Source organism: Shewanella sp. Isolate13, assembly GCF_022398325.1.
In the GTDB taxonomy this organism is placed as follows: domain Bacteria; phylum Pseudomonadota; class Gammaproteobacteria; order Enterobacterales; family Shewanellaceae; genus Shewanella.
In genome coordinates this window covers 57,672-114,885 of sequence record NZ_JAKEVD010000013.1, presented here as the reverse complement: position 1 = coordinate 114,885, position 57,214 = coordinate 57,672, and the positions used below count along the sequence as shown (strand labels likewise).

Sequence of the window (57,214 nt, the reverse complement as noted above, 5' to 3'; positions counted from 1 at the left end):
ATACAACCCTGATGGGTTTTGTATGAGAGACTAATGTTTCTAACAAAATTAGAATGAAGCACTTAATGTAGTGTGAACCCAATTTTTAAGACTTGCATCGCGAGTCCAGCTTTTCAAATTTACCAAATTTGTCTGGAAACCATAGAGCTGTGGTCCCACCTGAATCCATTCCGAACTCAGAAGTGAAACACAGTATCGCCGATGGTAGTGTGGGGTCTCCCCATGTGAGAGTAGGTCATTTCCAGGCGCTAATTTTACTCGTACAGAGTATTATTAAATCGCAGACAAAGCGTAAGTCGATTTAATATAAAGAGATTTGCTGATATGGCTCAGTCGGTAGAGCGCATCCTTGGTAAGGATGAGGTCCCCAGTTCGATTCTGGGTATCAGCACCATGATTTAAAAGAATTTGTCTGGAAACCATAGAGCTGTGGTCCCACCTGAATCCATTCCGAACTCAGAAGTGAAACACAGTATCGCCGATGGTAGTGTGGGGTCTCCCCATGTGAGAGTAGGTCATTTCCAGGCGCTAAATTAAGTGAAGAAGCCACCTTATTAAGGTGGCTTTTTTGCGTTTGGGCATTTGTAAAATAATGAGCGCTAACTTATCTAAATGTAGCTATCCGTTAAGGTGTCTTATCCACTTAAGCAGGCATAAATGCCGACCCCCGATGTCGCCCCGTCGCTGAGCTTGGCCAGAAACTGCGTCCATGCGTTTCTGGCATTCGGCACTTCCGTGTGGCTTGCCTCCAGCTTCGTAATAAGTTACTCGCGCTACAAAGCCCTTGAATGCGTTGCACCAAAGCAGGGCTTCTTCGCCCCCATGTGTTCGCTGCGCGAACCGAGGGCGATTATATGCTCCTGCATAATCGACACTTCCCACATCCATGTGGGTCGTAGGTCATTTCCAGACGCACTCAAAATTTAACAATGAAGAAGCCACCCCTCTTTATGTGATAAGAGTAGGTGGCTTTTTTGTACAGGAAGTACTTATCCTTGAATGCCATGGATGGCGTAGGAGAGGATTTGCGTTTGGGCGTTTGTAAAACCTTTAACGCAATTGCCTCTTGGCTACCTCAATAAAAGCTGTCGGCATCTGTTTATGACAATAATATCTCCCATATCCATCGTTAAAAAAGACTTACCACATCTTTGAGAGAGCATCTAAGAGGCTAGGCACTCATGGGGAATGGGGCTTTTGTTCGATGATGAGTGCAGGTTGAGGGTTGTTGTCGTTGAAGAGTATGGCTAGAAGCGCTGCTATCTTCGTATAAGCACTAATTGCTATAGATAGGTGTAAAGGCTTGCCAGCGGGAATAAAAAGGCCAGAGCGTTGCTCTGGCCTATTAGATCTTATGGTTTAAAATTAGAAGAGCTTACTTGTCTTCTTTTAACCACTGAGCAGCACGTTTCGCGAAGTAAGTTAGGATGCCATCTGCGCCAGCGCGCTTAAAGCAAAGTAATGATTCCATTACGATAGCCTTTTCTGCTAACCAACCGTTCTGAATCGCGGCCATATGCATGGCATATTCACCACTTACTTGATATGCAAAGGTTGGCACTGCAAGCTCAGTCTTAACGCGGTGCACGATATCCAGGTATGGCATGCCTGGCTTAACCATAACCATATCAGCGCCTTCTTGGATATCTAAAGCCACTTCATGTAATGCTTCATCGCTGTTAGCTGGGTCCATCTGGTAGCTGTGCTTATTGCCACCCTTTAGGTTGCCTGCTGAACCTACTGCGTCACGGAAAGGACCGTAGTAGTTAGAAGAGTATTTAGCCGAATATGCCATGATTTGAGTATTGACGTGGCCAGCTTCTTCGAGAGCCTTACGAATAGCGCCAATGCGGCCATCCATCATATCTGAAGGAGCAACAATATCGGCACCCGCTTCAGCGTGAGACAATGCTTGCTTGACTAAGATCTCTGTGGTGATGTCATTCATGATGTAGCCGGTTTCATCAATGATGCCGTCTTGACCATGGGTAGTAAATGGATCTAGTGCAACGTCTGTCATCACACCTAGCTGAGGGAATGCTTCCTTCAATGCGCGTACGGCACGTTGAGCTAATGCGTCGGCATTGTAGGCTTCTTCAGCCATTAAGGTTTTTTTCTCAGCTGGAGTCACTGGGAATAATGCGATCAGTGGAATGCCAAGCTCTACTAGCTCTTCAGCTTCTTTTAGTAGTAGGTCAATTGAAAGACGTTCTACGCCTGGCATAGAAGCGACTTGTTCTGTGCGGTTGTTACCTTCTAAGACGAACATAGGGTAGATCAAGTCATTGACTGTTAGCTGATTTTCAGCCATTAGACGACGACTAAATTCATGTTTACGCATACGGCGCATTCTACGTTGTGGGTAGGCACTAGTAATAATATTCACATATAGCTCCAGACGATGGTGATATTAATCTTGATCAGGGCAATATAGTTTTACTCGATTTCGCCCGTCATTCTTTGCTTGATAAAGTGCTTTATCTGCTTGTTCTAATAATAAAGTCGTGTGTTCTTCTGAGGTGATGATTTCACTGCTCACCCCAATACTAACCGTTAGAGGGATCTTATTTCCGCCCCAACTAATAGGTAGTTCGCTGATAACTTTTCTTATTGTCTCAGCTACTTGTTGCGCACCTATCTTATCAGTGTTGGGTAATATAATAGCAAACTCCTCCCCCCCAAAACGTGACACTAGATCGGTTGGTCGCTTTAAAATCTCTTTTAAGTTGTCGGCGATAACTCTTAATGCTTGGTCACCAGCTAAGTGTCCGTGGGAATCATTGATTAGCTTAAAGCGGTCGATATCCAGCATCAAAATTGAAAGGGGTGTCTGCTGTCGGCGACTAATTCGTCCTTCGGCTAGAATACGTTTATCGAATGATGCGCGATTTTTTACGCCTGTTAGACTGTCGACCCTTGTCTGCTCGGTGAGCTTTTGGTTCGCCTCATTGAGTTCCCTTAACGCAATCTCTAGCTCTAGGGTTCTCTCTTGCACCATTTTCGCTAGCTTTTCGCTACCCCTAGCTTCAATGCGAAGTGCTTCCTCTTTGATCTCTTGGGCTTTCTTAGCCTGAAGCAGTGCATCTTGTTGTATTTGCAACTTAGCTAGGCGTTCATCGTTATATCGAATTGCCAGTAGGGCTGCCATAAAAATCACTTCGATGCTCAGCCCTACCATGAAGGGGGTTTTAGCTTGCAGATCCCAGTGAAGAAAGCCTAGGTAGATAGCACCAGATAAAAGTGCCCCTAGCATCATACCGGCCCAACCAATGGCAAACAGCTTGGCTAATTTATTACCTTTGAATGCTTGTGCTAGAGACATGTACATTAACATTACGCTAGATAACATGACCGCATAAATATTGAGCGTTAATGCGGTGGAGTAGTCGAGTAGTAGCCCGATAAAAAGCAGTAGTACAGACATGGCGGCGCTGACGCGACAGAACCTAAGCATGGCTTGATTGTGATATTTAAGGTGCATGACCTTTTCAGAGAATAAAAAGGCAAACATTATTGAAAGGCTCAGCAGTGCAGGCAGAGCAAACTCTTGCATGCGTGGCCACTCAGGCCAGAGAAACCTAAATGCGAGCCCATGTAGGCTGGCCACAAAAAGGGTTATGGAGAGAACATAGCCAGCATAATAGCTATAGCTGAATGAGTGTGATGTCACCGCAATCAATAAGCTAAAGATGCCAATCGCCATTAGTATACCAATTTGAAAACCATATAAGATTGAATGCCGCTCAGCATCTTGGTAGTAGGCATCGCTAGCCCACAAGGTTATCGGTAAACTGGATGTTCCTGATGTCTTGATTCGCAAATAGAAGTGATGCGTATCTCCTTGTTTGCTGTTAAATGAGTACAGCAATTGGGTGCTTAAAATGGGTCTTTTGCTGAAAGGAAAGCTATCTCCAGCCTGAAATTGGTTGAGCAATGTTGAGCCATTAAAGTGATAGAATTCAATATAATCGAGGTGTGGGTTAGCGAGTGATAAGCTCATTTCTCTTGGCTCTCTCGCTTGTTGAGTTAATGAAAACTTTATCCAATAGGTTTTTTTGGCAATCCCCCTCATCTCCTTCGGATCGTATGCTTGCCACTGAAAAGGTGACGATGCCGCTACCTGCGTTATGTTAGAAAGATCATCGAACTGAGCAATGTATAACTGAGATGTCAGTTCAACTTTATCCGCGGTATGCTCGTCAATAAATAGCGGTTCTTTAGCTGCCGTGAGGCTGGAAAAGAACAATAGAGCTATAACCAACAGTAGATATTGAGCCTGCATTAATACTCTAAACCAAAAAATGTTCGGCTATTTTTATAGGTTACAGCTGAAAAGTCATCGATACTCTGTTGTCTGAGATCGGCAATACACTGAGCAATATAAGGGAGGTATTTAGGCTCATTTTTACTGGATTTGGGCTTTGGCCGCATACTTCTGGGTAAGAGGTAAGGGCTGTCGGTCTCTATTAACAAGCGCTCATCAGGAATATAAGGAACTATTGAGGCTAGCTCTTGCCCTCTACGTTCATCGCAGACCCAGCCTGTGATCCCTAAATAAATGTCTTGCTCTAGGTAAGCATCGAGTGATTGTTTGTTCCCTGTAAAGCAATGCAATAAGGCCGCGGGTAGTTGTGGGCGGTACTCTTTTAAAATTGCTAAAAAATCCTCATGAGCATCACGTTCGTGCATAAGTACCGGCATCTTTAGCTCAACAGCTAGAGCAAGTTGCTCTGCGAAGGCCTTGCGTTGCATGTTTCGAGGGGAGAAGTCTCGATTATAATCCAAACCACATTCACCTATGGCTAGGACGCAAGAAGACTGGGCTAAACTGCGGATCTGAGCTGCACTATCTGCTTTCCACTGGCTTGCGTGATGAGGGTGAACGCCAGCCGTACTATAGAGCTGTTCAGGAAATTGCTCACAGAGACCGATTGCTTGCTGACTCTCTTCTAGATGACTACCAATCACCACCATAGAAGTGACTGAATGTGCAGCCGCATCTTCTACTACACGGTGAATATCTTTTTCTAGCGAGCTGCCAATCAAGTTGACAGCTATATCCATATACTTGGGCATTACTTTAAGCGCTTTACTCTAATGGTTGTGTTGCGATCATCTAAGCCGAGCATGAATGAGCCAAGTGCCGCTTTCTCAATGTAGACGGTTTGGTCGGCCTTTAATCTATATGAGCGGCCATCGGTTTGTTTCCAGACTTGGCCGTTAGTAAACTGGATTTTTAGTGCCCCATAGGCATCTTTGGAAACCTTACTCACATTTAAGTAGATCTTATTGATCTCCTCATCTTCACTCTTTTTAACTTTGCCAAACTCATCTTGAGAGCTGCCCGTCGTAGAAACGACAGCTGTGCTTGATGTGGCGACCGTAACAGTTTCGGTCGCAGGGAGCGGTTTTGTAACCGTGCTATTTGGTTGAAGAGACTGCGCGAGGTTGTCATAACAAATTAAGCGCTCAAGCTTATCTTCTATAGAGGCGCACTTAGCTAACTGCGTTTCGATGGATGCATATGCGCTACTGGAGAGCATTAAAGATGCAGTTGTGAGTATTAATAGCTGTGCTTTCATTAAAAATAACTTCCTTTTAACCTATAGATAGACTCACACTGATTTTACATTTTATTCGGATAATTGAAACACAAATGTGATGAGGTAATGGAGGAGGCTGAAAACAAAAAAGGTATTATCTACGTCTTTTATTACGAGATAATACCTTTTAGAAACGCGCTTATTTAGTCAGTGTGCTAAGACTCAGATTTTTCCTGCTCAATATCATCTTCATCTTCATCTGGTTTGCTGTAAAAACGCGCCGCAAATAATCCACCTTCAAACAGGATAAGCATCGGAATTGCTAACATTGTTTGAGAGATGATGTCTGGTGGTGTCAGTAGCATACCGATGACAAATGCGCCGACCACGATATAGGGTCGTTTTTCTTTTAGCTCTTCTGGTGTCGTTACACCGGCCCAACATAACAGAATTACTGCCACAGGGATCTCAAAGGCTAAACCAAATGCAAAGAACAGTTTGAGAATAAAATTCAAATAACTGCTGATGTCAGTAGCAACTTCAACGCCATCAGGCGCTACGCTAGTAAAGAATCCAAAGACTACAGGGAAAACAATATAATAGGCGAAGGCAATACCTAGATAGAACAGTAACGTGCTGCTCGCTAGCAGAGGCATAACCAAGCGCTTCTCATGCTTATATAGACCTGGCGCGACAAATGACCACACTTGATAAAGAACGTAAGGCACTGCTACGAAAAACGACAGTACTAAGGTCAATTTAAATGGGGCAAAAAATGGCGCTGCAACATCGGTTGCAATCATACTGCTTGATTCAGGCAAAGCCTGCATCAAGGGTGTGGCCATATAATGGTAAATATCGTTGGCCCAATATACCAAGCAGATAAACACCAAAAGAACACTACCAATTGCTCGCAGCAACTTAGTGCGTAACTCAAGCAGGTGGCTGATTAATGGCTGCTGTTGTGACATGGACTACCCGTTAGGTTTGTCTGAATTAGCACTCGTTGTCGAACTTGTCTCTGCAGTCGGGGTTTCTTTGGCTGGAGTATCCTTCGCCGCAGGAACGTCTTCTACTTGATAAGGACGATTAACGGATTGAGCCGCTTCTTTTAATTGATCGATTGAATCCTGTAACTCTGGAGAGAGGTTCTTTAAACCCTGACTCTCTGCATTTTTCAAATCAGAGTGCAGTTGCTCAATTTTAAGCTCCTGCTCTAATTCGTCTTTTACCGAGTTAGCCATTTTTTTCATGGCGCGGATCCAGCTAGAAATTGAGCGCACCGCAGTTGGGAGTCTTTCAGGGCCAAGTACAACTAGGCCCAAGATCCCAATCAGCAGCAACTCCATAAAGCCGATACCGTCGAACATAGTCGATTACGCCTGTTCTTTGCCCTTAGACTCAGCCTTTTTCTCGGCTGTCTCTGCAACTTTTGCAGTGTCTGTCACTTTTGCAGTGTCAGCAGCTGGCTTGTCAGTCGCGTTTTCTTCTAGAGCCTTCTTCTCTTCTTCAGAAGACATGGCGTTCTTAAAGCCCTTAACTGCACCACCTAAATCGCCGCCTAGTGAACGTAACTTCTTAGTTCCAAACAATAATACGACAATTAAAGCAATGATAAGAAGTTGCCAAATACTAATGCCACCCATGGATGAATCCTCTTAATTAGATACTGGTTCTATTATGAACCTTTAGTTATTTAGGTCTAGCTAAAATTTGCGATTCTTTGGTCTTGATCGCCATCCCAGCACCCACAGAGTGATGCCTATGCCAATACTGCCATAAGAGGGCCATAGTGTAGCGCCTTGGTTTAACAAAATAGTGCCACAGATCACTAAAACAGCCGATGTAATCAAAAGATAGTTACTTTTATGCGCTTTTTGCTGATGTTTGAGATATCGATCTAACAATTTATTTTGATTTTTAGATAGGTCGCGGCCCATTTTTAAATTGTCATAGATAAGTTCGGGTAACTCAGGCAATTGTTCGGTCCAATATGGCAGTTTTTGTTTAACCTTTTTTGCCATTACTTTTGGGCCCACTTGCTCTGACATCCATTGTTCAAGGAATGGCTTCGCTGTTTGCCATAAATCGAGTTGAGGATAGAGCTGACGTCCTAGTCCTTCGATATAAAGTAATGTTTTCTCAAGTAAAACTAATTGTGGTTGCACAACCATATCGAAACGGCGGGCGGTTCTAAATAGTTCTAGCAAGACGTGACCAAATGAGATCTCATCCAGTGGTTTATTAAACATTGGCTCACAAACTACCTTTACCGCTTGCTCAAAAGCGCCAACATCCGTTTCAGGGCTAACCCAACCAGATTCGATGTAGAGCTGTGCGATACGACGATAGTCACGATTAAAGAAGGCTAGGAAGTTTTCGGCTAAGTAGCGCTTATCCTCTTCGGTTAGCGTTCCCATAATGCCGCAATCCAAACCGATATAGAAAGGATCGTTAGGATGCTCTCTGCTGACGAAGACATTGCCAGGGTGCATATCTGCATGGAAGAAGTTATCGCGGAAAACTTGAGTGAAGAACAGTTCAACTCCGCGTTCAGCGAGTAGTTTAAAGTTAGTGCCTTGGGCTTCTAATGCCACTTTATCCGATACGGGAATACCATCGATACGTTCCATTACGATAAGGCGCGTAAAGCATAACTCTTCGTACATATAGGGGATGTAGAGCGCGTTAGAATCGATGAAGTTATTGCGTAACTTGATGGCATTCAGTGCTTCAAGCTTTAAATTTAGTTCGCCTTCGATAGTGGTGCGATAATCTTCGACAACCTCTGCTGGGCGTAAACGATTGTTGGCACCGAGCAGAGTCTCAAGAAAGTCAGCCGTTTGAGACATAAGCAGAAGGTCTGCGTGCACTTTATTCTCAACGTCTGGTCGTAACACCTTTAAAACAACGGCCGCGCCATTAGATTTCAGCGTAGCGGTATGGACCTGGGAGATTGAGGCTGAAGCTAGCGGTGTGTTATCGAAGTCATCGAAGTAAGTTTCGATGGGGGCGCCAAGCTCGGCTTCAATCGAAGCTCTAGCAATCGCAGAATCAAATGGAGGCACCCGATCTTGCAGCATCGCCAACTCTTCGGCCCACTCATCTGACAGCAGATCTCTGCGGGTTGATAGCATCTGGCCAAACTTGATGTAAACCGGACCAAGCTCTTGCATCGCAAGCTTTAGGCGCTCGCCACCGACTTTGTCTTTATGTTGATTTCGCAGCCAGAAGAAGCAATACCTTAGTAGTTTGAAGTACCAAGGCGTTAACTTAGAGGGAATTAAATCATCTAGCCCGTAGTGCAATGCAATACGGATTACGTGATAAGCGCGCCTGATACTTTTTACTGTCATGGTTTGGTTTTTACCCTATTGATAAGCTGGTCTATCCGTATCGCAGTCGCCTCCACATCGGCGCTGAGGTCTTCGATTCTATCACTTAAATGAATAAATTCGAGCTTGTGAGGAGCGAGTCGATACTCCTCGGTCGCAAGTTGACCTAGATGTGAGCGAGTCTTGCACAGTACACTCTTCACATCCTGCTTGGCTTGTTTAAAGCCTTGATGAATAAAATGCGTGGGTGCATCACCAATATAGTGTGAAAGGGGCTCTGCAAAGTCGACTTCAACCTGTTGCATATAGTGGCTGAATGTCTGTAACAGGTTTAAATCCCCCTCGAGACTGAGTTTATCTTGTTTGATAAGTTCAGTGAGATTTGCGCCCTCTGTCAGTTGGTAGAGGGTGGTGGCATCGGCATTCACTTTGGTGGTGACTTCGCCTTCGTAGCGAGAGAGTACGAGGATCTCTTTTGAAAATAGAAAGTACAGCGGCCAGTTAAGCTGTGATAGCTGGATACATAGCACTTTGCCATGAATGCTACGTAAGTTAGCGTATTCTTCAGGAGTTTGAGAGATCAGCTTGTTTAGGCTGATCTCTATCGCGGCGCAGGCCAATAATGACAAGTCACGAGACATAGTGAGTCCTATCAGAATTTATAGCCCTTATGTAAGGCAACAATACCGTCAGTCATATTGGTGTAGTTGACCTGCTCAAAGCCGGCATTTTCCATCATCTGCTTTAGAGTCTCTTGATCTGGATGCATGCGGATTGACTCAGCTAGATACTCGTAGCTGTCTGCATCTTGAGTGATTAGAGAACCCATCTTTGGTAGCACTTTGAAGCTATAAATGTCATAAACCTTGCGCATGATTTCGTGCTGCGGCTTTGAGAACTCAAGTACAAGTAACTTTCCACCTGGCTTTAGCACTCGTAGCATAGAGGCGATTGCAGCATCTTTATCGGTCACATTTCGTAGACCAAAAGCGATGGTGATGATATCAAAGTGGTTGTCAGGAAACGGCAATGCTTCAGCGTTAGCTTGAACGTAATTGACGTTACCAACAATGCCCTTGTCACGTAGTTTTTCACGACCGACCTTAAGCATCGAGTCATTAATGTCGGCTAGGGTTACTTGGCCTGTTTCACCAACGATACGAGAAAACTTAGCCGTTAAATCACCAGTACCGCCAGCGAGATCCAATACTTTCATGCCTGGACGTGCGCCTGCACTTTCGATAGTGAAGCGCTTCCACATGCGGTGGATACCGAAAGACATAACGTCATTCATGATGTCGTACTTTGCCGCGACAGAATGGAATACGCCAGCAACCAAGTCGGCTTTCTTTTCGGCTTCTACTGTTTTATAACCGAAGTGAGTGCTGTTTGAAGTGTCCTCTGACATCTATCTGTTCCTATACGTTAACAATGAAATTGTTGCGATTGTAAGTCATCAAAGTGAATTGCTGAATCTTTCATCTATCACTCTGTGACGCATGTTAGCTATCGGCTGACCAATAATAAGAAAATGCGCGTTAGCGCAGTCTATCGAAAAATTGACAGCGCATTACACCACAATATCTATCAATGTTGAATAATTATTACTAGCTACAGTGCATTAATACGTCCGCTGATGTAGGCGTAGATCAATTCACTGATGCTTTGGCCTGTTTCACGGTACCCCGCCGCAGCGCCAGCAACATGGCAGCTAGGCGCGGCTTCAGCTAGATGCAGGTACGCAGTTGGGCAATGTTTAGCGACATAGCTAACATAGAACAGGGCATCGAGTAGGGGGACTCCAGCCGCTGTAGAGGCGCTGCTTGGCATATTGGTTATGGCGTCGAGATCGAGCTCTATAGCGACGGGGAGTTGGGTATTGTTTAAAGCATCGGAGATGTTTTTTACTGCAGTCTCGACACTGAGCTCTCGTCGAACCCAAATTTGCTGCAAGCTATGCCAGTGGCCGCCGAACACTTTTAGCTGTTCTAATGTCGCTTCGCTATTTTTAAGTTCGTGTAAACCCAGAACATGATAGTAGCCTAGTGCACCAGAGGCGGCGGCATAACTAAAACCGTTACCACTATGGCGACCTTCCTTCGGTCTAAAATCGGAGTGAGGGTCGAGGTTGACTGCGGCAATGGGGCGCTTAAGCCCAGCTTTTGCAGCCATCAGTAAACCGTAAGCGTTATTGTGGCCACCACCGATGACGATAGGCTCAAGCCCTGCACTAAATACTGCGGTGAGTAGTTCTATCACTCGCAGATCTAATTGCTCGACCTTGTTTCTTAATGACTCTGGGCTCGCATTAGCGGGAAGCTGCAGGTCTTGGGTATCGACTTGTCCCAGCACTAGGCATTGCTCGCCGCTTAAGAAACGGTTCGATTGCAAGTTGAGAAACTGTGCCATCGCGCTATCGAAAGCGTCATCGGCGCCGCCACGGCCTAAGTTAGCGCGAGGACCTATATCTTCGCCTATCCCTATGATCACAAAGCGAGCACCATTGGCTTTTGCGTGAGCTAAATTCGCGCTTAGGTTCAGCGACGCGTCTGCTAGCTGAACGACTTGTCCAAGCTTGACCTCGCCCTCTCGGGTATTGACTAGGCTTGATAGCTTAGCGGTGTTGAAGAGGCTTAAATACTGCATCTTGTTATTCTTATTGTGAGCTTATCATTTAGCCTCTAGTTTAAGCGCTTAAATTTTGGCTGCAAGCCCAGCTTGTTTAGGATATAAAAAAGCCAGTCACTTAGGACTGGCTCTTATTCAGTTGTTCTGGCAAGGGCTGCTAGTCAATGTCTAGCGGCTCTGGTGACAAAATGATGCCTGTGTTATCAGCATAGACGTGATCGCCTGGTAAGAAAGTTACACCACCAAAGTTTACAGGGATCTCTAGTTCACCAATGGCATTACTATCGGCGCCGACTGGAATCGAGGCTAATGCTTGGATACCGATATCTAGATCTTCTAATGCATCGACATCGCGTACTGAACCGTAAATGATGATGCCTTCCCAGTTATTCGCAACAGCAGCTTCTGCAATGGTAGAGTCAAGTAGTGCACGGCGCAGTGAGCCACCGCCATCGACGAGTAGTACTTTCCCCTCTCCATCTTCTTGAAGTGCATCAATGATAAGACCATTGTCTTCAAAGCACTTGACGGTGCTTATAGAACCACCGAAAGAGTTACAACCACCATAATTGCTGAACATGGGTTCGACAACATCAACGACATCGATATAAGTGTCACAAAGTTCTGAGGTGTTGTATTCCATAAGAACACTCCTGATAGATAGAGATGCTCAGAAGTCCGAGCAAACAAGTAGTTGCACTCAGTATATAAGGGATTCTTAAAAAGAAAAGTGTTATCAATCACGCAATTGTCTATAAAGACGGCGGTTGCATTGATTGTGGTAATATTTCTTCTTGCTGGTTAAAAAAACATCCAAAATATGATTCAGGTCATTATATGACGTTTTTTTATTACAGTTGGTCATCTTTTTTGTTAGCATGTCATCAGATAATTTAACTTAAACTCAAATTTTGAGCCGCTTTAGGGGCACGGATCCCCCGATTAGCATAGGGAAGGCATAGGGCCTAATAGAAGGTGCCTTATGGAAGCTGTTAATACTATTGAAATCATCGGTTATTCTGCATCAGTGATGGTTGCGATTTCGCTTATGATGAAAGACATTATCTGGCTAAGATGTCTAAACTTTACCGGTTGTGCATTGTTTGTCATTTATGGTGCATCTATTGAAGCTTGGCCTGTTGCCGGGATGAATGCGTTTGTTGCCTGCATCAACGTCTATCATTTGCTTAAGCTATATCGTAACCGCAACAACCCACAATTCGCCTCAGAATAATATCTGTGGAACTCCAGCCTGATCTTCCATCATTCAGGCTGGATACACCTCCTCGTCATCCCAGCTGAGCTATTTTTACACTTCGAGAATTTCTGACGCATCATCACTCTGATGTCATAAAACTTTAGATAAGTTGTCACTTGTGTGTCATGGAGCTTCCATAGCCTTACAGTCATAGTAACTGGGAGGTTGCGATGGCTTCGATAAATTCGTTTGATCAGAACTTATATCGCTTAGTTGTGCGCAAGGGGCGAGAACATGGCCTCGAGAAGTTGGCTCTTTCTGTGTCAGCTTCGGGTAATGGTTCGCTATATCTGTATCTTGCAGTGCTGTTTTTAATATTTGATGACAAAGGCGAATCGCTGCTTTATTCCATGCTTGCAGGGTTCATTGTTGAGCTGCCTCTCTACCTGTTACTAAAGAATATTATTCGCCGTCCACGTCCCTGTCATGCGTTAGCCGATGGCGTGGCGAGTTTTGAGCCTGCGGATAAATTCAGTCTACCTTCTGGTCATACAGCCGCTGCCTTTGTGATGGCGACCAGTATCTATCTCATCTACCCAGCACTAATTTATGTTGCCGTCACTTGGGCATTTGCTATCGGTATTTCTCGGGTGGTGTTAGGTGTGCATTACCCAATGGATATTTTCGCAGGTGCTGTACTTGGAGTGACAGCGGTTATTGTCGGTCAGCAAATTATTTAGGAGGTCAGCTTGCGAATTCTTTATGGGGTTCAAGGTACGGGAAATGGCCATCTCAGTCGCGCAAGAGTGATGGCTAAAGCACTACAACGTCAGGGCGTCGATGTTGATTTTTTCTTTTCTGGCCGTTCACCTGAGCAGTTTTTTGATATGCAGTGTTTTGGTCAATATCGGGTGCAATCTGGGTTAACTTTTGCCACTGAAAACGGTCGCGTAAGTGTGGCAAAAACTGCAAAAGATAATGCTTGGTTAGGCTTCATCAAGGATGTTAAGCGCTTAGATTTAAGCGGCTACGATCTGTTGTTAAATGATTTTGAACCGGTATCGGCTTGGGCTGCTAAAAACCAAGGGCTTCCATCCATCGGTATCAGTCATCAAGCCGCATTGAAATATGCCGTGCCTAAGGTCGGTGATAACTGGTTGAGTGACTTCATGTTAAGCTATTTTGCCCCCGTGGATATTACGCTTGGCTGTCATTGGCATCACTTTGGCTTTCCGATTTTACCGCCTTTTGTTGAGGTCGATAAAGTTGAACAACAAATACCCCATCAGATCCTAGTTTATCTCCCATTTGAGTCGGCAGATGAAATTGTTGAGTTTTTAGCCCCCTTCGCTAATTACACCTTCTTGGTTTATCACGCATGTAAACCTTCCGCAGTGCTACCTGAACATATTCGCTGGCATGGATTCGATAGAGTGGGGTTTAAGAGGGAGATGGCGAGCTGTGGTGGAGTCATTGGTAATGCGGGGTTCGAGTTATCTAGTGAGGCGCTAACATTGGGTAAAAAATTGCTCATTAAACCCTTACTTGGACAGTTTGAGCAGCTATCAAATGTGGCTGCACTAGAATTGCTTGGAGCCGCCGAGTGCATGAGAATGAGTTTAGATCCCCAAGCATTACGACGCTGGTTAAAAGCGCCTATGCCCGAGGCTATTCATTATCCAGAGGTGGGAGATGCATTGGTGTCTTGGTTACTTCAAGGGGATTGGAGTCGGCCAGAGGGCTTATGCCAATCTCTTTGGCAAGAGGTGCGCTTACCGGCGAGTTGGCAGAAAAAAAGCCCTTAGAAGAGGGAAAGGGTAAATGGAAAGCCGAGCCTCACTCGCTCTTTAGAATTAAGCTGACTAAAGGCGTATAATTAATTTATCTATATCGATTTTAGTTAATTCAATACCAGTATGCAGTTAAAACCACTCGCAAAAGGACGCTTTCACTCATTATGGCAGCAAGAGCATGATGCTATTGAGCAGATCATGCGAGAGTGCATCACCGAGACCAAGACTGTCTCGGCGCAGCATAAGTTGATGCGGCAAGGGCAGCAGGTGAATGCGCTGATTTTAGTGCATCATGGTCGTATTTCCATGGGATATACGGCGAGAAATGGTCGCAGCTTTCAATTGGGAACAATGACCTGTGACTCACAATTATTTGGTGAGATGGAGTTCTTTACCGATTATTTGTGCCAGCTCGATATCATTGCCGAAGAGCCGTTGGATATCTCCATTATCAATGGCGAAAAATTGCAGCAAGCATTGGTTAAGACGCCGAAGTTTGCGCTGTTTTTTGCTAGTGCCATAGCGATAGACTACCAAGATACGGTAGATATATTTACCCGTCGAATGTTGTATCCCATCGCATATAACATTGCCTACGATCTTTATCATCAGTATTTAAATGACCAGCCAGTAGAAGGCTTCACTAAGTGCTATTTGGAGGCTGAGCGTTTCGCGACGACCGATAGGGTTTATCGCCGCGCGGTAAAAAAACTCGAAGACCTTAATCTGATTAAGCGAGAAAGAGAGGGGCTGGTTATTTGTGATATTGAGGGATTAAAAGCCTTTATCGAATAGCTCCAACCCCATACTCAGGCTTGGAGCTATTCCATCATTACAGCGGGTTATTAAGCAGCCTGTAATGTTTGCACCAGTTTTTGGCGATTAGATAACAACAGCATCAGGATGATTAACCCATAGAGCACAGGAATAGCATACATCACAGTTTGTAGGCCGATGATGCTTTCAAACAGTGAGCTGATTGCCGGGCTAAACATCGCGCCAGCACTACCACTGATCAAGATATAAGACACATTACGGCTACTGGCATTTTTCACAAATGATACACCGTAAGCGATAAAGGCGTTATAAAGCGCGGCGCAGGCAAAGCCATAACCATAGGTTAAGTAGCCGATCCAGCTTAGGTTTTCAGTGGTAACAATAAGCGTGGTGATGGCGAAAGCCAGAGAAATCACCCCCATCAGGAAGTGCTGGATTTTAACTCGGGTAACAATCGCTGTAGAAACGAGTGCGCCGACTAGTGCCGCAGACCAGTATTGAGTGATGATGTTACCCGCATCTTCAAATGGAATGTCGAACTTAGTCTTAACGAACATGGGAGCCCAAGTCAGGAAAGTGTACAGGGCTAGCATGCCTAAAAATAGACCTAAGCCACCGCTGATGATGCCAAAATTCCACTCTGACTTTTCGTTAGCCTGCTCACTCTCGCCTCTGGCTTCACAGAGCTCGAAGTTGGTAGCGAGTGCAATTGCTGCCGTTGCGAGGGCAACAATACCGACAGCTAGATAGCTATAGCTCCAAGAAAGTGCATTACTGAGGGCATAGGTGGTGATCAACGGAAATACCACGCCAGCCACATTAAAGGTCGCATCTTGAACCACTAACATGGTGCTTTGAATTTTGTCTTTCCACACCGAAACCACAATGGTACCCGCGATGCAAAGACCGATGCCACCACACAGACCAATTACCGTCATAGCAATCATGACGATACTTAGCGAGCTGGTGAAATGCAGCGCAGCGGCGCTTAGTGCAATACTGATGTAGCTCAATAGGGTAATGCGTTTGACGCCAATTCTTTCAATTAAGAAGAAAGCGGCAATGGTACCGGCGAGGGCACCGCCATTGAGCAATGAGAATATAGAGGCCACTTCATTGACGTTTGCTGAGAACTTTTCGCTGATAGGTTCAATGAGCATACCGAACTGGGTTGCAAAGCCTGCCATTACAAAGTTGGCGAGGAAGCTGAGCAAGGTTAAGGATATTTTGTTTTTCATCATCTGTTCCTAATTTTGCCGTATCACGCGCTAAAACTAATCACTAAAATAAAAAGCAAGCCGCTGGAAGCTAGGCTTCGAGCGGCTTATTTAGTCTTACTGACAGGCAGTTTCTAATGCCAGCTCAATCATCTGATTAAAGGTTAGCTGACGCGCCTCTGCACTGGTCTCTTCGCCAGTTAAGCAATGATCCGATACCGTAAGGATTGCGAGCGATTCGAAGCCCTTGTGGTGAGCGAGACCGTATAGGCCAGCCACTTCCATATCCACGCCTAACACGCCAAAACGCTCAAGTGCTGGGATCATATCTTCGTCTGGGTCGTAATACATATCACCGCTAAACACGTTACCGACTTTTACGTTGATCTGCTTCTGCTGTGCAATCATGTAAGCTTTATGCAGTAGGTCGAAAGTGGCTGATGTTGCCATTTGGTAGCCGCTGCTGCGCTTAGCATTGGTGGGAGAGTCTGTGCCTGCCGCCTGAGCTAGGATCACATCGTTAATTTTTACGTCATGCTGAGTGGCACCTAGGCTGCCGACACGTATGATGCGCTTTACACCAAAGTCAGCTACAAGCTCGTGGGCGTATAAAACCATAGAAGGAATACCCATGCCATGGCCCATCACCGAGATGCGCTGACCTTTATAGAAGCCGGTATAACCAAGCATATTACGAATGTTGGTGACTTCTACCGCATCTTCTAGGAAGTTTTCAGCGATGTATTTTGCGCGAAGCGGGTCGCCAGGCATGATGATAGTTTCAGCGAAATCGCCTGCTTTGCCATTGATATGTGCAGTCATGAGTAATCCTCTTTTTTAATTACGGCAGATAGTAATTGTCAGAGGGAAATGCAGAGAGGACATAAGTCCGCATTGAGCGATATACGTGCAGTTTTTCTGAGGAGTTCACAAAAGCTAGGTTTTAAAAATCGTGATACTCAGTGAACGGCTGGCTCAGGTTTATCGAGGAAATTGCAAGGCTGTAGCAGGGAAACCGCTAAAATCGCCATGATGGCGGCGATCTTAATTTGTTTGAAGTGAGTTACTTGTGGTACTTCACGGCCATATCGATTAATGGTTCGCGACTGGCTTTTGCTGCGCGTAGGCGGGCAAGATACTTCTCCCACAGATCGACTTGATGAGTCGCGAGATCATGTAGGACTTTCCAAGAAAACAGACCGGTATCATGGCCATCATCGAAGACGATTTTTACCGCATAGTTACCGACAGGTTCAATGGCAGTGATATTAACGTTTTTCTTGTGAGTGACCAGTACCGGGTTGCCATGGCCATGCACTTCTGCTGAGGGCGAATAAACTCGTAGCATTTCGCAGCTCAACTGGTGAACCTCACCGTTATCGAAGGTCATCTCAAGTTGGCGAGATTTACGTTTTAGCTTTAACGCCGAAACATTGGGCGTGTTGTTATCTTGAGTCATCTATTAACCGATATGATTTTAACAAGTATTAGAAACACAATAGCGGTTAAGCACAAAGTTGTCCTTAACCGCTATCACTAATTTAGCCATTATTTGGCAACGAAAGTAAGCAGTGCTTAAAGAATAAAGCGGCTTAAATCTTCGTCTTGTACCAAGTTGTCTAAGTGCGCCTTAACATAGTCGGCATCAATCACAGACACTGAGCCTGATTTGTCAGAAGCCTCATAAGAAAGCTCTTCCATCAAGCGTTCCATTACTGTGTGTAGACGACGAGCACCGATGTTTTCTGTACGCTCGTTTACCTGCCAAGCGGCTTCGGCAATGCTGTCGATACCGTCTTCGGTAAACTCAACCGTCACGCCTTCGGTTGCCATCAAGGCGATATACTGCTCAGTCAGTGATGCATGTGGCTCAGTCAAAATACGCTTAAAATCACCTGCAGATAGAGCATCTAACTCGACGCGGATCGGTAGGCGGCCTTGAAGCTCTGGAATAAGATCCGATGGCTTAGACATCTGGAATGCACCAGAGGCGATAAACAGGATATGGTCAGTCTTAACCATGCCGTGTTTGGTGTTAACCGTACAACCTTCAACTAGAGGCAGTAGATCGCGCTGAACACCTTCACGAGAAACGTCAGGGCCAGAAGACTCACCACGCTTACAGATCTTATCTATCTCATCTAAGAACACGATACCGTGCTGCTCAACTAATTCGATGGCTTGCTCTTTCAAGTCTTCTTGATTAACTAGCTTAGCAGCTTCTTCCTCAATCAATAGCTTATAAGCTTCCTTGATTGGCATTTTACGGCGCTTGCTAGCACCCGGTCCCATGTTTTGGAACATGCTCTGTAGCTGGTTAGTCATCTCTTCCATGCCTGGAGGAGACATGATTTCGATGCCAACTTGTGGTGCCGCGATATCGATTTCAATTTCTTTATCGTCTAGCTGGCCTTCGCGAAGTTTCTTACGGAAAATTTGGCGAGTCGCGCTGTCATCGGCTTTCTCGTTGTCCCAATCTTCTTTAGGTTTAGGTAGCAAAGCATCTAAAATTCGCTCTTCTGCGGCTTCTTCGGCGCGGAATTTACATTTTTTAATCTGCTCTTCACGGGTCAGCTTGATGGCTGAGTCAGTTAGATCGCGAATGATCTGCTCAACCTCTTTACCCACATAGCCCACTTCGGTGAACTTAGTCGCTTCTACCTTGATGAAAGGCGCTTTTGCAAGGCGGGCTAGGCGGCGAGCGATCTCGGTCTTACCCACACCTGTTGGACCAATCATTAGGATGTTCTTTGGGGTCACTTCTTGACGCAAGTCCGCGGCAAGCTGCATACGGCGCCAGCGGTTACGTAGGGCGATAGCGACCGAGCGCTTGGCCTTCTGCTGGCCAATAATATGGCTATCTAGCTCATGAACAATTTCACGTGGTGTCATCTCAGACATAATCTTTCCTCATGCTTTGCAGCATTTTTCGTATAAACGACAGCGTCGCTTAGTACTTTAATTCTTCAATGGTCTTAAATTGGTTGGTGAATACACAGATATCACCAGCAATAGTCAGCGATTTTTCAGCGATCTCAAGGGCACTTAAGTCGGTATTTTCAAGTAGTGCGGTCGCAGCCGACTGGGCAAAGTTGCCACCAGAACCAATAGCGATAAGATCATTTTCAGGCTGAACAACATCACCATTACCTGTGATAATTAGTGAAGATTCAGCATCGGCCACGGCAAGTAGGGCCTCTAGCTTGCGCAGTACTTTATCTGAGCGCCAGTCTTTAGCCATTTCAACGGCGGCACGCATAAGGTGACCTTGGTGCATTTCGAGTTTTGCCTCGAAACGTTCGAATAGGGTGAATGCATCGGCTGTACCGCCAGCAAAGCCCGCTAGTACCTTGTTGTGGTACAAACGACGAACTTTTCTTGCGTTGCCTTTCATAACGGTATTACCGAGAGAAACTTGGCCATCACCAGCGATAACAACTTGGTTATTTCGGCGTACTGATACGATTGTGGTCACAATAAATCCTCTTCTCTAGCCAGAGGCGTTATGCCTTCTGGTTGACGATAATAGAGATATGGGGATGCTGATTTGAATATCAAGGGTTGTATCGTGGCCAGCCATAAAAAAACGCTGCACAGGGCAGCGTTTCGTTTGAGATGCGTTTATTTAACCTTCCCAGAACCAGATCTGACAGCCGTTGGTGCCACCATTTTGTAAGATATGACGCTGTCTTTCGGCATCACGCTTCTTATCGTAAGGTCCTAGTACAACTTTATACCAGATCCCGCTGCTACCTTTGACTTTACGTACCTGGGCTTCTAAGCCTTGGAAAGCGATGATCGCTTTTAGCTCATTGGCCTGAGACTCTTTTCTAAATGAGCCACACTGCATCTGGTAAGGACGCTTAGGTTTGTCAGAGGTGTCAGGAATATCGACTTCAACCTTCTTGTTTTCCAGTTCTTCAAGATAGGTCCACTCCTCTTTAGGTACCGGAGGTAGTGCATCTGGATCTTTCTTTACAGGCTTTTTCTTTGGCTGCTCGACAACAACAGGAGCAGGCGCTGGCTCGTCACTGGAACTTAGAGTCCACAGCAAATAGCCAAAACCGCCTAAGCCTGTAAGCGTGATAAGCAACAGCAGAATAGGGAAACGCTTAGGCGCGCTCCCTTTTGAGCTCTTTTTGCGAGCGCTGTTCTTACCTTTTCGAGCAGGCTTTCGGTTTGCATAATCACGATTTGTCATGGGTTAAAGGTTACATCCGTTCTAACGTTTCAACACCAAGAAGATTCAGGCCTTGCTTCAAGGTCTTAGCGGTTAGCTGAGACAGTAGCAGGCGGCTCTTCTTCAACTCTTCTGTTTCAGCTGCTAGTACAGGGCAAGCTTCGTAGAAGCTAGAGAATGCACCTGCAAGCTCAAATAGGTAACCACAAAGTGCATGAGGCTGACCTTTACCCACCATACGTGCCATGACTTCACCAAACTGGGCCAGCTTAGTACCTAGGTCTTTCTCTTTCTCGTGATCAAGGATGATTGTTGCATCGCTTAAATCAACGTCTTGAGCACGCTTGAAGATCCCCGCTACACGAGTGTAGGCGTAGAGTAGGTAGGGTGCTGTGTTACCTTCAAAGCTCAGCATCTGCTCGAAGCTAAAGATGTAATCGCTTGCGCGGTTCTTAGAAAGATCGGCGTACTTAACAGACGCGATACCCACAACACGGGCAATTTCAGCCAGCTCAGCTTCATCCATATCAGGGTTCTTGCTGCGAACAAGTTCGAGTGCACGGCTATCGGCTTCGTTTAGTAAGTCGATAAGCTTCACCACTCCACCAGAGCGAGTCTTGAATGGACGGCCGTCTTCACCGTTCATGGTACCAAAGCCCATGTGCTCGAAACTCATCTCTTCGCGAACAAAGTTAGCGGTCTTGGCTAGCTTAAACACTTGCTGGAAGTGTAGTGCCTGACGCAGGTCGACGAAGTAAAGTGCACGGTCTGCTTTTAATACGTTTGAGCGATAGCGCATCGCAGCTAAGTCGCTGGTGGCATACAGGTAACCGCCATCGGCCTTTTGGATAATAACCGGTAGAGGCTCGCCTTCTTTGTTTTTAAATTCTTCTTGGAAAACAACTTTTGCGCCGTTGCTCTCTGCAAGTAGACCTTGAGCGTCAAGATCTGCAACCACTTGCTCTAGGTCATCGTTATAAGCACTCTCGCCGCGAACATCTGCACGAGTTAAGCTGACGCCTAGACGCTCATATAGCTCGTGACAATGGCTTAATGAAATATCGTTAAATTCACGCCATAGCTTGTTGCAATACTCGTCGCCAGACTGAAGTTCTACAACTAGCTTACGTGCGCGGGTGGCGAACTCTTCTGACTCATCGAAACGCACTTTAGCGGCACGATAGAAGGTCTCAAGATCCGACAACTCCATCTTGGCTTGCTCGCCATTGGCGGCGCGAAGCTCTTCCATATAGGCAAGTAGCATACCGAACTGGGTACCCCAGTCACCCACATGGTTTTGACGAATAACATTGTGGCCTAGAAACTCAAGGGCACGCACAACGCTGTCACCGATGATAGTTGAACGTAGGTGACCTACGTGCATCTCTTTAGCTAGGTTTGGCGAAGAGTAATCGACAACCACAGTTTGCGGTGCTGGCAATTCGATACCTAATGTGTCGCTGTTAAGTGCAGCCATTAACTGGTTAGCCAGGGCGTTATCATCGATAAAGAAGTTGATAAAGCCAGGACCTGCGATCTCGACTTTCTCAACATGAGCCGAAGTCGGTAGGTTATCGATCAGCAGCTGGGCGATTTCACGCGGATTTTTACCGGCCGCTTTGGTCAGCATCATTGCCAAGTTAGTCGCAAAATCACCGTGGCTCTTATCTTTCGTTCGGTCGACTTGAATGCGAGCTTCAAAATCAGCAGGAACAATACCTTGTTGTTTAAGGGCATTTAAAGATTCAGCGAGTAAAGATTGAGTATGTGATTTCATTGGCGTTTGATCGACACTTACGTAAAGAAAAATAATAAGGAGTAACCGACTATTTTAGCCGCTAGTGGCGGTGAATTACTATCCTCTAGCGAACTTTTTCTGCATTGAAATGGATAAAGTCGATTTAAAGCAGATCCTGCGGGTCTCTATCTATGCTCCAACGACATTTTTTAGCCAGCGGCAGTTGCTCAATTTGCGGTAGCGCTCGTTCAAACTCCTGCTGCAGTCGATTACGGTTTTTAGTCTGGAATAACAGTTGGCGACGATACTTTCCGGCTTTCCTGTCGAGTGGTGCAGGCATGGGGCCAATTACCTCACACTCTTCATCTTGCGGTAACAAGGCGCCTATCTGGCTCAATAGGTTATCGGCATCGATAGCTTGATGGGCCTCGGCACGAATTAACACCATGTGCCAGGCTGGTGGCAGTAGGGCTTGAGTCCGTTCAAATAGCTGATTACGGGCAAACTCTCCATAACCTTTGTGCATCAGCTCGCGCAGCATGGCGTTATCGCTTTGATGGGTCTGCAGCAATACTGTACCGGGCTTAGTGGCGCGGCCAGCACGACCGGATACCTGAGTATAGAGCTGGCCAAAACGCTCTGGTGCTCTAAAGTCGGCGCTAAATAGCGCGCCATCGACATCTAACAGCCCGACTAGGGTGACATCGGGGAAATGGTGCCCCTTGGCGAGCATCTGGGTGCCGACAAGAATTTTATACTCGCCTTTATGAATGGCGTTGAGGTGCTCTTCGAGAGAGCCCTTATTGCGGGTGGTATCTCTGTCGATACGCACCACTGGATGGTTGGGAAACTCTTTTTCTAAAAATGAGGCTAGCTGTTCGGTGCCTACGCCTTGGCCCGCAAGCATGGTGCTGCCGCAGCTATGGCACTGTCTCGGGATGGCATATTGATTACTGCAGTGGTGGCAGCGAATTTCGCCGAGAGCCTGATGCACGGTGAAGAAGGCATCGCAGCGATCGCACTCGTGTAGATGGCCACATTCGTGGCAGATGAGTGCTGGGGCAAAGCCACGGCGGTTCAAAAATAGGATAACCTGGTTACCTGCATCGAGATGGATACGCATCTCATTTAATAGCGCGTGAGACATCCCTGAACGCAGCGGCTGATTGCGAATATCGACGATGCCCTGACGCACTTTTTCGGCCGCACCGGCGCGTTTGGCGAGATGCAGGTGTTGATAACGACCATTTAAGGCGTTTTGTAGTGTCTCTAGTGATGGCGTTGCCGTGCCTAAAATTACCGGGATCTGCTCTAGGTGACCGCGCATCACCGCTAAGTCGCGGGCGTGATAGCCAACCCCTTCTTGCTGCTTAAAACTGGCGTCGTGCTCTTCATCTAAGATTATCACCCCGGGGTAAGCCATAGGGGTAAATAGTGCCGAGCGGGTACCGATAATAATTGCCGCCTCGCCAGATTTGGCTTGGCGCCAAGCATCAAGCCTCTGGTTATCGGTGAGCCCTGAATGGATCACCGCTACCTTGACGTTGAACCTGCGTCTAAATCGGTTAATCGTTTGTGGCGTAAGGCCAATTTCGGGAACGAGTACTAAGGCCTGCTTTCCTTGCCTGAGCACGGTTTCGAGCATGGCAAGATAGACTTCGGTCTTTCCCGAACCCGTAACACCTTCAAGCAGGGTACAGTGGTAACCGGATTGCTGGGTTAGGGTTGCTACGGCAATGGCTTGCTCTGGGTTGAGCCTGTGGGGCTCTTCGGTCATTTCAAGCTCTGTACGCCAGCTAAGGTCGATGGCTAAGGTGCGAGTTTTTTTCTCAATCCAGCCTTTGTCATCTAACGCTTTTACCGCCGCCTTACTTAGTTCTAGATTGGTTATTTCATTTAGGTCTAGATCGCGCTCTAACAAGGTGTGCAGCAACTTACGTTGCGCTGGTGCGCGGTTGAGCTGGTTGATATCAGCCTCTTTGCCTGCATCGGTTAACGTCCAATAGCTGATACTCGACTCTTTGACCTCGGCACCTTTTCGCAGCGCCACAGGAATGGCTTGCGACAGCATTTGCCCTAGGCTGCAAAAGTAATATCTTGCGGCCCAAGCGGTTAATTTATAGAGTGATTCAGGTAGAAGAGGTTCATTATCTAGAATCGCAACGATCGGCTTTATCTGCTTTGGTGTGAGCGTACAGCTATCACTAACGGCAGTGATGAGTCCTATGAGTTGTTGGCGACCAAAGGGCACTTGTACACGCATCCCCTTTTCAGGCGTGATGGTAATGTGCTCAGGCACTTGGTAGCTAAAGTTTTGCCGCATTGGAACGGGAAGTGCGACCTCAACAAACAAAGGCATAGGTTTACTGTTTCGAAAGGGTATTGGCTTTAAGTGTACCGAGGCTATTTACTGAGAGCTAGCGAGAATTGATTTTATTCGTCTCATGCAAGGTAGTTGCGATTGAGGGAGACAGAGATTTGGTGGCGGGTATACTCTATTTTATAAACCACGGTTTTTAAGATAAAAGTAACAAAATAGATGGTTAAGGAAACACGTTAATGAAGAGAGTCATATTGGCGCTAGCTGGATTGATGATGTTAACAACGGCCCATGCGCAGGTGTCCCACGTCAGTATTAACGAGCGACAGTTTGAGTTTGGCCAACATCCGAATTTAAAGGTCAATATCGTTTCATCTCACAATAATCTGAAAAAGGTGCAGTTCTCTATTCTTCAGAGCAGTGGCGAAGAGCGTCTAATTGCGAAGCCTTTGACTAATTTTATGGTGCTGGTGACAGGAATCGATGATGTGGTCGATAAAAATGCCGTATTAGTCGTAAAAGAGTATCGGGTTAATCGCTGGCACCAAGTTAAGGTGTTGAACCTGTTTAAGGCAAATCGAGCGTCTGCTGAAATGGATGCTTATGAAACTGCGAGTCACTTACTGGCGACGACAGGGAGAGGCTCGAACGAATCATTGAGTGCGAGCAAAGGTGGTATTCGGGTCAGTGGTGCCGATGTTTTGGTGAGCCGTCTAGACGATTGCCAGATTGAATTTGATGGTAAAGAGACGCTTTGGCGGGTGGCTAATCGTCAAGCAAAACGGTGGGGAATTAGCCCCTATGGAGCGATGCTCGCCATTTTTGAGGCGAACCCTAAGGAGTTTAATCGGCAGAGTATTCATGGCCTGAAGTCAGAGGCTAAATTGGAATGCCCGTCGATGACCACACTGGAGAAGTATGCCGATGCCAAGGCTGCAGAGAAACAGTTTGATGCGATGAAATAGTGATTTAATACCTTAGTGCAGAGCACTGTCATAGTGGCTTTTTACTGTGGTCGGGTATAATTCATTAAACAGCTAAAGTGGTGCTTGAATCTACAATATAGATCCTGTAGTATTCGCCGCCTAAATAATTTTATTAACTGCATGTGGTGTCCGACTTCGGGTTGGAAGAGCGACATGGCCTTTTACTGAGGTAATTCCAATGAAACCAGGCATTCATCCTGATTATGCAGAAATCACTGCAACTTGTACTTGTGGTAACGTTATCAAGATTAACTCTACTGTAGGTAAAGATTTACACCTAGACGTATGTGGTTCATGTCACCCATTCTACACTGGTACCCAGAAAGTTATGGATACTGGCGGACGTATCGACAAGTTCAACAAGCGCTTTGGTGCACTTGGCAAGAAGTAATTACTTCTGCAATGAATTTAAAAAAGGCGCCTTATGGCGCCTTTTTGCTATCTTGAGTTTACCGTCAGCATCTGTGGCCGCCAGTTAAGGGGTACTTTTCTACCTGTTCACATAGCTATCTGTCATGGCCCCGTGATACTTTTACTCCATGGCGTGTTTCTGCGCTGTGGGTATTAAGGAGAGCCAAGAGATGGGTCTAACAAGAGTATTGGCAGTCCTGCTGTTAGCTTTACAGGTTTTCGCCGCACAAGCGAGTCTGTGTGTGCCGACTCAATTTGATGAAACCGTTACCCTAGATTACGTTAACGATGGCGACACAATCACATTAACCGATGGTAGATTGATCCGTCTTATCGGTATCGATGCCCCAGAGATCGATTTTCAATTTCCTGCGCTTTCGCAGCCCTATGCGACTTCGGCAAAGCAATACCTGTCACAGAGAATTAAACCCGGTCAGACGCTACTATTGGCTTTCGATAAGAGGCGTTTAGACTTTTTTGGGCGCACATTGGCCTATGTTTACACTCAAGATTTACTGCATCTGCAAGAGTTGATGTTAGCTAATGGCTTTGCCAAGGCAAGGGTCTATCAGAATGATTATTTTTGGCAATGTCTAAGTAAGGTTGAGCAAACTGCACGGGAGCATAAGGTTGGACTCTGGAGCCATAAAGCTTATCAAGCCAAGCTGACTAATGCGCTTTCTCGTGATGATAGTAATAAATGGTTAGAGGTCAGAGGAGTTGTTACGGGTTATGAAAGAAAAGGTCAAAATTTTGAGCTAAATATCGATAATAACTTAGTTGTGATGATGTCTCAGCAAGATATTGGTAAGTTTAGTAACATTTTGACCCTTAATCTGCTTGAAAGCCCAGTAATTGTTCGAGGTAAGTTGTACTTTTCTTACGGTAAATATCGCCTAAATGCGACACATCCCTCCCAGATAACCTTAGAAAATACACCCTAGGAATAATATATAGCGATAAAGTTAAAAAATGAGAAGAACTTATTTGAAATGACCTGAGATTCAAGTATCTTAGCGGCTATCAGCTAACTGTTTTTTGCTCAAATAAGATGCTTTAAAAAAGCACTATTATCGAGCCGTAAAATGAACCTTTAGTTGTCGACCTTTCGCTCAGGATATTATTAGTCGCACTCAGGATTAGAAAAATGGCAGATCTTCGTCAACAAGCCCTTGATTATCACGAATTCCCAGTACCAGGCAAAACAGCTGTTTGCCTAACCAAACCCGCAGCAACTAGCATGGATCTCGCGCTAGCCTATAGCCCAGGCGTTGCAGAACCTGTACGTGAAATTGCGGCTAATCCCGACAACGCATACCGCTTTACCGGTAAAGGTAATACGGTTGCAGTGATCTCTAATGGTACGGCTATTTTGGGCTTAGGTAACTTAGGTCCATTGGCCTCTAAGCCAGTTATGGAAGGTAAGGCGTTACTTTTCAAGCACTTTGCGAATATCGATGCAACGGATATCGAAGTTAAGCACAGAACATCTGAAGAGTTTATTAATACGGTTGAAGCGATCGCAGATACCTTTGGTGGTATTAACCTTGAAGATATCAAGGCGCCTGAATGTTTTGAGATTGAAAAAGCGCTAATCGAGCGTTGTAATGTACCGGTATTCCACGATGATCAGCATGGTACCGCAATTGTTACTGCAGCAGGCATGATTAATGCGCTGGAAATCCAGGGCAAGTCTATCGAAGAGGCTGTATTTGTTTGTATGGGCGCTGGTGCGGCTGCGATCGCTTGTATGACGATGATCGTTAACTGTGGTGCGCAGCGCGAAAATGTCTACATGTTAGATAGAAAAGGCGTTATTCATACTCGTCGTGACGACATTAATGAATATAAAGCGTTATTTGCTAACAACACCGATAAGCGTACGCTACAGGACGTGATTAAAGGTGCTGACGTATTCCTAGGCCTTTCGGGCCCAGATGTACTTGCGGCGGAAGATGTTGCGCTGATGGCCGACAAGCCTGTTATCTTTGCTTGTTCTAACCCTGATCCAGAGATCAAGCCTGAGTTAGCACACGATGTTCGTAAGGATCTGATCATGGGGACGGGTCGTAGCGACTACCCTAACCAAGTTAACAATGTTCTTTGCTTCCCATTCATCTTCCGTGGTGCGCTAGATGTGCGTGCTTCTAAGATTAATGATGAGATGAAGATTGCAGCTGTGCATGCCATCGCGGCATTAGCAAAAGAGCCTGTGCCAGCCTCAGTGCTAGCGGCATATCCAAATGTAGACTCACTTGAGTTTGGTCCAGACTATGTGATCCCTAAACCAATCGATGCTCGTCTGCTACCCAATGTGGCCAAAGCGGTTGCGATTGCGGCGATTGAATCTGGCGTAGCGACAATTAAAGAGCTACCAGAAGGTTACATGGAGTCTTAATTCTTTCGTGCTACGGCATAAAAAAAGGGCCCTTAGGCCCTTTTTTGTTGCCGAGCGTTTTTCGATTACTGTATAACTGAATGTTATTAAGCTAAGGCGGGCTTTTTCATTATTTTCTAGGGTGCGATGAAGAGTATGATGATTTAGGCGCAATAAAAAGATCCTGCAGGAAGCGGACTGATGAAATTGACTCGAATTCTAACTAAAAAACTGACTAGCTTTTGGCTTATGTCATTGGCTGGTGTCGCATTTATCTGTTTTTTGACTGCGATGGTTAGCTTTATTCAGTTAACATATTCCTTTCAACAGCATAAGGTCAGCGAATTAGAAAGCCTTATCGAACAGCAGTTTACTAAAAATGTGTCACAACTAGGGCGCGATGAAGTGGAGCAGTGGTTACCGCCTTTGCTGCGAGCCTATCAAGCCAGTAATTTCTCTTTATCCCAAAATAATCAATCAATTTTTGAATACCAGTCATCGACACCGAATGAGCACGGCGTGAGCTATAAGAGTGCACTTGCTGATGGTCAGTTAATGATGACACTCACCATGCCTCAGCCATTTAGTAAAGCCGATGTGAGTTGGGGCGAACTCTTGGTGATCATTATTGGCTGCTTCACCGTCTTTTTATTTGTGCGTTTTGGCTTTCGTTGGTTTTCGGTTCAACTTATTGGTATTGAAGATCTTGCACTGCGTTCTAGCCTGATCCTATCGGGAAAACACGATAAGGCACTCGCTGAAAAGGGCGATGGCAAACCTCGATTGATAAATCGAGCGCTTACCCACCTGCTATTAGAGTTAGATGATGCCCACAAAGAGCGTGCTCGCTTCGATCAGTTTATTCGCTCGAATACATTTCTAGATGCGAGTACCGGCATTGGTAATCGACTATTTCTGAAAAACCGTCTCGATGCGCTCAGTAATCAGAGGGGGATGATGACGCCTGGGGTGCTGTACCTACTAGAGATGGAAGATTTAGATTTGTTAAGCAAAGAGCTTAATGAATATGAGATGGATGAATTACTGTCGCAACTGATCGGTACCATTAATCAAATTTTAGCCGATAAGGCCAATAGCATTTTTTCGAGGCGTTCAAACAATCAATTTGCCGTTGTTGTACCACAGATTTCGCAGCTAGAAGCAGATCAGCTGGCGGCTAAGTTATTACGCTTAAGCATGAATCAGCTCAGTACCAGAGTTCACCTTCCCGATGACTTTATCCATATTGGCGGAGCATACTTTAAGGTCGGTGATGATAAAGATGCACTGGTCGAAGAGGCTGAATTAGCACTGCGCTCGGCACAATTTCAGGGGAGCAGTAGCTGGTTTATGTACGATAAAGGTGCGGTCGATGGCGAGCTATCAAAGGGCTCGGTACGCTGGCGTAGCTTTCTGGAAAATGTCTTGGTGAGTAAGAGGATCTTTCTCTTTTCTCAGCCCGTTGTCGACAGCGACTCCCATGCTCATCATCAAGAGGTGACCTGTAGACTACGTGACACTCAGGGGAATCTCGTCAGAGCCACACTATTTTTACCTATGGCGATAAAGTGTGGCCTAACGCCTCAGATAGAGCGACAAGTGATAGAGATGGTGATGTTCGATCTCTTGCCTAAGCATAAAGATAATAGCCTTAAGTTCAGTATTAATTTGAGCTTAGATACCTTGGTTAGCCGCGCATTTGTGCGCTGGCTGAAAACAACTCTACTCGAATACCGCCATCTAGCGCCACGGCTTATCTTCGAAGTAAATGAAGATATTTTAGTTAATCATCAAGCACAACTAGCAGAGCCATTGGACATGATTCAGAAAATGGGGGCAGCAATCTGTGTCGATGGTGTAGGCCAGCAGGTAGTGAGCACTGAATATATCCATCACTATCCCATCTCCTTGATCAAACTGCATCGTTCGATTGTTAACCACATCCATCTGCGTGCAGAGAATCAGCTATTTGTGCGTAGCTTGATGGGGGGCTTGTACCGTACAGGGGTGCAAGTGTGTGCTGAAGGTGTTGAAGTCTTTGAAGAGTGGCAGACCTTGCAGATTTTGGGAGTCAGTGCTGGTCAGGGGAGCTTCTTTAGCGAGCCGATCGAAGAGGTATAGTTTGTTTCATCTTTGTAGGCGTTTGTTGCACATTATTCCTAAATTGGGGTTTTATCTATAAAAATCAAGGATAACTCGCTACACTAGTGGCATAATAAGTGGCCTTGCGCTAATTAGCCAAGGTTTAACAGTATTTCATATATAAACTGATGTGCTATTTATCACATTTTGCGAGCGCACCTGAGTTAGTTTTTGATAATTTCTAAGGCATAGATGAATGGAAGGAAGCTTGTTGGATAAGATTCAGTTTTGGCGCAAATCTGCACCGACACTCGAGTTGGGTATCTATATATGCGCTGACAAAATATCCGTCTTTCAAGCACCCACCATAGACACTGGTGCTAAAGCCATGACATTTTCGTTTGACCACCATAATTGGGATGAAGCATTTTCTCAGGTGGTTAAAGAGTTTGCTCCAGCGAAAATTCAAATTGTACTAGCTGCTGATTTTTATCAACTATTACTGGTCGATAAGCCGAATGTGCAAGATGATGAGCTGAATGCGGCACTGCTTTGGTCGGTAAAAGATCTCGTAAGCCAAGCGGTGACTGATATTCATCTGGATTACTTTGAATCATCGAAACAAACTACCAATAAAGTCAATGTGGTTGTGACTGAAAAGTCCCTGTTATCAGCCCTGTTATTAGCCGCTAAAAGTGCTGGTTTGCACACAGTCGGCGTCTCTATTGAAGAGATGGCAATGAGTAACTTGTTTAATGATAATCAGGCAAGACTGGTATTAAGCCATCGCGAAGGACAAGAGTTATTGCTGACTGTTGTCAGAGATGGTGAAGTGTTTATGCAGCGCCGAGTGCGGGGCTTCTTGCAGATTGATAAAGTCTCTGCTGAAGATTTAGCCTATGGGGTTGCCGATAATTTAAGTCTAGAGATCCAGCGTTCAATGGACTACTTCGAGAGTCAGCTCAGAGAAGCCCCTGTATCCTCCATCGAGTTGGTCATGGGTGGTGAGCGAGAGCGGCTTGCTACGCTTATTAGCGCTAACTTTAATCAAAGTGTCACCCCCTATCATTCGACGTCGGTTGAGGCGGTATTTGCCGAGTTGGCTTTAGCCGAGTTAGCGCGAGGTCTGGCATCATGAAATTAAGAGTCAACCTGTATTCCGATACATTGTTTCCGCCAGAGCTACGCTTATCCTTTCTTAAATTAAGCCAGCTGCTATTGGGCCTAGTAGTCGTATTATTGCTATCGAGTTTGTTGGTCTTTGGTTTTAATGCCAAGCTTGAATCTGAGAAAAATAAACTTGAGATAACCAAGCAACGTCTTGATTCAGAGAAAAAAGATCTCGAGACTGCTCTGGCTAAGCGAGGGCCGAGTGAAGACTTGGTTGCAGAAGTGACCTTGAAGGCACAGCAGTTAGAGCTTAAACAAAAACTGTTCGGCAAACTGAGTCAACAGGAGATGCTGACTAGCTATGGTTATTCACCACTAATGACCGATCTCGCTACTGTTGCTAACGCTAATATTTGGTTAAATCGAATTCAAGTTAACGAAAACCGTTATATCTTTGAAGGATACACCTCGACTCCGGAAGGAGTACCTTTGTGGATCGAACGCTTGAAAACAACAACCACTTTAAAAGGCCATGCATTTGCTTCTATGACGATGAGTTTAGGAGAGAACCAACCCTTGGCATTTAAGCTAACCAGTGATACCAGCACCGCTGACAAGGAGCTGATTAAATGAAGCAGCAGTGGAAGCAACTAGCCGAAAAGTTTGATGTTTTAAGCCAGCGAGAAAGAGTGCTGGTTGCTGCGGCTACGCTTATTCTTGCCGGGGTCACCTTTTATCTACCGCTGGAATCAGCAATCAATGAGTACAGTAAACTCAGTGAACAGAAGCGTTCTATCGAGAGTGAGAATCGGATCTCAAAGCAACAGATTGCGCTGTACGAAGAGAGCTTAACTAAAGATCCCGATACCGAATACCGACAGCGCCTAAGTAATATAGAACAGCAAAACAAGGCAATAGACGAACAGTTATCATCTCAGATGGTGGATATGGTGCCTGCAGATCATATGCCGACCCTATTGGCGGGACTACTTTCAAAGATTAAAGGTATCAAGCTTCACTCTTTTACCTCAATCGCCCCGACTCCATTACTAGAGGTGGGTGAAGAGAAGAAGTTAAACCTGTACAGCCATGGGATTAAACTTGAATTTGTTGGTGATTACTTTTCAGTACTGAGATTTGTCGAGGCTGTAGAAAGTATGCCTAATAAGCTTTACTGGCGTAGCATGGACTATCGGGTTGATACTTATCCAAAAGCCTCGGTATCGCTAGAACTCTATACCTTGAGCATCAATAAGGACTTTATCAGTGTTGCCAAAAAAGATTAGTGGATTATTGATTGCTTTCTTGTGCAGCACTTTAGGTTTTAACCTTAACGCTGCAACGTTACGTGATCCAACATTACCTGGAAATACGTCAGGAAAAGGAAAAGTGGTGTCTGGCTCATCGAGTCGTCACCTCGTATTAAATAGCGTAGTGAAGAAAGACAGTTCAGCTTATGCGGTGATAAATAATCAGATTTACACCTTAGGCGAGCGGGTCAAAGGTGTCAAAATCGTGCATATTGGTAAGGACACAGTGTCGTTATCTGACGGCCGTAAACTAACAATGTTTCAAGCTATTACAGATCTTAAGGGACAATAATTAAATGCGCTCAATAACCTATATCACCCCTTTGTTGTCTTTATTGCTAGTGGCTTGTCAAACTGTCGACAGACCCCATCCAGTTGAGTCTAAACAGGCTCTAGCTGAATCGTTAGCGACTAAGGAGTCGGCTGCATCGACACCACCGCCAGCTGTAATGCCAGATGAAGTGCAGCGTGAGCTTTCGTCGGGGAACCTGCTAGAGGGCTTTGCCCCAGCAAGGCCAACTGAGCGACGTTTCGATGTATCCGCTAACAATGTCGACGCCAAAGTCTTTTTCCCTAGCCTAGCGCAAGGCACTCCGTTAAGTGTCGCGGTTCATCCAGATGTAACCGGTAAGATTTCACTGTCGCTAAAGAGCGTGACCTTGCAAGAAGCATTGCAAGTTGTAGAGGATATCTATGGTTATGAAGTGAGCCGCGAAGGGCGAGTGTTACGGATTTTCCCTGCAGGCATGCGTACCGAGACGTTCTCGTTAAACTACCTGTATATGGAGCGTCAGGGCTTGTCTCTGACTTCAGTGAACTCGGGTCGTATCTCAGACAATAATTCAAACAGCAATAACAACAGTAATAGTAACAGTAACAACAGCTTCAACGACTCTTCGAACAGTAACTCAAGTTCGGATAGTAATAATAACGAGCAGACTAACGGTACCTTTATTCGTTCAAAGACCAAATCTGATTTTTGGGGCGAGTTACAAGAAACCTTAGTCTCGATTATTGGTAATACAGGTGGTGGACGCCAAGTAGTTGTGACGCCGCAGGCGGGTTTAGTGACGATTAGGGCTTATCCTAATGAAATCCGCCAAGTCCGTAACTTTATTAAAACAGCAGAGAGTCACCTACAGCGCCAAGTTATCTTAGAGGCGAAGGTGCTTGAAGTGACGTTATCTGACGGTTATCAGCAGGGCATTCACTGGGAGAGTGTACTCGGGCACGCTGGTAGTACCGATATTACCTTTGGTACCAGCCCAACTGCGGGTCTTGGTGATAAAATTACCAACGTCTTAGGTGGGGTCACCTCTATCAAGCTTGAAGGTTCAGACTTTAGCACCATGATTAACCTGCTCGATACCCAAGGGGATGTCGACGTGTTATCTAGCCCGCGTGTAACGGCGTCTAATAACCAGAAAGCTGTGATTAAGGTGGGAACCGATGAATACTTTGTGACAGATGTTTCCTCTACGACGGTGGCGGGTAATACGCCGGTGACGACCCCAGAGGTCGAGCTGACACCATTCTTCTCTGGTATCGCCTTAGATGTCACACCGCAAATCGATGAGCAAGGCAATGTGTTGCTGCATATCCATCCATCGGTGATCGACATTAAAGAGCAGGTAAAGAGCATTAAGATCTCTGATAGCACACTAGAGTTGCCTTTAGCCCAGAGTGAGATCCGTGAGTCTGATACTGTGATTAAGGCGGCTAGCGGAGATGTAGTGGTGATCGGTGGCTTGATGAAGAGTGAAAATACCGAGATCGTTTCTAAGGTTCCTCTGCTAGGCGATATTCCTTTCTTAGGTGAAGCCTTTACCAACCGAGCTAACTCAACGGTTAAAACAGAGCTAGTGATCTTGCTTAAGCCTGTGGTAGTGGGTGCCAATACATGGGAAAACGAATTGAAGCGTTCTCAAGAGTTGCTTGACCGTTGGTACCCTGAGGAGCAGTAAGCTTGTATCTGCAGCATTTTGGGTTAACAGAAACCCCGTTTTCTCTTACGCCGAATACGGGATTTTTCTTTGGCCTCGCGCCCCATGTTGAAGCCTTGCAAGTGCTGCAAACGGCGTTACAAACTGGCGAAGGCTTTATCAAAGTAACCGGAGAAGTGGGCACGGGTAAGACGCTCACCTGCCGAAAACTGATGAATGAGCTGCCAGAGCGTTTTCATTGCGCCTATCTACCTAATCCATACCTCACTCCTGATGAGTTGCGCTGGGCGGTAGCAATGGAGCTGGGCTTAAAACATTCGAGCCAAATAGATCAACAGCAATTAACAGGTCTCATCCAACAGCAGCTCTTAGCGTTAAGCACGCACGGCCACTCGATTATTCTAGTACTCGATGAGGCGCAGGCGCTGCCCGATGAGAGCCTAGAGGCACTGCGTCTGTTTACTAATTTAGAAACAGAGAGCCGCAAGCTGTTGCAGGTGGTTTTGTTTGCCCAGCCAGAGCTAGATGAAAGGCTAGCACAGAGTAAGTTTAGGCAGCTAAGACAGCGGATCACCTTTAGCTACTGTTTGCGTCCATTGACGATTGAAGAATCTGTTGCCTACATTCAGCACCGCTTAAGTGTTGCTGGTAGTGAAAGCGGGCGGTTATTTAACGAATCGAATGCTAAACGTATCGCTAAGGCCGCACGAGGAATTCCTAGGTTGATTAACGTGTTATCCCACAAGGCTTTGCTTGTAGGCTTTGGTGAGGGAGTGAAAAAAATAGAGTCCCGTCATGTCGATGCCGCGATTGCAGATACTTGTGACGCCATTAAGCATCAATATGGCATGGTTAAATGGTTGGTTGCCGCAGTGGTTGTCGTGAGTAGTTGTTTAGCTGTGTTTTACTGGTTTAGAGGAGGCGTTGCATGAGCGTAATCAATAAGATGCTCAAAGATTTAGATGAGCGCCAACAGCCACATGGCATAGAAAGTATGACTGCCCCACAATTGGCCTTTAAACCTAAGACCTCTTCGAAGCGTGCTCTATTACTTACGAGTATCGTTTCGCTCGCAGTCGGTGGCTTGGTGATGTTTTATGGCTTAACGGTATTTCAAGCTGACAAGGCCGTGGCTTCAAACCTGCAGGCAGCAACATCTGAGGTGGTTAAGCCCCAGAGCACGCCTGCTGAATTGGTAACGCCAGAAGCAGAATCAAGGTCTGAGTCAGAGCCATCGGCGCCAGATTCAATAGTCTCAGAAGCCGTGGTTTCACCAGCTCAGGCCTCAGAAGCAATACAAGCTAAAGTTACGCATTCAGAGCCCGCAGCCTCAGAGGATAGTCGTTCAATTGTGCCTACAGTAGCTGTCGCCACTGACACAGAACAAGCAAGTACGAGCGCTAACACAGGTCGTCATCAGCTAGCGAAGAATGAGTCGCAGCAAGCCAGCGAAGTGACAGAAGAACCGCAGGTTCAAACGCTAGCAAAAACTCAAGTAGCAGTTAATAGCAGCACTGTGCAGGTTGTGCAGAGTCAGCCTAAGCCTGCAATGGCTACAAAGCTAAATATTGCGCCTGCCACTAATCGCTCTAAGCAGTTACATAACAGCGGCAATATGGCGGTTAAAGAGGTAAAGCTTTCACCTGAGGAGCTGGCGCAGAAGCAGATGCTGCTGGCAACCGATGCGCAGCAGCAGGGGCTTCACCGTGACGCGCTAACTTATTACGAGGCGGCGCTTGCCTATGACCCAAGTTTACATCAGGCAAGAAGACAGGCTGCAGCCCTCTATTATGGCCAGAGCAAGTTAGCCAAAGCGGCCAAGTTGCTAGAGCAGGGGCAGCTTTTGTTTCCGCAAGAGTATGAGTTTTCCCTGCTGTTAGCGCGAGTGCAGCAGGCGGGTGGACAAGCCGAGCAGGCGCTTAAGAACCTAGCTAAAATTCCAGATAACAGTGTGTTAGCCATTAAGAAGTGGCATCAGCAGAGTGACCTGGCACAAGCGCAGAAAGACTATCCGGTCGCGGAACAGAGCTTTCGTCAGCTTGCCAAGTATGAGCCCAGTCAAGGCCGCTGGTGGATGGGGCTTGGTTATTCCTTAGATGCGCAGCAAAAATATACCGAAGCGAAAGCGGCATATAGCCAAGCTTTGTCTCAAGGTAACTTATCTGCGCAGGCTAAGGTTTACGTCGATAATCGATTGCTGCAGTTAGGAGCGTACTAGTGAAACCCAAATTAAAAATGCGATTAGGTGATCTGCTGGTTCAGGAGCACATCATCACCGAAGAGCAGTTGCAGCAAGCATTAGCCGAACAGCGTAATACGGGAAAGAAGCTGGGCCGTACACTGATCGACCTGTCATGTATCACAGAGCAGCAGCTACTGCAGTTTTTGTCGCATCAGCTTAACATTCCTTTTCTCGACATCAGTAAGCGGGCTATCGCGGCAAACGTTATCGGCCTATTGCCAGAGGTGCAGGCGCGTCGCTATCGCGCCTTAGTCGTAGAAGATAACGGTGATAGTGTGCTGGTGGCGATGAGCGATCCCGCCGATCTGCAGGCGATGGATCACCTTGAGCTACAGTTAGCACCAAAGACTATCTCTATCGCGGTAGTCACCGAGCAGCAGTTATTAGATGCCTTCGATAACCTCTATCGACGCACCGACGAGATCGCGCAGATCGCAGGCAGGCTCGAAGAGGAATATGCCGCAGATGAGCTATTCGATCTCGGCAGCTTGACCGAAGCCGATAGCGATAATGAGACTACAGTGGTTAAGTTACTGCAGTCTATCTTCGAAGATGCGGTGCAGATGCGCGCCTCGGATATCCATATCGAGCCAGGTGAAAAGTCACTGCGTATTCGTCAACGTATCGATGGCCAGCTACATGAAAACATCTTGCCTGAAGTGAGCATCGCCGCTGCGTTAGTCTTGCGCCTAAAGCTAATGGCTGGCTTGGACATCTCAGAGAAACGCCTACCTCAAGATGGTCGATTCCATATGGAGATCAAAGGCCATAAGATCGATGTGCGTATGTCGACTATGCCTATCTACCACGGTGAGTCGGTGGTAATGCGTCTGCTGGATCAATCGGCGGGTCTGTTGACCTTGAATGAGACGGGCATGCCGCCTGAGATGCTGGCAAGAGTGCGTCGTCAGATCAAACGCCCTCATGGAATGCTACTGGTGACAGGGCCAACCGGTAGCGGTAAAACGACCACACTTTACGGGGTGCTCAGTGAACTGAACACTGCGGATCGCAAGATCATCACGGTTGAAGATCCGGTGGAATACCAGTTACCTAGAATTAACCAAGTTCAAGTGAACCATAAGATCGGCCTCGATTTTTCTAACGTGTTAAGAACCACCTTGCGTCAAGATCCAGATATTATCATGGTGGGTGAGATGCGAGACCAAGAGACGGTTGAGATTGGTCTTCGAGGCGCGTTAACGGGTCACTTCGTATTATCGACTCTACATACCAATGATGCGGTGACCAGTGCTCTGCGTCTGCTGGATATGGGGGCGGCGAGTTACCTTGTAGCCAGTGCGCTTAGGGTGATTATTGCCCAGCGACTAGTGCGCCGCGTCTGCCAAAATTGTGCAATAGATTACCATCTCACTGCACAAGATAAAGTCTGGCTATCGAGTGTGAGTCAAATGGACTACTCCAAAGCCACCTTTAGAGTCGGGGCTGGCTGTCAGAGTTGTAACGGTAGTGGCTATCGCGGCCGTATCGGTGTGTTTGAGATTTTAGAGCTTGATGAGCCTATGATTGAGGCGATGCGTACCGGTAACCCCCAGGACTTTACTCGCGCCGCATATCAGAGCCCCAACTTTACCCCGTTAGCCGAGTCCGCTTTAAAGTATTTGGCACAGGGGATGACCACCATAGAAGAGGTCGCTAAGTTAGTTGAAGATGTCAGTGACATTGAACTAGAGCTGAGTGAGGCTTAATCATGCCAACATATCGCTATCGTGGTCGCAGCGCACAAGGTGAGCAGATTAAAGGGGTACTGGATGCTAGCTCTGAGAGTGCTGCCGCAGATCAGCTGATGTCTCGTGGGGTGATCCCGCTGGAGCTGACAGTAGCAGAAGAGGTTAAAGAGTTTAGCTTTAAGGCTTTGTTTAAAGGCAAGGTTGCATTAGATGAGCTGCAGATCTTTACCCGCCAGATGTATTCTTTGACGCGTTCAGGGATCCCGATACTACGTGCGATCGCCGGCCTTTCTGAGACTACGCATTCGGTGCGAATGAAAGAGGCGCTGGATGATATTTCAGAACAGCTAACTTCAGGTCGCCCTCTATCATCAGCGATGAACCAGCACCCTGATGTATTCGACGCGCTGTTTGTTTCTATGGTTCATGTGGGTGAGAACACGGGTAAGCTGGAAGATGCGTTTATTCAACTTGCAGGTTATATCGAGCGTGAGCAGGAAACGCGCAGGCGTATTAAAGCCGCTATGCGCTATCCGATCTTTGTATTGATCGCCATCGCAATTGCCATGGTGATCCTTAACATCATGGTGATCCCTAAGTTTGCAGAGATGTTTTCTCGATTCGGTGCCGATCTGCCTTGGGCGACTAAACTGTTAATTAATACTTCTAACGTATTCGTTAATTATTGGCCCGCGATGATAGTGGTGTTGCTGGCTGGTTTTGTGGGTATTCGCTATTGGCATAGTACCGAGAAAGGTGAAAAGCAGTGGGACAAGTGGAAGCTCAATATTCCCGCGGTAGGCAGCATTATCGAACGTTCGACCCTGTCTCGCTATTGTCGTAGTTTCTCGATGATGTTGAGCGCTGGTGTACCTATGACTCAGGCGCTCAGTTTAGTCGCCGACGCGGTCGATAATGCTTATATGCACGACCGTATCGTGGGAATGCGTCGTGGTATTGAGTCGGGTGAGTCTATGCTTAGGGTGTCGAATAACTGCCAACTATTTACCCCACTTGTGCTGCAGATGGTGGCCGTAGGTGAAGAAACGGGGCAAATTGATCAGCTACTTAACGATGCCGCCGATTTTTACGAGGGCGAAGTCGACTACGACCTTAAGAATTTAACCGCCAAGCTGGAGCCTATCTTGATCGGCTTTGTTGCCTGTATCGTGTTGGTCTTAGCACTGGGGATCTACCTGCCTATGTGGGACATGCTTAATGTCGTTAAGGGCGGTAGCTGATGACGCGAGAACAAGGCTGTGCTTAATCAACAAAAAGCCGATGCAGAGTTGATTAGCGTTTATGGCAAGATTATTGCCTTAATCATTTTGTTAATTGTATTGTTTTACTTAGCTTTTAATTACTTTGGCAGTATTAAGCAGCTGAGTCGGCCTAGTATGCAAGTTGAGCATACACGCTTACTCAATGTACTGGGGGTCGCTCGCTCTCAATGGTTGATGCGTAGCAAGCCGGAGATCTTGATACTCGATTGGTATTCAGATAATCCTAAACACGCCTCATCCACAGGCCAAGTGCGCATGGCCGCGGGAGGCTGGCCTGTGCCGAATGAGACAAGTGTTGCTGGTTGTCGGCAATTATTGATGGAATTGTTGGGGCCAGGTTATGCGCAACAAATTGAAACGCGATTCAATTCTGATACGGGTGTTTGCCGATTTATTGGCGAGTCAGGTGAAAGTATTAGCTATCAAACCACCTCTGGGCGGGTCATTTTTTTGACGCAAGGTGGCTAAAGAGTGAAATTATCTGTTTTCTAATTTTAACAAACTGCTAGAATAGCCGCATACAACACTGGGGGTAAAATGAAACAACAGTATCAAAAGGGCTTCTCCCTTATTGAATTAGTCATAGTTATCGTGATCTTAGGTTTATTGGCCGCGACGGCTATTCCACGTTTTTTAAACGTAACTGATGATGCTGAAGATGCCAGTGTAGACGGCGTAGCTGGTGGCTTAAGTACTGCAGTGAGCTTTGTTCGCTCACAGTGGGAAGTGGACGGTCGCCGTAACAATACCGTGTTATTAGATGGCACCTCAGTAGCATTAGATACTCGCTTCGGCTACCCAACGGGTTCGAGCAATACCGATGCTAAAGCTATGACAGAAGGTACGTGCCAAGAAGTATTTGATCTTGTTTTACAAAATGCACCACGAAGCGTAGGTTCAGGAGAAGATGCGCGTAAAGCAAGATATGTAGTGAGTGTGGCAAAAGGAGCGGGTGGCAGTTCAAATACCATAGATGGCGTGCAAGTTAGCGATCTTGATGTTTGTTTGTATTACCTAGCCTCATCACTGGTGTTAAATCCACAGGATGGTAAGCCTACTGAAGATTTAACCGATCTAAGTAACTTAGCTGGCAAAGGGGTGACTTACAACCCAGGGTCTGGTCAAGTGGCAAGTTTTATCGACTAAGCAAGCAGTTGCTGGTTTACAGTAAAAGTTAATTGTTTACGGCTCACAGGCTTTTAGTGTTTGCCGTACATGTTATGTGATTGAGGATATTTATATGCAAAAGCAAAATGGTTTTACGCTAATTGAATTAGTGGTCGTTATTATTATTTTGGGTATCTTGGCAGTGACTGCGGCGCCTAAGTTTATCAACCTACAAAGCGATGCACGTGCTTCTGCGCTGCAAGGTGTTAAAGGTGCCATCCAAGGCGCTAACGGCCTAGTATTCGCTAAGGCTGCGCTAGCTGGTGATGAGCGAGCGAGCGTTATTACCGGGACTGATGTAAATATCGGAACTGAAGCAGCTCCGATTAATGTAAAGACTCTATACGGTTATTTATTAGCAACAGGCACTGATTTTAATACTGCGATTGATGCCTCGTTTGCACCAGTAGCAACTCCAGGCAATGCTGATTGGGTTTACACCGCTACAGTTGGCACAGCTAATACTCCAGGTACTATGGTTATCAGTCAAGTTGGCGCTCCTAATGATAGCAAAACCTGTCAATTAACATACACTGAAGCTACGGCTACAACTACGCCTACTTACGTAATTGTTGATACAGGCTGTTAATAGGACTCTTTTAATGCAAAAGCAAAACGGTTTTACTCTAATCGAATTAGTGGTTGTGATTATTATCCTAGGTATCTTGGCTGTCACAGCAGCGCCTAAGTTTATCAACCTACAGAGCGATGCGCGTGCATCGACCCTTCAAGGTATGAAGGGCGCGTTGCAAGGTGCTAACTCACTGGTTTTCTCTAAAGCGGCAATTGCCGGTGTTGAGAAGAAAGGTGGTACTACTGTAGGTGATTTAGGTTCGGTTAATATTGGCACTGGACTAGCTGCCACGACTAACTATGGCTACTTAATTTCTACAGCGGCTCAGCTGAAGAATGCATTAGATATTGATATTAGCACGGATGAAAAGGTAGATGCCGATTGGTATATAGCGCCAGTTGGTACTGGTTTCACTGCAGTCGAACTTTACCAAGCAGGATCACCACGTTTCGGTGCTACTACGGCTACTGAATGCTACGTTACTTATACTCCGGCTACGTCTTCGACAGTTGCTCCAAAATATGTTGTAAGCGCTGATGGTTGCTAAATAGTACTACTTTTAAAAGGCCTGCCTCGCAGGCCTTTTTTGTATCTAGGCCGTTTATTGTGGCTTTATTTGCCATAATTATTAAACTGTTGGAAAATCAGTTTTAAGAATTTGTAGGACCTAGGACCTAGGACCTAGGACCTAGGACCTAGGACCTAGAACCTAGAACCTAGAACCTAGAACCTAGAACCTAGAACCTAAGCTAAACACCGCTGAATCAATCAGGACGAGCAATGCATAGAGCGCAGCGACACACAGGCTTTACATTAGTGGAGCTAGTGACCACGATAATCCTTATTGCCATTCTCGCTGTGGTTGTTATTCCTCGCCTACTGACCTCGTCAAGCTATAGTGCTTTTACTTTGCGCGATGAGTTTATCAGTGAGCTGCGTAAAGTGCAGATGATGGCGATGAATAACCAAGATCGCTGTTACCGTTTGTCAGTGACCGATAAAAATTATCAAGTTTCTCGTTTTAAAGGCGCCTGCAGTGGCTCCCCTGTACGTACCGATGCACCGCAAGCGTTTCAAGGTGGAGCGAGTCTCGCCTTGCTACGCAGTGGAGCAAGCACATTCAATATCGAATTTAATGCGCAAGGTGTCCCAATTGTGGACGGCGCGCGTTGCAATGGTAACTGTATTAGTGTGATTGCCGATGAGACACTCTTCCTTGCGATAGAATCTGAAGGCTATATCCATGACGGACAATAGATTCTCAGTAATAAAGCGCCAAACTCAAAGGGCCTTTACCTTAGTCGAGTTAGTTGTGGGTATGGTGGTGATCAGTATCGCCTTTGTGTTGCTGAGTACCATGTTGTTTCCGCAGGCAGAGCGCGCCGCAGATACCCTACATCGAGTGCGTTCTGCTGAACTCGCCCATTCAATTTTGAATGAGATCTGGGGTAAGCGTTACGATCAAAACACCAATTCGAACGGCGGCGTGCCAGCTTGTGGCGCGCCAGCAAAACCAGCATTTGGACTGCCAGCAGGTCTACCTTGTACAGCACCTGCGAATTTAGGGCCAGATACTGTCGCCGGCGTGACCGAGGCTCGTAATGACTATAACGATGTCGATGACTATAGTGGGCTAAACATTAACAGCAATATGCTCAACAGCAGTGAAACCTATGCCGATCGCTATATTAACTACGGCCTAGAAGTCTTGGTCGCCTATGACAACTTACCTAATTTAAATACCAAGCTTGTTACCATTAATGTCACCACGCCAAATGGTGAGGTGATGACCTTCAATGCGATCAGGAGTAACTATTAATGAATACGTTAATACGTCAAGCTTCGCGATTGCAATTGGGCAGATTGAAACAGCGAAAGAGCCAAGGTTTTACCTTAGTTGAGATGGTCACAGTGATCATCATCCTAGGTGTCTTAGTGCTTGGCGTGAGTAGCTTTTTGATTTTTGGCACCCGAATTTTTATCGATGCAACCTCGGTTGATCAAGTCATGAGCCAGAGCCGTTTCGCCATAGAGCGAATGACTCGTGATATTCGTAATACCGTGCCTAACAGTATTCGAGTGCGTGATAGTGGTGATGGTGCTTGGCAGTGCATTGAGATGATGCCTATAACGTCGAGTGCGTCTTATATCGATATGCCTATCGCGCCAGCCCCCGCCTCGCAATTTGGCACTTTGATGCAATCGAGCGCAACAGCGCCTTTGACTGCGAACCAGTTTCTATTGATTTATCCTTTAAGTCCTGCCGATGTGTACACAGCAACGAGTACTTCAATAACGCAGGGAAAGCTATTTAGCATTGACTCCATTACCGCCAATACTAGTAACGATAGCCGTATTGATTTTGGCCGCGCGGTGCGCTTCGATGAGGCCTCACCAAGACAGCGTTATTTCGGTGTTCAAGGGGCGGTGAGTTACTGCTTCGAGCAGGTGACTTCGGAGTTAAGTCTTTTAAAACGTTATTCGGGCTACGGTTTTAATCACCCGAATCTGCAGCCATCGCCAGCCGATATGGGCACGGGAGTGTTAATGGCCGAGAACGTGGTCAATACCATCGGCCGTAATAACCCCATCGCCTATACCCCTGGAACGCTACGTAACAACGCCATGGTGCATCTGAATCCATTGTTTGATGTGCAAGGGCAGACGTTTCAATATCATCATCAAGTGCAGGTGATTAATGTCCCTTAATAGAGAGTTTTTATTCAGTAGCCAAGGCTGCCAATTAGCTAAGCGCTCTAAGCAAACGGGTAGTGCCTTGGTGATCGGTGTATTCATTATTACTGTGATGTTTCTTTTGGCTGCGACACTGATAAATGTGCTGGATGATGCGGATCAAGAGATAAGTCTTGAGGTGTGGGGAACTCGCGCCTTTGCAGCGGCGAATAGTGGTGCCGATCGCGCCTTAGCGGCGCTGTTTCCTGTCGATGGTAGTGCAGGGAGTTGCCCTACCCAAACCACATGGAATATAGGAACTGCAACTGGGCTGGTTGGATTTAATGGCTGCAGCGTGGTCATGACCTGCTCATCAGTGACTACGAATTTGCCGCAAAATAATATGACTCAATATCTAATTACTAGTACCGCGACCTGTAGCACAGGCCAGTGTGATTCGGGTAGCGATAGCGATGCCAGCTGTATTCGAGTGAGCCGCCAGGTGGAGGTCGAAGCACGTGATTAAACTTAGGCTATTATGGGGCTGTTTATTCGCTGTCGTTGCATTCGCTTCGACATCTGCTTTTGCGGTTCCACAGTGTGATGAAATTTTTACCGATCCACCTACGGGAAACCACAATCCAGGACTTATACCACCATCGGGCTTACCCAACTTAGGTGACCTTACTTGTAATAAGCGTGGTTGTTATCCGTCGGATTTTTTTCAACCTGGAGATTTTTATTTCGGTGATAGTGAACTTAAGCAAGGAAGTTTTGTTCATACCAACGGTACAACCACTCGGTTGTACTTTGATAGCCTTAAGCTAAACGGGGCACACCTGAACGTTTCTGGTGAAACGGAAGATCTTATTATCTATGTCTATGGTAGCCTCAGCATCGCGGGACAAAACAGTATAAATGGTATTGTTTATGTAGCCGGAGATGTTAATTTTACGGGTAATGCCAGCATTGACGGTGCGCTAGCCTCTGGTGGTAACTTAACCATTGGCGGTAATGGCGACGTAGACTTTGACGAGGATGCAATTGAAGATGCGGACTTTGGGGGCATGTGTAATAACGAGCCTGTCAACCCAGCCATTCCCACTCAATGTCCTGCAGACCAAAATAACATTCAGGGCTTAACTTATCGAACCTATGATGCTCGTTCTTGGTATTCCGATAACTACAGTCCAGCGAACCCGAATGAGTTTAAAACGTTAGTTAATTTGGTCCGAACGACAGAGAACCAAATCGGCGAGTCCATCGAAACAGATTTAAATCAGAAAGGTAATGGTATTAACCCACATTCAAATGCCGCAGCCGATCAAGATCTGTATTTAGGTGTGTTTGAAGGATACATAGAGGCACCTGAAACGGGCGAGTATACCTTTGCTATCGATGGTGATGATGCCATTGAGCTATTGATCGATGGTGAAGTGATAAAAGGGTTTTACGGCGTTCACTCGACCTGTGATTGTACAAGGTACCAAGGTAAGGTATCCCTTGAGCAAGGGGCGCATACCATAGAGTTAAGATTTCATGAGACCTTCGGTGCTGAAGCTTTCCGTCTGTATTGGAAAACGCCTTCTTCCACGCGTTTTGAGATCGTTCCAGCGAGCCAGTTGTTGACCTGTCCAGCGCCACAGTTTGAATTTGGCCGCGCCGAACTCGATGCCAGCGGTAATGCGGTTATCAACTTTAATAACAGCTACTCAGCTCCACCTGTGGTGATGGTGATGCCAACGATTGATGGTAGCAACGCCAATGGCGATCGCTCATCAACTGTGCGAGTCGATAGCTTGAGTGCGAGTAATGCTTCAATTAAGCAGGTTAACTCTGGCATATCGCAAGTTCTAAATAAGAAGATGGAGAAGGTGGACTACTTCGTTATGGAGCCTGGCTATCGCTTCTTAGAGCGAGGTAAGGCATTACAAGCAGGCTCTGTTTCAACTCGGCTATATCAAGGTAAAAACTTACCTAGTTGGGGGCGAGGCTACGAGAATATTGAGTTTGAGCATAAATTTGGTCTGCAGCCTGCCATGATTGGCCAGACATTGACTCATAACAATGGTCACTTCATTACTACTGTGATCAATAATATCGATGCCGATGGTTCACAATTTGATATTGCCATAGAAGGCTCGGAGATGAGCTCAAGCATATACCGAACAGAGCTTTTAGCTTATGTGGCGGGTGTCGGCCAAGGTGTGATGACGGTCAATGGTGAAAACCTGAAGTATGAGTTTGCCAACGCGTTAAATCATGGCAATGGTAGTTCAGGTAGAAGCTTGAGTCAGCAATGTGCTTTTAATAATAGTTACCAGCAAACTTATACCGCACAGCCTTTAACTATTGCCAATAAAAACCAACGTCGTGGTGGCGATGGCGGTTGGGTAAGACGCTGCACCAAAGAGAGTTTTAACAATCAGGTTAGCTTTGCGATAGATGAAGATCAGCACGGTGATAGTGAGAGAAAGCATATGGCTGAGAGTATCGGTTATTTTGCATTTGAGTATGCAGCCGAGCCGCCAGCGGTAAATCATTATCGAATTAGCTTCGATTCCGGTGCGCTTAGCTGCGCCTCTAAATCGGTGGCGATTCAGGCCTGCGCCGACAATAACTGTCGCTCGCTGTTAACCGATCCCGCCTTTGTCACCCTGACTAAGAACGGCGCCAACTATAGCAGCGAGACTTTTACGGGGAGTACTAGTACTGAGGTTTGGCATCCACAAGGTGGATTAGTGACCTTAGGCTTGGGAGCGACCGTACCGAGTGCCGACTACAGCTGCTATATCGATGGTAACCTGGTTACCAATGCTCAATGTCAGCTCAACTTTGAAGACAGCGGCATCTACTTCGATATTGATGATTCTACCGCCTGTAAGAACTCCAATAACTTCGAGTTATTTGCGGTCAAGAAAGATGAAACCACCCAGCAATGTGTACCGCTATTTGCTAATCAAACTAAACCGCTTTCGATGGCGTTTAACTATATTACACCAGATGCTACCGGCATTAACGAGGCCGCCGCGTTAACCATCAACAGTCTCAATGCACCTCATGCCAGTAAAGTGATTGCAGGCGGTTCGAGTGAAGAGCTTCAAGTTCACTTCGATGCCAATGGTAAAGCCCTGCTGAATGTGAATTACCCTGAGGCCGGTAAGGTGGAGCTTGCAGCAACACTGACAGAGGTGATCGAGTCGCCAGATGGCAGCACCAGTGAAACCTTGATACTCGAACATAGCGATCAATTTGTGGCTAAGCCCGATGGTTTCCATTTCTTCAATAACTCAGGCAGTAATGGCTGCACGGGGGCGAGTTGTGATCTGTTCGCCAAGGCCGGCGATGATTTTAAGATGGATGTAAAGGCGGTTTGCGGCACCGATGATGGCACGTCCTATAAAGATCGCCCTGCGCTTAAAAACTTTAGGTTTACAGATTTAAAAATTAAGCCTGTGTTACAGGCACCTTTAGTCAGCAATGGAGACATTAAAGATGGCGGTCTTGGAGGGCTAGGCCAAACAAGCTTGAGCTTTACTAAGGCTAACAGTGCTCCCCTAAGACTGGCTAACCAGACATACTCTGAGGTGGGAGCGATAAGTATTGCACTCGATGGTGAGCCGAATTATCTCGGTGCCTCGATCCCCGAAGCCAATTCAAGCAGCGAGATCTTTGGCCGCTTCTCGCCTTACTACTTAACCGTGACGGCCAACACTCCTCACCTTGCGGCGCAGTGTGGCAGCTTTACCTATATGGATCAGCCATTTGGTTTCTCTATCGGTGATGAACCAACCCTGTCTATCATAGGTAAGAACAAGAGCGGGGCGATCACCAACAACTATCAAGTCGGTGACTGGTGGCGTTATCATGGCAAACAGTGGCTAGATCGTAGCTACAGCGATACTTCAGGCGCAACCTCAACGGATGGCGCAGCCTTGCTGATTGCGGATGAGTCGCCGATTTCTGGCACTGTGGAATACTATCCGCTTAATGAGAGCAATAGTGTGCAGCGGGCTTACCTAAGCGGTGCACAGCTGCATTATGGCCGCACTGCATCGCTGGCGGTTCCCTTTAATGGTCAGTTTGACCTAGAACTATCGAAGGCTGATGTGACAGATAAGGATGGTATTTGTTACCAAGACAGCGCCAATGCAGCCTGTGTTGGCTTTACCTTTGACGATATCGCTAAAGACGATGTTTTTGCGCTGCGTTACGGCCGCTTTGTGATGCAAAATGCTTATGGTCCATCGTCGGAAGAGCTGCGTCTAGAGGTCGGAACCCAGTATGTTGGCGCTAGCGGCGAGTGGCTCACCAATACAGAAGATAACTGCTCGGTGTTCGATACTACCAGTGCGACAGAGTCTGCCGATATTGGCTTGCACCTGTCTCCTGATGCAGGGCTGGAAGGCGTTCAAGGCTTTACTCGCCCAGGAGGAACGGGCAAGGCTGGAACTATCGGTCTAGGTAACAGCTTTATCTATTTCCCTGCCCCCCACGCCGATGGTGAAGTGGGCCTGCAGCAGCATCTCGATAAGTGGCTGCAATGGTATTGGAGTTATGGCGCAAGTAGTGCATTACAAGACCCGCGAGCGACAGCCTATTTTGGTACTTACCGCGGTCATGATCGGATTATTTATTGGCGAGAAGTTAACTAATTGTCAGTAACAAGGGGGGAGACAAGTTATTGACTCGCTCTTTGGGCTGTATATCGCAAAAAACAGGGTTTCATTAGCAATTGTTAACCTCTTCGGTCTTGTGGATTTTAAGAAGCGTGATAAAGTTACCTGATTTCTTTTTTCTATGACTCCACAGAGACAGGCTGGTTACATGTTCAAGAAGCTACGCGGCATTTTTTCTAATGATCTTTCGATCGATTTGGGTACAGCAAATACGCTAATTTACGTCCGTGAAGAAGGCATTGTGCTAAACGAACCTTCGGTGGTTGCTATCCGTGGTGAGCGCACGGGTTCAGGTCAAAAGTCGGTTGCGGCCGTCGGTACTGAAGCAAAGCAGATGCTAGGTCGTACTCCTGGGAACATTCAAGCCATTCGTCCAATGAAAGATGGCGTTATTGCCGACTTTTATGTCACTGAAAAAATGCTACAGCATTTCATCAAGCAAGTTCATAACAACAGCGTATTCCGCCCAAGCCCTCGCGTATTAGTATGTGTGCCTGTTGGCGCAACACAAGTTGAACGCCGTGCGATCCGTGAATCAGCCATGGGCGCAGGTGCTCGTGAAGTTTATTTGATTGAAGAGCCTATGGCGGCGGCAATCGGTGCAGGTCTACCCGTTTCTGAAGCAACGGGTTCTATGGTTGTCGATATCGGTGGTGGTACTACAGAAGTTGCGATTATCTCGCTAAACGGTGTGGTTTATTCATCGTCTGTTCGCATCGGTGGTGACAAGTTTGATGACGCGATCATCAACTATGTGCGTCGTAACTACGGTAGCTTGATTGGTGAAGCGACAGCCGAGCGTATCAAGCACACAATCGGTACTGCATATCCTGGCGATGAAGTATTAGAAATTGAAGTACGCGGTCGTAATCTTGCGGAAGGTGTACCACGTAGTTTTACCCTGAACAGCAACGAAATTTTAGAAGCATTGCAAGAGCCACTATCTGGCATCGTCAGTGCGGTTATGGTGGCACTAGAGCAGTCTCCTCCAGAGTTGGCGTCAGATATCTCTGAGCGCGGCATGGTGTTGACTGGTGGTGGCGCCTTGATCCGTGATCTTGACCGTCTACTAATGCAAGAGACTGGCATTCCTGTGATGATCGCAGATGATCCATTGACTTGTGTGGCACGCGGTGGTGGTAGAGCTTTAGAGATGATCGATATGCACGGCGGCGACCTGTTCTCTGAAGAAAACTAACCACGGTTAAAAAGGGCGGTGTTTAACCGCCCTAGTTTGTTATGAAGCCTATTTTTGTTCGCGGTATTTCCAATCAATTTAGACTCATGCTGGCAGTGATTATGTCAGTGATTCTGCTTGTCGCTAACGACAGGCTAGAGCCTGTGCGTAACTCTCTCTCCTCACTGTTAAGCCCATTGCAATATGTGGCAAACATTCCCGGCGCTCTGCTCGATCTCTCCGCCGAAAGCTTAGCGACGCGCAACATGTTGGCTAAGCAAAATAAAGAGTTATTGCGTCATCAACTTCTGATGAGCGAACGTTTACAGCGTTTTGAACATCTGCGCCAAGAGAACGATCGCTTACGTAGCCTACTCGGTTCTCCAGTGCATATGGACGCTAAGAAGGTGGTTGCTGAGGTGATGGAAGTGGCGAGCGATCCTTTTCATCAATATGTGGTACTAAACCACGGTGCACGTAGCGGTGTATTTGTTGGCCAACCTGTGGTCGACGCCCAAGGTGTCGTCGGTCAGGTGGTGCAGGTCAGCGAGCTAACCAGCCGAGTATTATTGTTATCGGATGCTTCCCATGGCATTCCTGTTAGGATCACCCGTAACGATGTGCGCCTAATGGCAGTCGGAACAGGTGTGCTTGATGAGCTAGAGATGAGACATGTCGCCAAGAGTACCGATGTGCGTGTTGGCGATCTATTGGTTTCTTCGGGTCTAGGTAAGCGCTTTCCTGAAGGCTATCCCGTGGCCCGTGTTATGAGTGTCGAAAAAGATGACGGACAGAGCTACGCCACAGTGGTCGCTCAGCCGTTAGCCGCACTAGATAGAATTCGTTACCTGTTATTACTATGGCCTGATATTGAGTCTGACGGCAAAGATCTTACCCCTCCAAAGGGGGTTGAAGAAGCCCTGAAGGCGAGTCAGGAGGTCGCACAATGAGTTTACATGTGGCAAATGGCCGATGGGTCGTTTGGCTAAGCCTATTGGTGGCAATGTTGTTCCAAATTATGCCGCTGCCAGATATGGTAGAGGCTTGGCGTCCAAGTTGGTTGCTGCTCGTCATTATCTATTGGGCGATGGCATTGCCTCATCGCTACAATATTTTGACCGCTTGGGTACTCGGGGTGATGCTCGATATTCTGCTTGGGGCAACCTTAGGCATTCGCGCATTCGCGATGTCGGTGGTTGTGTATGTGGTGGTACTGCATTTTCAGCGGTTACGTAACTTCCCAATGTGGCAGCAGGCGCTATTGGTGGCTATGTTGGTCGCGCTCTATAACCTAGTGGTATTTTGGGTGCAGTTTGTAACTGGTAGTGCTGTGTTCGATGTTAGTTTGTTCTATCCAGCATTTTCGAGTCTAGTGATGTGGCCATGGATCTTTTGGGTCTTACGCCGAGTAAGACGTCTGTATAAGGTTCGATAGTCCACTATTTATTTGCTTTCCTTGGCTGACACTAGTGAGTGTCATTTTCGACCGCGTTAGCCTAGTTAGAATCATAGAAAGGTACTGTGTATGAAGTTAGTACTTGCTTCGGGCTCGCCTCGTCGTAAAGAGTTGTTAAGCCAGTTAGCTTTTTTAAATACTAAAGCAGATGTGCCATTCGAGTTTGAAATATTAGCGGCCGATATCGATGAGAGCCATAAGCACGGTGAGTCTGCTGACACATTTGTGCTGCGTTTAGCGCAAGAGAAAGCCCTGGCAGGTCTTGCCTTGTTTGGTACAGACAAACAAGCAGTGGTGTTGGGGTCAGACACCATAGTGGTACAGGGTGAGACGATTTTAGGTAAGCCTAAAGATGAAGCCGATGCGGCGGCGATCTTGGCGAGTCTCTCGGGTCAGTCGCATCGAGTGATGACCGCTGTTGCGCTAACCGATGGCATTAAAACCGTCAGCCGTCTAGTGACCACTAAGGTACAATTTTGCGAGTTAACTCAAGCCGATATACTTAGTTATATCGCGACGGGTGAGCCGATGGATAAAGCCGGAGCCTACGGGATCCAAGGGCTGGGTGGAAATTTTGTTGAAGCTATCGAGGGCAGTTATTCCGCGGTAGTTGGGTTACCTTTGGTAGAAACCCGTGCGTTGTTGTGTGAGATGCAAGTTTTATAGCCATAAAAATCAGTAAAAACAGGCTTTAATTGCCAAGCTATAGACTATCGTTCATCGCAGACTCTAACTGGCAGTATTGGCTCTTTGCCCAATATTGCCAGATCACAAGCTACGCCAAATCCTTTTTAAATTAAGCTATTTCCCTGAGTGGGGTGAGTTGTGAGTAGAAGTCGAATCGCGCAAAACCGAGGACAGAGAAAGATAGGCTCTGAACTCTTAATCAATGTAACACCTACAGAAGCTCGAGTAGCATTAGTGGAGCACGGTGTTCTGCAAGAGGTTCATATCGAACGACGCATGAAGCGTGGTTTGGTGGGCAACATTTATAAGGGCAAAGTGAGCCGTGTACTGCCCGGTATGCAGGCCGCCTTTGTCGATATTGGTTTAGATAAGGCCGCATTTTTACACGCCTCGGATATCGTGCCCCATACCGAGTGTGTCGCCGATGTTGAGAAAGGCAACTTTGTGGTGCGCGATATTGCCGAGCTAGTGAGGCAGGGGCAAGACATCATGGTGCAGGTGGTTAAAGATCCATTGGGTACCAAGGGCGCACGCTTAACTACAGATATTACCCTTCCTTCGCGTTATTTAGTATTCATGCCTGGCTCTAGCCATGTTGGTGTTTCGCAGCGTATCGAGTCTGAGGAGGTTCGCGCACGGCTCAAGAAGATCACTCAACCCTTTGTCGACGATGACGGTGGGTTTATTATTCGCACCGCTGCAGAGAGTGCTGGTGAAGATGAGTTAGTGCAGGACGCCGGATTTTTAAGACGAGTCTGGGCCAAAGTCAGCGAACGTCGTAAGCGTCGCGGTGTCTCTCTACTGTATCAAGATCTTGCCTTACCTGTGCGTATCGTACGCGACTTTGTGGGTACCGAGCTGGATCAGATTCAGGTTGACTCTAACCAGACTTACGAAGAGCTGCAGCAGTTTGCCCAAGAGTTTATGCCGGAGATTGCCGATAAGCTCGAGCATTACACCGGTCCCGTGCCGATTTTCGATCTCTATGATGTCGAGAATGAGGTGCAGCGCGCGCTTGGGCGTAAGGTTGAGCTAAAATCCGGTGGCTATCTGATCATCGATCAGACCGAGGCGATGACCACGGTCGATATCAATACCGGCGCCTTTGTAGGGCATCGTAATCTAGAAGAAACGATTTTCAATATCAACCTCGAAGCGACTCACGCGATTGCTCGTCAGTTACGCCTGCGTAATTTAGGTGGGATCATCATTATCGATTTTATCGATATGCTAAACGCCGAGCATAAGAAGCGAGTGCTAGCCAGTCTAGAAAGTGCGCTTTCGAAAGATAGAGTCAAGACCAATATTAGCGGTTTCTCAGGCTTAGGCTTAGTGGAGATGACCCGTAAACGCACTCGTGAGAGTCTTGAGCATGTGCTTTGCGGCGAGTGTCCTGTTTGCTTAGGCACAGGCAATCTAAAAACCGTAGAAACGGTTTCCTACGAGATCTTCCGCGAGATTATTCGTCTCAATCGTGGTTACGATGCCGATGAGTTTTTGCTGTACTGCTCGCCAGCTGTCTATCAAAGCCTTAAAGGGGACGAGAGTCACCTATTGGGCGAACTTGAAGTCTATATAGGTAAGCGAGTACGGCTACAGAATGAACCTATGTATGCACAGAACAAATTCGACGTGGTGATAATGTAGTGCCACCAGAAACTTGTTCGCCAAAAAAGCGTACCTTTAATTTCACTCGTGCTTGCGGGCAGTTCCTAGCTATGGTGCTAGTGCTCTTCGCCTTGATGGTCAGCCTGTTTCGCGGGCTGCTGCCCCAGCTTGATCAAGTGCGCATGGAACTTGTCGCTTTCGTCAAAGCCGAGTACCAGGTCGAAGTTGAAGTTGGCCAGCTTGCCGCAGAATGGCAAGCCTATGGTCCAGCCTTGACGGTCAAAAATTTTGTCTTACCGGCACAGGAAAACCTGCCAGTCACTCTGCTATTTAATCGAGTGCATGTGAAGCTGGATTTTTGGCAGACGCTGATCACCGCGACACCGCAAATTGAAGATGTCATCTTCGATGGCGTAAACGTAGCTTTAGATCTCGACCAGTTAAAGGCGATGACGCCGCGAAACGCAGATGCCAAGCTGCAAACTGACTGGCTTTATAAATTGCTGCTAGAGCAGCTTGAGCGCTTCTCAATCACAGATGCTAGGTTTCAGCTGTTGAGCCGAGAGCATGACTATCGCCCCATCTTCATTAAAGATATGAAATGGCGCAATATCGATAATCGCCACCGAGGCGAGGGCAAGTTATTCCTCGATGCCGAGGCTTCTGAAGTTGAGCAACTGGCACTCAGCGTCGACGTTAACGGAAATGGTAATCGCCCCGAGTCACTGGTTGGACAGTTTTACTTAGCCGCGCGCTCCCTCGATATTGGTGAGTGGGCGTCGAGGCAGCCTAACCCCTTCGATACCAGCAAGAGATTACCACTAGAAGGGGTGGTTAACCTGCAGGCATGGGCTGGCTTTTCAAACCGAAGCATTGATGGTGTTACCGTTGAGTTTCAACCGAGCTGGCTAGAGTGGTTCCTCAATGATGAGCCACAGCAGTTTACCATCGAGTCGGGGGCTATGACTTGGCATCCCAACGAGCAGGGCTGGAGCTTAGCCAGTCACGATCTTAACTTCTCAACCAATGGCCACCCTTGGCCGACGGCTGAGCTTTATGCCAGACAAAACGAGCAAGGGGTCGATGCCAGCCTTAACCAGCTTGAGCTGAGCATGTTGCTGCCGCTATTGCCTCTTATTCCTGATGTGGAACTCGATGCGCTGAATAACTGGCAGTCTCTTAAGCCGGCCGGCAAGCTTACCCAGCTACGAGCCCATTGGGATAGCCTGCTCAAACAGCCTAAAGTCGCACTTAACCTACAGCAGGTCGGTTGGCAGGCGAGTGGCGCTGTTCCGGGCGTAAAGCCCATAGATGCTAAGCTGGAACTCGATGATGAGTCTCTGTATTTTGCACTGCCAGCACAGCAGTATACAGTCGATTTTAATGGCGGCTTCGCCGCGCCAATTACGTTGCAAGGCGATGGGTTTGCAGGTGACTTTAATTTTTCAGACTTAGCGCTGACGTTACCTAAGGTGCATTTTAGCAACGCAGATTTAGACATTGATGCGGGTCTACGTTTAGAGTTTAGCGATGCGGTACATATGGCACTACTGGCCAATGTCGATATCAATGATGTTGCCCATGTTCACAGCTATTTTCCGCTTAAAGGCATGAGTAGTTCCTTGGTCAGTTATCTTACCGAGGCGCTCAAGGCTGGCAAGACTGATGATGCGGTCGTGGTATGGCATGGGGCATTTACGGATTATCCTTACGCCCTGCATGACGGTATTTTCCAGGCTGGCTTTACCCTGTCCGATGCCACGTTTGAGTTTCAGGACACTTGGCCCGCCGTTGATGAGCTCAACCTATCGGCGCTATTTGAAAACGCTGCCATGGATCTTTGGGTTAACCGAGGTCAGCTGCTCGATGTCAAAGCCGATGGCGCCTATATTGGTATTCCAGCCTTAGGTGAAAAGAGCTTGCTGAGTGTTAAAGCCGATCTCGCTACTACAGCGGAAGCCGCCAATGAGGTGATCCAAAAGTCACCGTTGGTGGACTCTGTGGGAGCCACCCTCGATGTGGTGCAAATTGCTGGCGATATCACAGGTCAGATCGATTTATCGATCCCGCTTTATGATGGTGAGTCAGAGGTGATTAAAGGTACGGTTAACTTTAATGATACGCCTGTGTACATCACCGAACCGGGGATCCAGCTAGAAAAGCTCACTGGCCAAGTGCAGTTTATCAATGATGTCGTCACCGGGACAAATCTTAACGCCTTAATGTATGAGCAGCCGCTGCAGTTTAGCTTTAATACCGAAAGCATGAATCAAAACTATGGCGTCGATGTCACCCTTAACGGTCAGTGGCAGCTTGCTGATCTGCCCGAGGAATTACATAACCCTCTCAGTGATTATTATTCAGGCCAAGTCGATTGGAATGGCGAACTGATGCTGATCTTCGATCCACTGGGCTATCAGGTTCAGGCGCGAGTGGAAACCGATCTTGTGGGGGCAGAGCTTAAGCTGCCGGCGCCATTAGGCAAGAAACAGGATGAGGCTAAGCATTTAGTCGCAGAGCTGATCGGCGATAACAAGCAGGCCTCATTAGGGGTTAAGCTGGATAAGCAGCTGGAATTTTGGGGCGGCTTCGATGCCAACTCGGGGAATTCACTTGCTCACTTCGATCTACTCTTAGGGCGCTTATTTAAGCCTGGAGATCAGTTACGTAAGCACCAAGGCCACCTGCAGATCGAGCTTGATAACACCGAGTTTTCGCCTTGGCTGCCGATTATTCAAAGCTTTGTCAGTCAAAGTGATGCTGCAGTGCTACCAGCCGATGAGACTCAGTTAGAGCAAAAGTCGCTTTTCCCGCCCTTGGTATCTATTGACGCCAAGTTTAATAAGCTAGATTTTATGGGACAGCCGCTAGAAGAAATGCATTTTGCTGCTGCGCCTACCGAGCATGCTTGGCGCTTCGATGTCACATCCCAGCAGTTTGATGGACGCATCGACTTCTATCCCAATTGGGTCGATCAGGGATTAAAAGTGGTGGCGAGTAAATTCCATATGGCCCCCGAGATGCGCAGT

General features: G+C 46.7%; 53 protein-coding genes, 1 tRNA gene and 2 rRNA genes (1 of these 56 running past the window's edge). 36 read left to right on the top strand and 20 right to left on the bottom strand.

Going from position 1 to position 57,214, the window contains the following annotated elements:
* Positions 1–131 precede the first annotated feature (131 nt).
* From rrf (L1D44_RS10785) to rrf (L1D44_RS10775), 3 genes are all read left to right on the top strand, one after another.
* A 5S ribosomal RNA gene (gene rrf / locus L1D44_RS10785) occupies positions 132–247 on the top strand.
* Between the two features lie 71 nt (positions 248–318).
* Positions 319–394 (top strand) — tRNA-Thr (locus tag L1D44_RS10780).
* Positions 395–411: 17 nt separating this feature from the next.
* Positions 412–527: ribosomal RNA gene (rrf, locus tag L1D44_RS10775) — 5S ribosomal RNA — on the top strand.
* Between the two features lie 848 nt (positions 528–1,375).
* Here the strand turns inward: rrf (L1D44_RS10775) and hemB are convergent.
* The 12 genes from hemB to rraA all read right to left on the bottom strand — a co-directional run bounded on the left by hemB (position 1,376) and on the right by rraA (position 12,149).
* Complete coding sequence (hemB, locus tag L1D44_RS10770; protein WP_028766639.1) at positions 1,376–2,386, bottom strand: porphobilinogen synthase; 1,011 nt, start codon at positions 2,384–2,386, stop codon at positions 1,376–1,378.
* A gap of 24 nt (positions 2,387–2,410) precedes the next feature.
* A complete protein-coding gene (locus L1D44_RS10765; RefSeq protein WP_239890524.1) occupies positions 2,411–4,282 on the bottom strand; it encodes a diguanylate cyclase in 1,872 nt (623 codons plus the stop codon).
* Complete coding sequence (locus tag L1D44_RS10760) at positions 4,282–5,076, bottom strand: TatD family hydrolase (RefSeq protein WP_239890522.1); 795 nt, start codon at positions 5,074–5,076, stop codon at positions 4,282–4,284. Before L1D44_RS10760 ends, L1D44_RS10765 begins: the two co-directional genes overlap by 1 nt.
* Positions 5,076–5,582 (bottom strand): type VI secretion protein, encoded by a 507-nt coding sequence (locus L1D44_RS10755; protein WP_239890520.1) that lies wholly within the window; start codon positions 5,580–5,582, stop codon positions 5,076–5,078. The genes L1D44_RS10760 and L1D44_RS10755 overlap by 1 nt, the downstream gene beginning before the upstream one ends.
* Before the next feature lie 176 nt (positions 5,583–5,758).
* Positions 5,759–6,514, bottom strand: a complete 756-nt coding sequence (tatC, locus tag L1D44_RS10750; protein ID WP_239890519.1) for a twin-arginine translocase subunit TatC — start codon at positions 6,512–6,514, stop codon at positions 5,759–5,761.
* Positions 6,515–6,517: 3 nt separating this feature from the next.
* Positions 6,518–6,913, bottom strand: coding sequence for a Sec-independent protein translocase protein TatB (gene tatB / locus L1D44_RS10745; protein ID WP_220767009.1), 396 nt, complete (start codon positions 6,911–6,913; stop codon positions 6,518–6,520).
* A 6-nt stretch (positions 6,914–6,919) separates the two neighbouring features.
* On the bottom strand, positions 6,920–7,189 hold the full coding sequence (tatA, locus tag L1D44_RS10740) for a Sec-independent protein translocase subunit TatA (protein ID WP_239890518.1): 270 nt from the start codon (positions 7,187–7,189) through the stop codon (positions 6,920–6,922).
* Between the two features lie 60 nt (positions 7,190–7,249).
* Positions 7,250–8,899 carry a ubiquinone biosynthesis regulatory protein kinase UbiB gene (gene ubiB, locus L1D44_RS10735; protein WP_239890516.1) on the bottom strand — a complete coding sequence of 550 codons (1,650 nt, stop codon included), beginning with the start codon at positions 8,897–8,899 and terminating at the stop codon, positions 7,250–7,252.
* Positions 8,896–9,519, bottom strand: coding sequence for an SCP2 sterol-binding domain-containing protein (locus L1D44_RS10730; protein WP_239890514.1), 624 nt, complete (start codon positions 9,517–9,519; stop codon positions 8,896–8,898). The genes ubiB and L1D44_RS10730 overlap by 4 nt, the downstream gene beginning before the upstream one ends.
* Positions 9,520–9,530: 11 nt before the next feature.
* Entirely contained in the window at positions 9,531–10,286 is a 756-nt protein-coding gene (ubiE, locus tag L1D44_RS10725; RefSeq protein WP_220767013.1) for a bifunctional demethylmenaquinone methyltransferase/2-methoxy-6-polyprenyl-1,4-benzoquinol methylase UbiE, read from the bottom strand.
* Between the two features lie 203 nt (positions 10,287–10,489).
* Positions 10,490–11,524 carry a formimidoylglutamase gene (locus tag L1D44_RS10720; RefSeq protein WP_239890513.1) on the bottom strand — a complete coding sequence of 345 codons (1,035 nt, stop codon included), beginning with the start codon at positions 11,522–11,524 and terminating at the stop codon, positions 10,490–10,492.
* A 139-nt stretch (positions 11,525–11,663) separates the two neighbouring features.
* The gene (gene rraA, locus L1D44_RS10715; RefSeq protein WP_239890511.1) at positions 11,664–12,149 is read right to left on the bottom strand and encodes a ribonuclease E activity regulator RraA; all 486 of its coding nucleotides are present in this window, start codon (positions 12,147–12,149) and stop codon (positions 11,664–11,666) included.
* A gap of 339 nt (positions 12,150–12,488) precedes the next feature.
* Between rraA and L1D44_RS10710 the strand changes: the two genes are divergently transcribed.
* The 4 genes from L1D44_RS10710 to L1D44_RS10695 all read left to right on the top strand — a co-directional run bounded on the left by L1D44_RS10710 (position 12,489) and on the right by L1D44_RS10695 (position 15,292).
* Entirely contained in the window at positions 12,489–12,740 is a 252-nt protein-coding gene (locus L1D44_RS10710) for a uroporphyrinogen decarboxylase (RefSeq protein WP_239890509.1), read from the top strand.
* A gap of 194 nt (positions 12,741–12,934) precedes the next feature.
* A complete protein-coding gene (locus L1D44_RS10705) occupies positions 12,935–13,444 on the top strand; it encodes a phosphatase PAP2 family protein (protein WP_239890507.1) in 510 nt (169 codons plus the stop codon).
* Positions 13,445–13,453: 9 nt separating this feature from the next.
* Positions 13,454–14,509, top strand: coding sequence for an MJ1255/VC2487 family glycosyltransferase (locus tag L1D44_RS10700; protein ID WP_239890505.1), 1,056 nt, complete (start codon positions 13,454–13,456; stop codon positions 14,507–14,509).
* Positions 14,510–14,620: 111 nt separating this feature from the next.
* On the top strand, positions 14,621–15,292 hold the full coding sequence (locus L1D44_RS10695; protein ID WP_239890503.1) for a Crp/Fnr family transcriptional regulator: 672 nt from the start codon (positions 14,621–14,623) through the stop codon (positions 15,290–15,292).
* A gap of 50 nt (positions 15,293–15,342) precedes the next feature.
* On the opposite strand, the gene tsgA is transcribed toward L1D44_RS10695, so the two are convergent.
* The 8 genes from tsgA to priA all read right to left on the bottom strand — a co-directional run bounded on the left by tsgA (position 15,343) and on the right by priA (position 24,768).
* Positions 15,343–16,512 (bottom strand): MFS transporter TsgA, encoded by a 1,170-nt coding sequence (gene tsgA / locus L1D44_RS10690; RefSeq protein ID WP_239890526.1) that lies wholly within the window; start codon positions 16,510–16,512, stop codon positions 15,343–15,345.
* A gap of 96 nt (positions 16,513–16,608) precedes the next feature.
* On the bottom strand, positions 16,609–17,313 hold the full coding sequence (gene deoD, locus L1D44_RS10685) for a purine-nucleoside phosphorylase (RefSeq protein ID WP_220767020.1): 705 nt from the start codon (positions 17,311–17,313) through the stop codon (positions 16,609–16,611).
* A 241-nt stretch (positions 17,314–17,554) separates the two neighbouring features.
* Positions 17,555–17,950 carry a DUF971 domain-containing protein gene (locus tag L1D44_RS10680; protein ID WP_220767021.1) on the bottom strand — a complete coding sequence of 132 codons (396 nt, stop codon included), beginning with the start codon at positions 17,948–17,950 and terminating at the stop codon, positions 17,555–17,557.
* A gap of 116 nt (positions 17,951–18,066) precedes the next feature.
* Positions 18,067–19,392 (bottom strand): ATP-dependent protease ATPase subunit HslU, encoded by a 1,326-nt coding sequence (gene hslU / locus L1D44_RS10675; RefSeq protein WP_239890501.1) that lies wholly within the window; start codon positions 19,390–19,392, stop codon positions 18,067–18,069.
* Between the two features lie 49 nt (positions 19,393–19,441).
* On the bottom strand, positions 19,442–19,966 hold the full coding sequence (gene hslV, locus L1D44_RS10670; RefSeq protein WP_220767023.1) for an ATP-dependent protease subunit HslV: 525 nt from the start codon (positions 19,964–19,966) through the stop codon (positions 19,442–19,444).
* A 150-nt stretch (positions 19,967–20,116) separates the two neighbouring features.
* Positions 20,117–20,692 (bottom strand): SPOR domain-containing protein, encoded by a 576-nt coding sequence (locus L1D44_RS10665; protein WP_239890498.1) that lies wholly within the window; start codon positions 20,690–20,692, stop codon positions 20,117–20,119.
* 10 nt (positions 20,693–20,702) lie between these two features.
* The gene (gene argS / locus L1D44_RS10660; protein WP_239890497.1) at positions 20,703–22,448 is read right to left on the bottom strand and encodes an arginine--tRNA ligase; all 1,746 of its coding nucleotides are present in this window, start codon (positions 22,446–22,448) and stop codon (positions 20,703–20,705) included.
* A 124-nt stretch (positions 22,449–22,572) separates the two neighbouring features.
* Entirely contained in the window at positions 22,573–24,768 is a 2,196-nt protein-coding gene (gene priA / locus L1D44_RS10655; RefSeq protein WP_239890495.1) for a primosomal protein N', read from the bottom strand.
* 200 nt (positions 24,769–24,968) lie between these two features.
* Between priA and L1D44_RS10650 the strand changes: the two genes are divergently transcribed.
* The 29 genes from L1D44_RS10650 to L1D44_RS10510 all read left to right on the top strand — a co-directional run.
* On the top strand, positions 24,969–25,694 hold the full coding sequence (locus L1D44_RS10650; RefSeq protein WP_239890493.1) for a FimV/HubP family polar landmark protein: 726 nt from the start codon (positions 24,969–24,971) through the stop codon (positions 25,692–25,694).
* Positions 25,695–25,893: 199 nt separating this feature from the next.
* Positions 25,894–26,106, top strand: coding sequence for a 50S ribosomal protein L31 (rpmE, locus tag L1D44_RS10645; RefSeq protein ID WP_220767028.1), 213 nt, complete (start codon positions 25,894–25,896; stop codon positions 26,104–26,106).
* Between the two features lie 190 nt (positions 26,107–26,296).
* Positions 26,297–27,070, top strand: a complete 774-nt coding sequence (locus tag L1D44_RS10640; RefSeq protein WP_239890491.1) for a thermonuclease family protein — start codon at positions 26,297–26,299, stop codon at positions 27,068–27,070.
* Between the two features lie 203 nt (positions 27,071–27,273).
* The gene (locus tag L1D44_RS10635) at positions 27,274–28,524 is read left to right on the top strand and encodes a malic enzyme-like NAD(P)-binding protein (protein ID WP_220767030.1); all 1,251 of its coding nucleotides are present in this window, start codon (positions 27,274–27,276) and stop codon (positions 28,522–28,524) included.
* Positions 28,525–28,704: 180 nt separating this feature from the next.
* On the top strand, positions 28,705–30,624 hold the full coding sequence (csrD, locus tag L1D44_RS10630) for an RNase E specificity factor CsrD (RefSeq protein WP_239890489.1): 1,920 nt from the start codon (positions 28,705–28,707) through the stop codon (positions 30,622–30,624).
* 217 nt (positions 30,625–30,841) lie between these two features.
* Complete coding sequence (locus tag L1D44_RS10625) at positions 30,842–31,723, top strand: MSHA biogenesis protein MshI (RefSeq protein ID WP_239890488.1); 882 nt, start codon at positions 30,842–30,844, stop codon at positions 31,721–31,723.
* Positions 31,720–32,328, top strand: a complete 609-nt coding sequence (locus L1D44_RS10620) for a fimbrial assembly protein (RefSeq protein WP_239890485.1) — start codon at positions 31,720–31,722, stop codon at positions 32,326–32,328. Before L1D44_RS10625 ends, L1D44_RS10620 begins: the two co-directional genes overlap by 4 nt.
* Positions 32,325–32,981: an MSHA biogenesis protein MshJ gene (locus tag L1D44_RS10615; RefSeq protein ID WP_239890483.1), complete on the top strand. Its 657-nt coding sequence runs from the start codon at positions 32,325–32,327 to the stop codon at positions 32,979–32,981. Before L1D44_RS10620 ends, L1D44_RS10615 begins: the two co-directional genes overlap by 4 nt.
* On the top strand, positions 32,962–33,297 hold the full coding sequence (locus L1D44_RS10610) for an MSHA biogenesis protein MshK (RefSeq protein WP_239890481.1): 336 nt from the start codon (positions 32,962–32,964) through the stop codon (positions 33,295–33,297). Before L1D44_RS10615 ends, L1D44_RS10610 begins: the two co-directional genes overlap by 20 nt.
* A 4-nt stretch (positions 33,298–33,301) precedes the next feature.
* Positions 33,302–34,969, top strand: a complete 1,668-nt coding sequence (gene mshL, locus L1D44_RS10605) for a pilus (MSHA type) biogenesis protein MshL (RefSeq protein ID WP_239890479.1) — start codon at positions 33,302–33,304, stop codon at positions 34,967–34,969.
* 2 nt (positions 34,970–34,971) lie between these two features.
* A complete protein-coding gene (locus tag L1D44_RS10600) occupies positions 34,972–35,880 on the top strand; it encodes an AAA family ATPase (protein WP_239890477.1) in 909 nt (302 codons plus the stop codon).
* Positions 35,877–37,166 (top strand): tetratricopeptide repeat protein, encoded by a 1,290-nt coding sequence (locus tag L1D44_RS10595; RefSeq protein ID WP_239890475.1) that lies wholly within the window; start codon positions 35,877–35,879, stop codon positions 37,164–37,166. The genes L1D44_RS10600 and L1D44_RS10595 overlap by 4 nt, the downstream gene beginning before the upstream one ends.
* Positions 37,166–38,899, top strand: coding sequence for a type II/IV secretion system protein (locus tag L1D44_RS10590; protein WP_239890473.1), 1,734 nt, complete (start codon positions 37,166–37,168; stop codon positions 38,897–38,899). The genes L1D44_RS10595 and L1D44_RS10590 overlap by 1 nt, the downstream gene beginning before the upstream one ends.
* Positions 38,900–38,901: 2 nt before the next feature.
* Complete coding sequence (locus tag L1D44_RS10585) at positions 38,902–40,122, top strand: type II secretion system F family protein (RefSeq protein WP_239890471.1); 1,221 nt, start codon at positions 38,902–38,904, stop codon at positions 40,120–40,122.
* Positions 40,123–40,140: 18 nt separating this feature from the next.
* The gene (locus L1D44_RS10580; protein WP_239890469.1) at positions 40,141–40,632 is read left to right on the top strand and encodes a hypothetical protein; all 492 of its coding nucleotides are present in this window, start codon (positions 40,141–40,143) and stop codon (positions 40,630–40,632) included.
* A 69-nt stretch (positions 40,633–40,701) separates the two neighbouring features.
* On the top strand, positions 40,702–41,310 hold the full coding sequence (locus tag L1D44_RS10575) for a type II secretion system protein (protein ID WP_239890467.1): 609 nt from the start codon (positions 40,702–40,704) through the stop codon (positions 41,308–41,310).
* A gap of 94 nt (positions 41,311–41,404) precedes the next feature.
* Positions 41,405–41,920, top strand: a complete 516-nt coding sequence (locus tag L1D44_RS10570; RefSeq protein WP_239890465.1) for a type II secretion system protein — start codon at positions 41,405–41,407, stop codon at positions 41,918–41,920.
* 13 nt (positions 41,921–41,933) lie between these two features.
* Positions 41,934–42,452 carry a type II secretion system protein gene (locus L1D44_RS21765; protein ID WP_275660448.1) on the top strand — a complete coding sequence of 173 codons (519 nt, stop codon included), beginning with the start codon at positions 41,934–41,936 and terminating at the stop codon, positions 42,450–42,452.
* Between the two features lie 233 nt (positions 42,453–42,685).
* Positions 42,686–43,162 (top strand): type II secretion system protein, encoded by a 477-nt coding sequence (locus L1D44_RS10560; RefSeq protein WP_239890463.1) that lies wholly within the window; start codon positions 42,686–42,688, stop codon positions 43,160–43,162.
* Complete coding sequence (locus L1D44_RS10555; protein WP_239890461.1) at positions 43,149–43,724, top strand: type II secretion system protein; 576 nt, start codon at positions 43,149–43,151, stop codon at positions 43,722–43,724. The genes L1D44_RS10560 and L1D44_RS10555 overlap by 14 nt, the downstream gene beginning before the upstream one ends.
* The gene (locus tag L1D44_RS10550) at positions 43,724–44,614 is read left to right on the top strand and encodes a type II secretion system protein (protein ID WP_239890460.1); all 891 of its coding nucleotides are present in this window, start codon (positions 43,724–43,726) and stop codon (positions 44,612–44,614) included. The genes L1D44_RS10555 and L1D44_RS10550 overlap by 1 nt, the downstream gene beginning before the upstream one ends.
* Positions 44,604–45,104 (top strand): MSHA biogenesis protein MshP, encoded by a 501-nt coding sequence (locus L1D44_RS10545; RefSeq protein ID WP_239890458.1) that lies wholly within the window; start codon positions 44,604–44,606, stop codon positions 45,102–45,104. Before L1D44_RS10550 ends, L1D44_RS10545 begins: the two co-directional genes overlap by 11 nt.
* Positions 45,097–49,233 carry a DUF6701 domain-containing protein gene (locus L1D44_RS10540; protein WP_239890455.1) on the top strand — a complete coding sequence of 1,379 codons (4,137 nt, stop codon included), beginning with the start codon at positions 45,097–45,099 and terminating at the stop codon, positions 49,231–49,233. Before L1D44_RS10545 ends, L1D44_RS10540 begins: the two co-directional genes overlap by 8 nt.
* A gap of 172 nt (positions 49,234–49,405) precedes the next feature.
* Entirely contained in the window at positions 49,406–50,455 is a 1,050-nt protein-coding gene (locus L1D44_RS10535) for a rod shape-determining protein (RefSeq protein ID WP_220767051.1), read from the top strand.
* A 41-nt stretch (positions 50,456–50,496) separates the two neighbouring features.
* Positions 50,497–51,384 (top strand): rod shape-determining protein MreC, encoded by an 888-nt coding sequence (mreC, locus tag L1D44_RS10530; RefSeq protein ID WP_239890453.1) that lies wholly within the window; start codon positions 50,497–50,499, stop codon positions 51,382–51,384.
* A complete protein-coding gene (gene mreD, locus L1D44_RS10525; protein WP_220767053.1) occupies positions 51,381–51,869 on the top strand; it encodes a rod shape-determining protein MreD in 489 nt (162 codons plus the stop codon). The genes mreC and mreD overlap by 4 nt, the downstream gene beginning before the upstream one ends.
* A 90-nt stretch (positions 51,870–51,959) precedes the next feature.
* Positions 51,960–52,556, top strand: coding sequence for a Maf family protein (locus L1D44_RS10520; protein WP_239890451.1), 597 nt, complete (start codon positions 51,960–51,962; stop codon positions 52,554–52,556).
* Positions 52,557–52,715: 159 nt separating this feature from the next.
* Positions 52,716–54,224, top strand: coding sequence for a ribonuclease G (rng, locus tag L1D44_RS10515; protein WP_239890450.1), 1,509 nt, complete (start codon positions 52,716–52,718; stop codon positions 54,222–54,224).
* Positions 54,224–57,214, top strand: partial view of a YhdP family protein gene (locus tag L1D44_RS10510; RefSeq protein ID WP_239890449.1) — the 5' portion only. 1,287 nt of this gene lie beyond the right edge of the window; 2,991 of the gene's 4,278 nt are visible here — the first part of the coding sequence; it begins with the start codon at positions 54,224–54,226; the stop codon falls past the right edge of the window. Before rng ends, L1D44_RS10510 begins: the two co-directional genes overlap by 1 nt.

Coding starts and splice junctions, on each gene's coding strand:
- L1D44_RS10765 (WP_239890524.1), bottom strand. CDS start 4,282: ATGCAGGCTCAATATCTACTGTTGGTTATAGCTCTATTGTTCTTTTCC.
- L1D44_RS10760 (WP_239890522.1), bottom strand. CDS start 5,076: ATGCCCAAGTATATGGATATAGCTGTCAACTTGATTGGCAGCTCGCTA.
- L1D44_RS10755 (WP_239890520.1), bottom strand. CDS start 5,582: ATGAAAGCACAGCTATTAATACTCACAACTGCATCTTTAATGCTCTCC.
- tatC (WP_239890519.1), bottom strand. CDS start 6,514: ATGTCACAACAGCAGCCATTAATCAGCCACCTGCTTGAGTTACGCACT.
- tatB (WP_220767009.1), bottom strand. CDS start 6,913: ATGTTCGACGGTATCGGCTTTATGGAGTTGCTGCTGATTGGGATCTTG.
- tatA (WP_239890518.1), bottom strand. CDS start 7,189: ATGGGTGGCATTAGTATTTGGCAACTTCTTATCATTGCTTTAATTGTC.
- ubiB (WP_239890516.1), bottom strand. CDS start 8,899: ATGACAGTAAAAAGTATCAGGCGCGCTTATCACGTAATCCGTATTGCA.
- L1D44_RS10730 (WP_239890514.1), bottom strand. CDS start 9,519: ATGTCTCGTGACTTGTCATTATTGGCCTGCGCCGCGATAGAGATCAGC.
- ubiE (WP_220767013.1), bottom strand. CDS start 10,286: ATGTCAGAGGACACTTCAAACAGCACTCACTTCGGTTATAAAACAGTA.
- L1D44_RS10720 (WP_239890513.1), bottom strand. CDS start 11,524: ATGCAGTATTTAAGCCTCTTCAACACCGCTAAGCTATCAAGCCTAGTC.
- rraA (WP_239890511.1), bottom strand. CDS start 12,149: ATGGAATACAACACCTCAGAACTTTGTGACACTTATATCGATGTCGTT.
- L1D44_RS10710 (WP_239890509.1), top strand. CDS start 12,489: ATGGAAGCTGTTAATACTATTGAAATCATCGGTTATTCTGCATCAGTG.
- L1D44_RS10705 (WP_239890507.1), top strand. CDS start 12,935: ATGGCTTCGATAAATTCGTTTGATCAGAACTTATATCGCTTAGTTGTG.
- L1D44_RS10695 (WP_239890503.1), top strand. CDS start 14,621: ATGCAGTTAAAACCACTCGCAAAAGGACGCTTTCACTCATTATGGCAG.
- tsgA (WP_239890526.1), bottom strand. CDS start 16,512: ATGAAAAACAAAATATCCTTAACCTTGCTCAGCTTCCTCGCCAACTTT.
- deoD (WP_220767020.1), bottom strand. CDS start 17,313: ATGACTGCACATATCAATGGCAAAGCAGGCGATTTCGCTGAAACTATC.
- L1D44_RS10680 (WP_220767021.1), bottom strand. CDS start 17,950: ATGACTCAAGATAACAACACGCCCAATGTTTCGGCGTTAAAGCTAAAA.
- hslU (WP_239890501.1), bottom strand. CDS start 19,392: ATGTCTGAGATGACACCACGTGAAATTGTTCATGAGCTAGATAGCCAT.
- L1D44_RS10665 (WP_239890498.1), bottom strand. CDS start 20,692: ATGACAAATCGTGATTATGCAAACCGAAAGCCTGCTCGAAAAGGTAAG.
- argS (WP_239890497.1), bottom strand. CDS start 22,448: ATGAAATCACATACTCAATCTTTACTCGCTGAATCTTTAAATGCCCTT.
- priA (WP_239890495.1), bottom strand. CDS start 24,768: ATGCCTTTGTTTGTTGAGGTCGCACTTCCCGTTCCAATGCGGCAAAAC.
- L1D44_RS10650 (WP_239890493.1), top strand. CDS start 24,969: ATGAAGAGAGTCATATTGGCGCTAGCTGGATTGATGATGTTAACAACG.
- rpmE (WP_220767028.1), top strand. CDS start 25,894: ATGAAACCAGGCATTCATCCTGATTATGCAGAAATCACTGCAACTTGT.
- L1D44_RS10640 (WP_239890491.1), top strand. CDS start 26,297: ATGGGTCTAACAAGAGTATTGGCAGTCCTGCTGTTAGCTTTACAGGTT.
- L1D44_RS10635 (WP_220767030.1), top strand. CDS start 27,274: ATGGCAGATCTTCGTCAACAAGCCCTTGATTATCACGAATTCCCAGTA.
- csrD (WP_239890489.1), top strand. CDS start 28,705: ATGAAATTGACTCGAATTCTAACTAAAAAACTGACTAGCTTTTGGCTT.
- L1D44_RS10625 (WP_239890488.1), top strand. CDS start 30,842: ATGGAAGGAAGCTTGTTGGATAAGATTCAGTTTTGGCGCAAATCTGCA.
- L1D44_RS10620 (WP_239890485.1), top strand. CDS start 31,720: ATGAAATTAAGAGTCAACCTGTATTCCGATACATTGTTTCCGCCAGAG.
- L1D44_RS10615 (WP_239890483.1), top strand. CDS start 32,325: ATGAAGCAGCAGTGGAAGCAACTAGCCGAAAAGTTTGATGTTTTAAGC.
- mshL (WP_239890479.1), top strand. CDS start 33,302: ATGCGCTCAATAACCTATATCACCCCTTTGTTGTCTTTATTGCTAGTG.
- L1D44_RS10595 (WP_239890475.1), top strand. CDS start 35,877: ATGAGCGTAATCAATAAGATGCTCAAAGATTTAGATGAGCGCCAACAG.
- L1D44_RS10585 (WP_239890471.1), top strand. CDS start 38,902: ATGCCAACATATCGCTATCGTGGTCGCAGCGCACAAGGTGAGCAGATT.
- L1D44_RS10575 (WP_239890467.1), top strand. CDS start 40,702: ATGAAACAACAGTATCAAAAGGGCTTCTCCCTTATTGAATTAGTCATA.
- L1D44_RS10570 (WP_239890465.1), top strand. CDS start 41,405: ATGCAAAAGCAAAATGGTTTTACGCTAATTGAATTAGTGGTCGTTATT.
- L1D44_RS21765 (WP_275660448.1), top strand. CDS start 41,934: ATGCAAAAGCAAAACGGTTTTACTCTAATCGAATTAGTGGTTGTGATT.
- L1D44_RS10560 (WP_239890463.1), top strand. CDS start 42,686: ATGCATAGAGCGCAGCGACACACAGGCTTTACATTAGTGGAGCTAGTG.
- L1D44_RS10555 (WP_239890461.1), top strand. CDS start 43,149: ATGACGGACAATAGATTCTCAGTAATAAAGCGCCAAACTCAAAGGGCC.
- L1D44_RS10550 (WP_239890460.1), top strand. CDS start 43,724: ATGAATACGTTAATACGTCAAGCTTCGCGATTGCAATTGGGCAGATTG.
- L1D44_RS10545 (WP_239890458.1), top strand. CDS start 44,604: ATGTCCCTTAATAGAGAGTTTTTATTCAGTAGCCAAGGCTGCCAATTA.
- L1D44_RS10535 (WP_220767051.1), top strand. CDS start 49,406: ATGTTCAAGAAGCTACGCGGCATTTTTTCTAATGATCTTTCGATCGAT.
- mreC (WP_239890453.1), top strand. CDS start 50,497: ATGAAGCCTATTTTTGTTCGCGGTATTTCCAATCAATTTAGACTCATG.
- mreD (WP_220767053.1), top strand. CDS start 51,381: ATGAGTTTACATGTGGCAAATGGCCGATGGGTCGTTTGGCTAAGCCTA.
- L1D44_RS10520 (WP_239890451.1), top strand. CDS start 51,960: ATGAAGTTAGTACTTGCTTCGGGCTCGCCTCGTCGTAAAGAGTTGTTA.